Source organism: Azospirillum mesophilum (genome assembly GCF_053470405.2).
This window is the reverse complement of record NZ_JBPXMQ020000033.1, coordinates 1-56,938: the sequence shown is the minus strand read 5'-3', so window position 1 is coordinate 56,938 and position 56,938 is coordinate 1. Positions and strand designations below refer to the sequence as shown.

The window sequence follows — 56,938 nt, the reverse complement described above, 5'->3', positions numbered from 1 at the left end:
CCTGGGTGACTGATCCAAACCCGTTCTGGGACTTTTCCCTGGCCGTCTACGCGCGGCCGGGGGTTCCTGCGGCTTGTCTGGACTTGCAGGACCGGCGGGGGCTGGACGTCAACGTCCTGCTCTTCGCCGCCTGGGCCGGGCTGGCCTGCGGCGTCCGCCTGACGGCGGAGGAACTGGCGCGCATCGACGCGGCCGTCGCCCCCTGGCGGGCGGAGGTGGTGCGCCCCCTGCGCGCCGTGCGCCGCCGGGTGAAGGGCGAGGACGCCGCCCTCTACGACCGCCTGAAAGCCGCCGAATTGGCGGCGGAGCGCATCCAGCAGGACCGGCTGTACGCCGAAAGCGGCCTGACCCCCGCACCGGGAGGAACGGTAGAGCTTGCCGCCGCGAACCTGCGCCTGCTCGTTCCCGGCGAGGAACCGGCGCTGGCAGCGTTGCTCGCGGCGCTTCAGGCGTAGGTTGGGCTGAGCCGAAGGCGAAACCCAACACCCTTTGCCGGACCGACCATGTTGGGTTTCGCGTGCGCTCAACCCAACCTACGCAGGCTTTCGCGTCAGCGGGTCAGCACCAAACCCAGCCCGTCCCCGTCTTCCGAATCGGAAACCTGGAATGCCTTGCCGACGTAGAAGGCATTGCAGCGCTTGCCGCCTTGCAGGCGGGTCAACGCGGCCTCCCATTCCTGGCCCTTGGGGCCGAGGATGCGCAGCTTCAGCTGGTTGACGAGCGGGTAGATCTGGAATCCGTCGATGCTCAGCGGTTCGGTGCTCGTGAAGGCGTCCTGGCCGAGCTTCAGCGTCTTGTTGCCGATCTCCAGCGTCACGTCCTGCGCCCAGGGGCAACCACCACCGCCGCCACCCTTTTCGCTGGCCTCGGCCGGATTTACCGCCAGAACCGCCGGAACGAGCGCGCAGGTCAACGCCAGCGCACAGACGCTGATGCGATCTTTCATCACCCAGAACTTTCAGCAACGGATTGGAAACTGTCTAAACAAATCATATTTGCGCTTCAATTGAAAGGCAACCGGGTGCTTTTCGTGGGAGGGTTGCGAAGATGGCAAGGCTGTACGCCGCAGGGGCGCGCGCTGGGCCAAGCCCGCTGTTCCCCTCGGCCCGCCATCCGGGCATGATCGCGGCCCCGCGGCCGGTTCCGGCTTTTTCACCTGACGGCTCCCCCATGGCGACGATCACCGAGGCCCTGCTGGCCGCCATCGACCACCACCAGGCCGGCCGCCTGAACGAGGCCGCGACCCTCTACGTCCGCATCCTGGAGGCCGACCCGGAGCAGCCCGACGCCGCCCAGCTACTGGGAACCCTGTACGCGCAGGCGGGCCACGCGGGGAAGGGGGCGGGGATCCTGCGCCGGGCGCTGGCCCTGCGGCCCGACTCGGCGGGTGGGCAGTCCAACCTTGCGGGCGCGCTCCAGACGCTCGGCGACGCGGCGGGGGCGGAGGCTGCCTACGCGCGCGCCCTGCGCCTGGACCCCGCGCTGGCCGACGCCCACGCCAGCCGGGCCGGCGCCCTGCGCGCGCTGGGGCGGGGGGAGGCGGCGGCGCGCTCCGCCGGCCGCGCGCTGGCGCTCGACCCGACCCATGTGGAGGCGCTGGTGAACCTCGCCGACGCGCGCTTGGCGCAGTGCCGGCCGGACCTCGCCGAATCGGCGGCGCGCCGGGCGCTCGCCGCGCGTGACGGGCTGCCGGCGGCCCGTATGACGCTCGGCTCGGCGCTGGCCGCGCAGAACCGCTGGGACGAGGCGGAGGCCGCCTACCGCGCAGCACTCGCCGCCAACCCGGACTACGCCGAGGCTTGGGAGAATCTCGGCGCGCTGCTCGCCAAGCTTGGGCGGTTCGACGAGTCGCTGGCCGCCTTCGCGGAGGCGGAGCGGCTACGGCCTGGGACATCCCTATGGGCGGCGCGCGGCACGGCTCTGGTCGCCATGGCACGCCCGGCGGACGCGCTCGCCGACTTCGACCGCGCTCTGGCGGAGCGTCCCGCCGATGCCGGCCTGCGCTGGAACCGGGGTTTCGCGCGTCTGCTGGCCGGGGACTATATCGGCGGCTGGCCGGAGTTCGACTGGCGCCGCCACGATGGCGGGGCCGAGCCGCCCTGGCGCCCCTTCGCCCAGCCGACCTGGAAGGGGGAGGACATCGCCGGTCGGACGATCCTGCTCTACGCCGAACAGGGGCTGGGCGACACGCTGCAGTTCGTGCGCTTTGTCCCGCTGGTGGCGGCGCGCGGCGCGCGGGTGCTGCTGGAGGTGCAGCCCTCCCTGGTCACGGTGCTGTCCGGCTTGCCCGGCGTGGAGCGGCTGATCGCGCGGGGGCAGCAGCTTCCCGACTTCGACCTTGAATGCCCGCTGATGAGCCTGCCGCGCGCGCTCGGCACCACGCTGGAGAGCGTGCCGGCCGCTGCGCCCTACCTGCGGCCCGACCCGGCCCGCGCCGCCGCTTGGAAGGAGCGGCTGGGGGAGGGGCGGGAACCGCGCGTTGGTCTGGTCTGGGCCGGCAACCCGCGCTTTCCCGGCGACCGGCTGCGCTCGCCTCGGCTGGAGGGGCTGCGCGCCGTGCTGGAGGTGCCCGGCGTGCGCTTCTTCGGGTTGCAGAAGGGGCCGGGGCGCGAGGATCTGGAACGCGTGCCGCTGCCGGCGTCCTTCACCGACCTCGGTCCGGAGATCGCCGACTTCGCCGACACGGCGGCGATCATGGCGAACCTGGATCTGGTGATCTCCTCCTGCACCGGGCCGGCCCATCTGGCCGGGGCGCTGGGGGTGCCGCTGTGGGTGGTGCTGCCCTTCTCGCCGGACTGGCGCTGGCTGCTCGACCGCGAGGACAGCCCCTGGTATCCCACGGCCCGCCTGTTCCGGCAGGCGCGCGTCGGCGACTGGGCGGAGGTCGCCGCCCGCGTCGCCGACGCCCTTCAGCGCTTTACGCCCGCAGCGTGAGCGTCGTCTGGGTCATCTCGTCGGCGGTGGAGACCAGCTTGGACGCGGCGGAATAGGTGCGCTGCGCCTGGATCAGCGTGGTGAACTGTTCCTCGATGTTGACGTTGGACCCCTCGACGCTGCCCGAATTCAGGGTGGCGCCCACGCCCTTTTTGGATCCCGTCTTCGTTCCCGTGCCGGTGCTGACGCCGAAGTTGGCGAGCTTGATGTTTCCCGATTCGACGGTCGGCCGGAAGGCGGTTCCGGACACGCTTTCCAAATCCTGCGGGTTGGCGACGACGGCGTCGGGAATGCGGTAGACGAAGCGTTCGCGCCCGCCGGCGAAGGTCGCCTTGAGGTAGCCGTTTTCGGTCAGCTCCGCGCTCTGATAGCTGCCGGCCGGGATGCCGTTCTGGCTCTGCCGGTTGCCGATGTCCATGCCGGCGATGTTGGTCATCGAATCGTCCGGCGACCCGATGGTGCCCAGATCGACCGTCACCGGCGCGAAGTTGCCGCCGGGGTTCAGCGAGACCGTGACCTTGCTTCCGTCCGCCCCGCCGGTCAGCACGCCGCTGCGGTCGAAGGTCAGGCTGCCGAGGGTCTGCCACGTGCTCGGGTCGTTGGCCTTGATGTCGCCCACCGCCTTGCCGTCCGAACCGACGGCCCCGGCGCTGTAGACCTGCCAGGTCGTGCTGCCGTCCGCGTTCTGCCCGCTCTTCATGAATCGCAGGTTCGCGCTGCCGCCGGCCCCGGTCTTGTCGATCAGCTTCAGGTCGATGCCGGTGGTGTTGGCCGGCGTGGGCGTGGTCGCCACCTTCTGGTCCGAGGGCAGGTTCAGGGCGACCGACGCCTGCGTCGTGGCCTCGTGATAGTTTTTCACCGACGCCAGCGACACGGGCGTCAGGTCGGCCGTGCTGGTGGGGGATGCGGTCGGGTTGTTCGGGTCGAGCTTGAAGCCCATCAGCGCCTTGCCGGCGCCGTTGACCATCTGCCCGTCCTTGTCCAGCGAGAAGTCGCCGGCGCGCGTCAGCTCCACGGGCGGTGTCTTCTGGGTCGCGGACGCCATGAAATCCACGTCCTGGACGATGAAGAAGCCGTTGCCGACGATGGACGCGTTGGTCGTGATGCCGGTCTGCGTGACCGTGCCGGCGGAGGTGTCCAGGCGGTTGAACGCCCTCACCCCCTGGTCGGCGTAGGCGGCGGTCGAGCGGTCCCCGAGCACGAGGTCGCCGAACTGCGTCTCCGTCGCCTTGTAGCCGGTCGTCGAGGCGTTCGCGATGTTGTCCGAAATGGAGCCGAGCGACCGGCTCTGCGCCGTCAGCCCCAGCACGCCATTGTTGAGAATCGTCGTGATGCCCATGGACCGGCCATCCTTGCCGCGGAAACAGAATTCGGCAGGGAATAAGCAACCGGCGTGCCAGACGAGGCGGGGCGGAAATAAAAGGGTTTGGAAGGCGTTGCCCAACGGGCCTGGGCAGATTTTGCCGCCGCGGCGGTGCCGCGAAGCGCCCGTTGGGAACTATTGGCCGACCGGCGGGGCCGGGTTATACCGTGTTCGAAAAGTTCTGACTTTTCGAACACGGTATCGGTCGCGACGGCGACCGCGGCCCGCGAGGGCCGAAGCTTGCGTGGCGTGTGAACGCAGCGGTCCGAATGTTTCGGACCGCGTATTACTCCACCGGCAGGAAGATCTTGGTCTGCGGGTCGATGGCCCAGAGATCGCCGCTGTCCAGGTCGAACCACCAGCCGTGGATTTCCAGCGTGCCGGCCTCCACGCGCTCGCGCACGAAGGGGAAGGTCATCAGGTTGTCGACGGAGGTGCGGACGGCGGCGCGCTCGACCATGTCGGGGTTCTGCTGAAGCCGCTCCAGGTCGGCCTTGCGGCGCTCCGCATCCGCCTCGGCGTCCGGGGCGGGGGCGTAGGGGTCGAGCGCGGCGCTGGCGATGGACACCCAGGGCGACACGAAGTCGTTCTCGCCGGGATCGCCCGCGCGCAGGCGGATCAGCCCCTGGATGCCGCCGCACAAGGCGTGGCCCAGCACGATGACATGCCCGACATTCAGCACGCGGACGGCGTATTCGATGGCCGCCGAGGTGCCGTGATAGCTGCCGTCCGGCTGGTAGGGCGGGACGAGGTTGGCGACGTTGCGCACCACGAACAGCTCGCCCGGCTCCGCCTGGGTCAGCAGCGCCGGATCGACTCGGCTGTCGGAGCAGCCGATCATCAGCACCTGCGGCTTCTGCCCCTCTTCCACGAGCTGGCGCATGCTGTCGGGCCGGCGCTCGTAATAGCGGGCGCGGAAGCCCTTGATGCCGGCCAGAAGCTGCCGAATGGGTTTGTCCTGTTCGCTGTTGCTCACCATGTCGCGGACACCCTTTCTCGCGTCGCCCTTATCGGACCTACTTTGTGCGGTATAGCGGAGGCTGCGTCAGGTTTCCAGGGCTTCACATCCATAAAAGGCTTGGGCCTAAAACGCGTGGGCCCAAACGCCGTGGAACCGAATGCTGACGTCAGGTCTCCAGAATCTCCGGCTGCTCGGCCTCGCCCCAGCGCCGGACGATGCCCGCGTCCAGCCCGAACAGGTCCAGCGCGCGGCCAACCGTGTGGTCGACGATGTCGTCGATGGTGCGCGGCCGGGAATAGAAGGCCGGCACGGGCGGCGCGATGATCGCCCCCATCTCGGCAAGCTGCGTCATCGTGCGCAGGTGGCCCAGATGCAGCGGCGTTTCCCGCACCATCAGCACCAGCGGGCGGCGCTCCTTCAGCGTCACGTCGGCGGCGCGCGTCAACAGGGTGGAGGTCACGCCGGTGGCGATCTCGCTCATCGTGCGGACGGAACAGGGGGCGACGATCATGCCCATGGCGCGGAAACTTCCGCTGGCGATGGCGGCGCCGATGTCGGCGGCGGCGTAGGACACGTCGGCCAGCGCGCGGAGGTCGGCGACCTTCAGGTCGGACTCATGGGCCAGCGTCACCTCGGCCGAGCGGCTGACGACGAGGTGCGATTCGACGCCGATCCGGCGCAGCGTTTCCAGCAGCCGGATGCCGTACACGACGCCCGACGCACCGCTGATGCCGACGACAAGACGGGAGGGGAAGGTCATGTCCGGAATCTGGGGTGAGAGCGGCGGCAAGTCCAGGGAGTGGAGACCGTTGCCCCCTCCCTAACCCTCCCCCGCTACGCGGGAGAGGGGATCTTGGCCCTCCCCTGCGTTAGCGGGGGAGGGTGGGGAAAAGGAGAGCGTGGGGGCAAGCCCGCCCCCTCAGTGCGCCTCTTCCTGCTCCGAATAGGGCGAATCGCCGCCGTAGCCCTCTTCACCCTCCTCGGTTTCGCGCTCCTCCGGGGTGAGGGGCACGCCGCCGCGGCGGACGGCCAGCGCCAGCGCCTCTTCCAGCTCGCGCTGGGTGCACAGGCCCAGCATGACCGGGTTGCGCGGCTTGATGTTCGGGGCGTTCCAGTGCGTGCGGTCGCGCACCGCGGCGATGGTCGGCTTGGTCGTGCCGATCAGGCGGCAGGTCTGCGCGTCCGACAGCTCCGGATGGTGCTTCAGCAGCCAGGCGATGGCGTCCGGCTTGTCCCCGCGCTTGGTGATCGGGGTGTAGCGCGGCCCCTTCGACCGGGCGGCGGGCAGCGGCAGGTCCGGCACCAGCAGCTTCAGCCGCAGGTCCTGGTTGCGCTCGCACCGTTCGATCTCGGCCTTGGTCAGCTGACCGTTGGCCACCGGGTCCAGCCCGACCATGCCGACCGCCACCTCGCCATCGGCGATGGCCTGGACCTCCAGGGAGTGCAGGCCGCAGAAGGCGGCGATCTGCTCGAAGGTCAAGGATGTGTTCTCGACCAGCCAAACGGCCGTCGCTTTCGGCATCAAGGGCAGTGCCATCGTCCCTCCTGACAACTTCAACCCGACCGCACCCGCCGTTGGACGGGCCGTCGGAATAACTTTACCGGAAATTTCCCAGCTTCGCCCTCCATATAGGGTCGAAACCGGTCGATGTAAGCGCGCATCCGCAGGCGGCCGGCAGAGCCGGACGCCCATTCTCTGCTAGCGGTCTTGGCGAGCTTTAGCAAGCCCGCGCCGCTCGCCGCAAACGAGAATGCGGAAAAAACGCGCCGGAAGGCGGGAATTCCGGGCCGTGCCGCCCGGAATTCCTTCGCAAGCGAAACAATGGGCCGCTCAAGCACCCAAGGTCAGGCCCCCACGGTCAGCCTCCCACCGTCAAAACGATCTTGCCGATGTGTGTGCTGGATTCCATCAGCGCGTGGGCCTCGGCCGCCTGCTCCAGGGGGAAGGTCTTGTGGATCACCGGCTTGATCGTCCCGGATTCCAGCAGCGGCCACACCTTCTCGCGCAGCGCCCGGGCGATGCGGCCCTTCTCGGCCACCGGCCGGGCGCGCAGCGTGGAGCCGGTCAGCGTCAGGCGCTTGGTCATCACCGGGAACATGTTGATCGACACCTTCGGCCCCTGGAGGAAGGCGATGGAGACGTGGCGGCCGTCCGGGGCCATGATGTCGATGTCGCGGGCGATGTAGTCGCCGCCGACCATGTCCAGCACCACGTCCACGCCGCGCCCGCCGGTCTCCTGCTTGATGACGGCGGCGAAGTCCTCGGTCTTGTAGTCGATGGCCCGGTCGGCCCCCAGCTCCTCGCAGGCGCGGCACTTGTCGGCGCTGCCGGCGGTCGTGAAGACCTTGGCCCCGAAGGCTTTGGCGAGCTGGATCGCCGTCGTGCCGATGCCGCTGGACCCGCCGTGCACCAGGAACGTCTCGCCGGGTTGCAGGGCGCCGCGCTCGAACACGTTGGTCCAGACGGTGAAGTAGGTTTCCGGCACGGCGGCGGCCTCGATCATGCCGAAGCCCTTCGGCACGGGCAGCAGCTGGGCCGCCGGCACCACGCAATACCGGGCGTAGCCGCCGCCGGCCACCAGCCCGCACACCGCGTCCTCGGCGGCCCATTCGGTGACGCCCTCGCCGATGGCGACGACGCGGCCTGCGACCTCCAGCCCCGGCAGGTCGGACGCGCCCGGCGGCGGGTCGTAGCGGCCCTGGCGCTGCAGCAGGTCGGGGCGGTTCACGCCGGCCGCCTCCACCGCCACCAGCACCTCGCCGGGGCCGGGCACCGGGGCCGGGCGCTGCGTCGGGCGCAGCACCGCCGGCCCGCCGGGCTGGGAAATCTCGATGCAGGTCATGCTGTCCGGCAGGGCGATGCCCATGGTCTCTCTCCCGTTTGCTCTTGGTTTGTTGTCTTGGGCTGTTTGTGTCCTTAGGCGTCCAAAGGTAGAATTCCGCCGCGACGCTGACAAGAACGGTGGGAGGGCACGCCCATGGACATCGACGATCTGGAGCCGCGCAAGGCCAAGCCGGCGCTGAAGGACCTCACCACCTTGGGGGTGGCGGAGCTGAAGGAATACATCGCCGGCCTGGAGGCGGAGATCGCCCGCGCCCGCGCCGCCATCGCCGCCAAGGAAGCGCAGAAGAACGCGGCGGAAGCCTTCTTCAAGAAGCCGTCCTGATGCGAAAAGCCCTCCCCCGATGCGGTTCGGGGGAGGGCTTCGCGTGATTCTCCGCTTTTGCGAGGTGACGTATCAGTCCGCGCCGACCAGATCGCGGTAGCAGTGCCAGGAGGAATAGCCGATCAACGGCAGCGCCAGCGCCAGCCCGAGGAAGCCGGTGACCATGCCGGCCGCCGTGAACAGCGTGATCAGGAAAGCCCAGGCCGCCATCGGCTTCCAGTTCTCGCGCACCACGGCGATGCTGGTCGCCATGGCGGTGAAGGCGTCGGTCTCGCGGTCCAGCAGCATCGGGATGGACACCACGCTGATGGCGAAGACCGCCGTCGCGATCACCCCGCCGACGATGGTCCCGGTCAGCAGGAAGGGGATCGTCTCCGCCGAGAAGAAGATGCGGTCGATCAACTGGTCGAAGGCCGGCGGCTCCATCGAGAAGAACAGCGCGAAGATCAGGAAGGCCACCCGGATCCAGGCCAGCAGCGCCAGCATCAGCGTCAGCCCGATCCCGGCGATCTGCACGCCGTTGCGGTGGTAGGCGCCCGCCACCCTCGCCAGCGTCGGACGCTCCCCGCGCTCCAGCAGGCGGCTCGTCTCATAAAGCCCGACCGCGAGCACCGGCCCCAGCAGCATGAAGCCGGCCGCCATCGGCAGGATCAGATAGTGCAGGTCGTACATGGCGAGCCCGGCCACCAGCACGAAGCTGGAGACCACGGCCAGCAGGCCATAGGCCAAGCCGATCACCGGGCTGGCGCAGAAGTCGCGCCACCCCGCCGACAGCCACACCCACGGGCGGTCGGCGTCCACCCGGCGGATTCGCGGGATGAAGCTGGACGGTTGTGCGGCTGGTGGTTGTTGGAACTGGGATGCACCGCGATGAGACGAGATGTCGACCATGGTGACCGTCCTCCCCTTTGCCCGAAACGCCTCTCGTGAGACGCAATGTAGCAAAGGGAATCACCATTGAACAGATTGTCGTTACGGCGAACTGTTTCTGTTACAGATAGTCTCAAAAGAGTATGCATTTCGGGGCGCGAATACCCCTATATCGCAGACCTGCGCGCGGGTTCGTCCTTAAGCTTGCGCTTTTCCGTCATCCCCGCGAAGGCGGGGATCCAGAAAGCTTCGCACATAAGTGCCTGAACAGGCTGGATCCCCGCCTTCGCGGGGATGACGAGATGGGAGGGTGGTTGCACGTTGCAGGGCGCGCCAAACGCCTAAAGTCAGCGCCTATGCGCCTTCGCGGGGATGACGAGGGAATGCTGACTTCGGGTTTGGAGACACATCGCGTCGAAACCGATGCCGCCCCTAATCCTCCACCTTTTTGCCCTCCAGGTCGCGGGTCTTGCGCTCGGCCTCCTGGCGGTCGCGCTGCTTTTCGGCCTTGGTGCGGCCGAAGCGGACGCGGTTCTCCTCCGCGACTTTTTCACGCTCTTCCCGATCGCGCATCTTTCGGAATCGGTTCAGGTTGACGACATCACCCATGCGCGTGTCTCCAACGTCTCGGCGCGGCGTCTTCCGGGCGCCCTGGGGCTGACCGGCGGTATCGCGCGCGGGCCGCAACTCGGCCGTGGATTTGCCCAAATTGCTTGTTTCTTGTCTGGGGGTTAGCTTAGCGGATCGCCGCACCGGCCGGAAGGGCCGGGCCGGCGGGGAATTCGGCGACTCAACAGCCGAACGGTGGGGAAGGCGGGTCATCCGGTGAAGAAGTTCCTGATCGCGTGTCTGGTCGTGCTCGCCATCCTGGTTGGCGCGGTCCTCGTGGTGCCCAGCTTCATCGACTGGAACAGCTACAAGGCCCAGATCGCCGAGCGGGTGTCCGCCGCCACCGGCCGCGCGGTCGAGCTGAAGGGCGACATCGGCCTGTCCCTGCTGCCGTCGCCGGCGCTGACGGTGCGCGACGCGCGGCTGGCCAACGCTACCGGCGGGTCGGAGCCGGACATGGCCCGGCTGAAGGAGCTGGACGTCCGCGTGGCGCTCGGCCCGCTGCTCAGCGGCCACATCCAGGTGCAGAGCATCCGCCTAATCGACCCGACCTTCGTGTTCGAGGTGCTGCCTGACGGCCGCTTCAACTGGGACCTGTCGGGGGCGGAGCGTCCGCCCGCGGGCACCGGCGGCGGGGGCGGTTCGGGCGACGGATTCGCCTCCGCGGTCAGCTTCGACCAGGTGACGGTGCAGAACGGCACAGTGCTCTACCGCGACGCCCGCTCCGGCCGGTCGGAACGGCTGGAGCAGCTGGACGCCCGCATCGTCGCCGGCAGCTTCACCGGCCCGTTCCAGGGGCAGGGCGGCTTCCGCCTGCGCGGCGTGCCGCTGCACGGCGAGATGTTCGTCAGCCGCCTGGTGGAGGGGGCGGCCGTGCAGGTGCGGGCGGCGCTGTCCATGGCCGACACCGACGCCACGCTGCGCTTCGCCGGCATCGTCACGAATGCGCCCCCCGGTACCCCCGCCGGCTCGCGCGCCCAGGGCGACCTGCGGGTGGAGGGCAGCGACCTCGCCCGCGCGCTGGAACCGTTCCGCGCCGGCCTGGGCGCCCTCGCCGGCAACCCGGCGCTGGCCCAGGCCTTCAGCGTGCGTTCGGCGGTGGAGGCGTCCGGCGCCGGGGCCAGCTTCACCAACCTGGAAGGCCAGCTCGGCGACACGCGCGCCACCGGCGGCGCCTCGCTGCGCACCGGCAGCCCGGCGCGGGGAGAGCTGACGCTGGCGCTCAACCGGCTGGACCTCGACGCCTGGCTGGAGCGCGCGGGACTCGACCGCGCGGCGGCTCCCCCCGCCGCGCAACGCGGTGGCAACGGCGGCGCCCCGCCGACCGGCACCCCCGTGCCGAGCGTTCCCGCGCCCAACGCCCCGCCCCAGAATGTCCCGGCCCAGAATGTCCCGGCCCCGAACGCGCCGAATCCGCCCGCCCAGGCGCGCGCCGGCGGATTCGCGCTGCCGGAAGGGCTGGACGCGAAGCTCGACCTCGCGGTGGACGGCGTCACCTACAACGGCGGAGTGGTCCGCCAGGGGCGTGTGGAGGCGAGCCTTGCGGGCGGCAAGCTGAACATCGACCGCTTCAGCGCGCTGCTGCCCGGCGGCTCCGACATCGTGGCGGCGGGCGAGCTGGGCGCCGCCAACGGCCAGCCCAACCTGGACCTGCGGCTGGAGGCGAACGCCGACAACCTGCGCGCCCTGCTGGACTGGCTGAAGCTGGACGTGCGCGCGGTGCCGGCCGACCGGCTGCGCAGGTCCTCGCTGGCGGCGCAACTCCAGGGGCGGCCCGGCCGGCTGGACGTGACCGGGTTGGATCTGCGGGTGGACACCAGCCGCCTGACCGGCGCCGTGGCCTATGTGGACCGTGGCCGCCCGGCCTTCGGCGCGCGGCTCGACCTCGACCGCATCAATCTCGACGCCTACCTGCCGCAGCCGGCAAGCGCCGCCGAGCCCGCCGCCGCGCCGCAGCCGGCGCCGAATGCCGCTCCTGCTCCTGCTCCTGCTCCCGCTCCGGGCGCCGCCACGCCCGCTCCCACGGCGCGGGGCAAAGGCGCTGGCAACGGCAACCGCCCGGCCTGGACGCCGGCCCGGCTGCTGGCCGCCGTGGACGCCAACCTCGACCTCACCGTCGGGCAGCTCACGGTGCGCAACACGCCGGTCCAGGGCCTGCGCGTGGAGGCGACCGCCGCGGGCGGGGCGCTGTCCATCAAGGAGGCGCGGGTGGAGGACATCGCCGGCATCAAGGGCCGGCTGGATGGCCAGATCGCCGGGCTGGCGCCCCTGCGCGGCGCGCACCTGACACTGGACGCCGAGGCCGCCAGCCTGGACGCGCTGGCGAGTCGCGTCCACTGGCCGCCGGGCGCCCCAACGCCGGAACGGCTGGGTCCGGTGAAGGCGCAGGCCCGCGTCTCCGGCGACGAGGAGCGCATGGCGGTGGAACTGACCATGGACGCGGCCGGCGGCACGCTGGAAGCCGGCGGCACCCTGATGAACCTGGAGCGCGAGCCCTCCGCCGATCTGAAGCTGCGCACCAAGCACCCGGAACTGGGCCGGCTCGCCGCCCTCTTCGCCGAAAGCGCGGGCGGGGAGGGGGCCTCCTACGGGCCGCTCGACCTCTACACGGAGCTGAACGGGACCAGGAAGGCCTTCACGCTCGGCAACATCCAGGGCACGGTCGCCGGGACGTCGCTGCGCGGTCGCGCCGGCGCCGACCTGAACGGCGCGAAGCCGCGCGTGGACGCGGAGCTGCAAACCACCGACCTGGACCTCGACCGGCTGCTCGCCGCTCCTGCCGTGGCGTCGCGCGGCACGGCCCCGGCGGCGTCCGCTCCGCAGGCGGACGGTGCCGCTCCCGCCGAGGCGGCGGGTGCCCCGGAGCCGGAGTCCACTGGCGGCGGGCGCCCGCTTGATTTCGGATGGATGCGCCGCTTCGACGGGCGGCTGGCGCTGACCTCCTCCGCGCTGGTCAAGGGCGACACACGGATTGAGCGTCCGGCCCTGCGCGCCAACCTCCAGAACGGCCTGCTGACGCTGGAGCAGTTCGACGGCGGCCTGATGGGCGGGCAACTCGGCGTCACTGGCCGACTCGCCGCACCCGAAGGACAGCCGGCGACGGCGGAGGCCGCCGTTACGCTGGTGCGCGCGAAGCTGGCGGAATTGAAGTCTGAGGGGGCCTTGGGCGGCGGGGCCGTGTCCATCGCCGGCGGCACGCTGGACCTGGAATCCACCCTGACGACCAGCGGCGCCACGCGCGACGCGATGGTGCGGGGGCTGACCGGCCAGGGCCGGCTGAGCGCCCGCGACGGTCTGGTGCGCGGCTTCGATCTCGGCGTGTTGCGCGACCGGCTGACCAAGCTCGACCGCCCGCAGGAGGTTCTGGGCGCCGTGATGGGCGCGCTGCAAGGCGGCGAGACCCGCTTCGCCCGCCTGGACGGCACCTTCACTATGGACAAGGGCACCCTGCGCACCGAAGACTTGCGCCTGACCTCCGAGGTGGGGGAGGCGACCGGGGCCGGGCAGGTCAACCTGCCGGACCGGACCATCGACATGCGCGTGCGTCTGGCGATCCAGGCGGAGTCGGCGGTTCCGCCGCTGACCGTCCGGCTGACCGGCCCGCTGGACAAACCGACCCGGTCCTTCGACATGCACGATGTGCAGGAGCATTTCGCCCGCCGCGCCGCCGAGGGCCTGCTGAACCGTGTCGTGCCGAAGGAGGGGGGCTCCGGCGAGGGCGGGTCTGTGCCGGTGAAGCCCGAAGGGTTGCTGAAGGGGCTGATCGAGGGGCTGCGCCGGTAGCAATCCGCCAAATCCTCACGCCCGCGTGACGCATTGCGCCCAAGCCCGTTGAAGTTCGGCGGGGTGGGTCCCATAATGTGCCATCGAAACCCGGATTTTGAGTCGATGCAGGTGGACAACAAGCTTCTGGACGATCTGGCCCGCGTTGCGGGTGGCGCGCTTGGCGCCCTGTCGTCCCTGCGTGAAGAGGGCGAGGCGCAGCTGCGCCAGCAATTCGAGCGCGTGCTGTCGCGGATGGACGTCGTCAGCCGCGAGGAGTACGAGGCCGTTCGCGCCATGGCCGCCAAGGCCCGCGAGGAACAGGAGACCCTGGCCGAGCGGGTGACCGCGCTGGAAGCCACGGTCGCCACCCTGCTGGCCGACCGGACCCTGCTGCACGAAGAAGCGGCTCCGCGCCGCCGCGCGCCGGGCCACGGCGGCAAGGGCGGCGACATCTCGGACGACATCTCCGGCGGGGGCGTTGCGGGCTGATCCCCGCGCGCCCATCCGGCATCTTTCATCACGCCAGACCTTTTTGGGTGCGCTGCCAAAATCAGTTGCGCCGGCCATCCCCTTTTGGCACGGTTCATTTGGTGGTAGCCCTCCGGTCGCAAGACACAACATTTCGGGGTTGTGCCCGAAGGGCGGGTCTTGCCCCGGGAACCCTGGGGGCGGTGTACGCCACCGCGCCTTCACAGGAGGACGCCGACATGTCGGCTGTTGCCGTCGACACTCCCACTCCCGCGCACAATCCCCTGGACATCGTCGAGGAGATCGTCACCGCGAACGAATGGCCTTTCGAACGGGCCGGCGAGGACGAACTGATCGTCGAGATCGGGGGGCGCTGGTGCGATTACCGGCTGTACTTCGTGTGGCAGCCGGACGCCTGCGCGATGCAGTTTTCCTGTCAGTTCGACATGAAGGTGCCGGCCGCCCGCCGCTCCGCCGCCAACGACCTCCTGGCCGAGGTGAACGCGCGCATGTGGCTGGGTCACTTCGACGTCTGTTCGGAGGAGCACACGCCGATGTTCCGCCAGACCATGCTGCTGCGCGGTTCGCGCGGCGCGACGGTTGAGCAGCTGGAAGATCTGGTCGAGATCGCGCTGTCGGAGTGCGAGCGCTTCTACCCCGCCTTCCAGTTCGTGATCTGGGGCGGCAAGTCGGCGTCGGACGCTGTGTCCGCCGCCATCCTCGACACCGTGGGCGAGGCGTAACGGTATGGCTCAGGGTTGCACACTGCTTCTGGTCGGCTGCGGCAAGATGGGCGGCGCGATGCTGGACGGCTGGCTGACGGCCGGCACGGCTTCCCGCGTCGTGGTGGTCGAGCCCTCCGGCCTTCCGGAGAACCTGAAGGGCAACCCCGCCGTCTCCGCCGCCACCAGCCCGGCCGACCTGCCGGATGGTTTCGTGGCCGACGTGATCGTGCTGGCCGTGAAGCCGCAGGTGATGGATTCAGTGCTGCCGCCTTACAGGGCGCTGGTGCGCCCCGGCACCGTCTTCCTGTCGGTCGCCGCCGGCAAGACCATCCGCGCCTTCGAGTCGCATCTGGGCGAGGCCGCCGCCGTCGTGCGCGCCATGCCGAACACCCCGGCCGCCATCGGGCGCGGCATGACGGTCGCCGTCGGCAACGCCGTCGTCACCGACTCGCAGAAGGCGCTGTGCGACGCGCTGCTGCGCGCCGTGGGCGACGTCGCCTGGGTCGAGGACGAATCGCTGATCGATCCCGTCACCGCCGTGTCGGGCAGCGGCCCGGCCTACGTGTTCCTGCTGGTCGAGGCCCTGGCCAAGGCCGGCGAGGCGAGCGGCCTGCCGGCGGAGCTCGCCATGCGTCTGGCCCGCGCCACCGTTGCGGGCGCCGGGGAACTCCTGCACCGCTCCGAGACTCAGGCTGCCGACCTGCGCAAGGCGGTGACCAGCCCGAACGGCACCACCCAGGCCGCCCTGGAGGTTCTGATGGCCGGCGACGGTCTCCAACCCCTCCTGGACAAGGCCGTGGCCGCCGCCACCAAGCGCTCGAAAGAGCTGGCGCAGTAACGACCGGGGTGTAGCAAAAAGCAACCACTGATCGTCATCCCCGCGAAGGCGGGGATCCAGAGCGTTGCGCCGAGTGTCCGAATAGCCCTGGATCCCCGCCTTCGCGGGGATGACGAGAGTGTTGTGGAAGTCATCGCTTTGCATCACCTCCTAAAAGGCCTTTCCAGGCTGCAACGTTCTCTTGGACCCCCGCCATGACTACCACCCTCAGCCCGTCCGCCCGCCGCGTTCAGGATCTGCTCGACAGCATCGGCCTCGGCCATACGGTCGTCGAGCATGAGGGCAGCACCCGCACGTCCGAGGACGCGGCCAACGCCGTCGGCTGCGCCGTAGCGGAGATCGCCAAGTCCTTGATCTTCCGCGCGAAGGAGAGCGGGCATCCGGTGCTGGTGGTGGCGAGCGGCGCCAACCGCGTGGACGAGAAGGCCGTCGGCCGCCTGATTGGCGAGAAAATCGAGCGCGCCGACCCCGACTTCGTGCGCGAGAACACCGGCTTCGCCATCGGCGGCGTTCCGCCCCTCGGCCACGCCGTTGCGCCGCTGGTGCTGATCGACGCCGACCTGATGGCCTTCGAGACGATCTGGGCCGCCGCCGGCACGCCCAACGCCGTCTTCCGCCTGACCCCCGCCCAGCTCGTCAGCATGACCGGCGGGCGCGTGGAGGCGGTGCGCAAAGGGTAGGGTCCCAGCCCGGCCCGTTTGACCCGGACAGTCTGTCCCCTTCCAAGGCCCCGGCTTCTCTGGCAAGACTCTCCCCCAACGAGATTCGACGCCAACGAGAATCAAAGGGAGGCCTGCATGACCGACGCCCGGCACAACCCATACGAGACCGACCTCGACCAGAACGCGGCCAACACGGTGCCGCTGTCGCCTCTCTCCTTCCTGCGCCGCACGGCCGCCGTCTATCCGGACCGCATCGCCGTCATCCACGGCCCGGTCCGCCGCAGCTGGGCGGAGACCTACGAGCGCTGCGTGCGCCTCGCCTCGGCGCTGACCAAGCGCGGCATCGGGCTCGGCGACACGGTGGCGGTCATGGCCCCCAACACGCCGGAGTCCTTCGAGGCGCATTTCGGCGTGCCGATGGCCGGCGCGGTGCTGAACGCCCTGAACATCCGCCTGGACGCCGAGGCTCTGGCCTTCATCCTGGAGCATGGCGAGGCCAAGGTCCTGCTGACCGACCGCGAATTCTCCGGCGTCATCGCTAAGGCGGTGAGCATGCTGGAGCCGGCGCGCCGCCCCATCGTCATCGACATCGACGACCCGCAGGCCAAGGGCGGCGAGCTGATCGGCGAGCAGACCTATGAAGCCTTCCTGGAAACCGGCGACCCCGCCTTCGACTGGCCGATGCCGGCGAAGGAATGGCAGGCCATCGCGCTGAACTACACCTCGGGCACCACCGGCAACCCGAAGGGCGTCGTCTACCATCATCGCGGCGCCTACCTGAACGCCATGGGCAACGTGCTGACCTGGGCGATGCCGCACCATCCCGTGTATCTGTGGACGCTGCCGATGTTCCACTGCAACGGCTGGTGCTTCCCCTGGACGGTCACGGCGATGGCCGGCACCAACGTCTGCCTGCGTGCCATCACCGCCAAGGGCATCTACGACGCCATCGCCGACCACGGCGTCACCCACATGTGCGGCGCGCCGATCATCATGGGCCTGATCGTCAACGCACCGGCCGATCAGAAGCGCGACATCCCGCGCGGCATCAAGATGATGACCGCCGGCGCCGCCCCGCCCGCCGCGGTGATCGAGAAGATCGAGAATGTCGGTTTCGACGTCACCCACGTCTACGGCCTGACCGAGGTCTACGGCCCCGTCACCATCTGTGCTTGGCACGAGCGTTGGGACGCGCTGCCGCTGGAGGAGCGCGCGGCGCTGAAGGCCCGGCAGGGCGTCAACTACGCCACGCTGGAAGGGCTGATGGTCGCCGACCCCAACACGCTCCAGCCGACCCGCAAGGACGGCGTGACGATGGGCGAGATCTTCATGCGCGGCAACACCGTCATGAAGGGCTACCTGAAGAACCCTCGTGCCACGCAGGAGGCCTTCTCCGGCGGCTGGTTCCACACCGGCGACCTCGGCGTCTGGCATCCGGACGGCTACATCGAGCTGAAGGACCGCTCGAAGGACATCATCATCTCCGGCGGCGAGAACATCTCGACCATCGAGGTGGAGTCGGTCCTCTACAAGCACCCCTCCATCGTCGAGGCCGCCGTCGTCGCCCGTCCCGACGAGAAGTGGGGCGAGACGCCCTGCGCCTTCGTCACCGTGAAGGAGGGCGTAACCCTGACCGAGGCGGAGGTGATCGCCTACTGCCGCCAACACCTCGCCCACTTCAAGTGCCCGCGCACCGTGGTCTTCACGGCCCTGCCGAAGACCTCCACCGGCAAGATCCAGAAGTACGTCCTGCGCGAGCAGGCCCGTGCGTTGAACGAGCAGGCGTAATGGGAAAATGCGGCGCCCACTCCAACCGGGCGCCGCATTATACTATGCACTATTTTAATCTAGGAACATGTCAAGCAAGAGTAGAACCCGCCAAAAAATGCCCCTTTGCGCCAATCTGCTTCCCATTCTCCCGCTTGTGTGAGTTGGGCATGAGCAGCAAGGACACCGGTGAGCACACGATTGAGCATCAGTCATTCTCTACCTGTTGATTCTGGATGGAAAACTGACGCAGGCTGTGCTTAAATCGAATTGCGTTCGTCGAATTTAGGCGGCAGCCCGGCCATTAGCGGCCGGTAATTTCTATGGCCAGCGGCATGGGAAAGATGCCGCTGGCCATTTCATTCCAGCTGCATAAGAGTATTGCGGTGGATCGCCCCGTGTCAAGGGTGAGTAACGGCGACTCCTGAAAAATCAGAAGTAAAGGTAAGCGATGCCTCTGAACCATCTGAGGGTATCGGCTCTTCCTGCACTTTCACCGTCGGAAAAAGTTGTCTTATCAGCGTGCTGGCACGCTGGCGTGCTAGCACGCCGACAATGTTTGTTTTATCCGAACATTGCAGGCGTTAGCAGGCTTATCTCAGCCGAGATCGTTATCTTAGGCGACGAAGGAGATCTTAGGCGACTTGTCGATCTTGGTGTGCAAGCACGATGTTTGGGTTGAAGCAGGATCTTTGGCGCGAAGCTGGATCTTCCCTGACAAGCCGGATCTTGCGGCTTTGAAACGCTAAATGGGTTTGAGCGCTCGAAAGGGCTTTGCTACCGCAACATCACGACGCCGATTTCAAAAAGCCTTTTCGGATCTGCTTGCCAACGTCAGCAACGAACATCGGCAGACACTCTCTTGCAAACTGAATGTCTCAGCTTGCCGGAGGCACTGTTCGATAGGTTAATCTAGGGCAGCAGATATAGGTGCCGACGGGCGAGGCTGCGCGTTCCTCCTGGTTGATGGAGAAAAATGGCCCCCATTGAATCCTTTCCCGCATACGGCCTCCTTCACCCCGCTGACCTCGACACTGCCGCGGCCCTGGTCCGCCAGGGCTTCGGCATTCCGCGCGAGTTCTTCGACCGGTCGGTGGATCTGTTCGGGCCGGAGGTGCTGCGCGGCCTGCGCCAGGGCGGGCGGCTGGTCGGCAGCGCCGCGGTCTGGCCGATGGACCAGTGGTTCGGCGGGCACCCGGTGCCGGCGCAGGGCGTTGCCGCGCTGACGGTCGACCCGGCGGAGCGGGGGAGGGGGCACGGCTCCGCCCTCGTCCGCAACATTCTGGAGGAGGCGCGGGCCGGCGGGGCTGCGCTGTCCGTCCTCTACCCCGCAACCCTCGGGCTCTACGCCAAGGCCGGCTACGGGCGGGCCGGCGTGTCCTTCGACTGGAGCCTTCCGGCCTCGGCCCTCGGCGCCGCCCCTCCGCCCCCGGACGGCAGCATCCGGCGCATCTCCTCCGATGACGCGACGCCGCTGGCGGCGCTTCGCCGCGCGCTGCTCGCCACTGCCAACGGGCTGGTCGAGCGGAACGAGGGGCTGTGGAGCTTCACCCTGCGGCCCTACGGGGAAGCCGCCGACGTCTTCCTGCTGACCGGCCCGGACGGGCGGCCGGAGGGCTACATCGCCGTGGCGCCGCCCAAGCGCCGCAGCCTCTTCGTCGCCGATCATTGTTTGCTGAGTGGCCGGGCGGTGCGGCTCGCCCTGAGTCTCCTGGCCGGCTACCGCGCGCAGGTGGACCGGGTGCGCTGGCGCGGCGGGCCGGACGACCCGCTGGCTTTGCTCGCCCCCGAAACCGGCGCGCGGATCGATGCGCGGGAGGAATGGCTGCTGCGCGTGTTGGACGTGGAGCAGGCACTCGCCGCGCGCGGCTACCCGCCGGGGGTGGAGGCCGCGCTGCGTCTCACCGTTACCGACCCGCTGTTCGCCGCGAACACGGGCTGCTTCCAATTGGCCGTGTCGGGCGGGCGCGCAACCGTCGTGCGCCTTGAGCCGCCCCGCCCGCAGCCCGAGTCGCCCGGCCTGACGCTGGACGTGGCAGCCCTCGCCGCACTCTATGGCGGTCGTGTTTCAGCGCCTCTTCTCCGCCAGGTTGGAATGGCCGAAGGCGACGACGAATCCGTATACGTCGCCTCCATCCTTTTCTCGGGACCGGCCCCCTGGATGCCGGATCGCTTTTGAGGCTTGCGTCCTCCGCAAGATGGTCATACCAGAAATTAACCCTTTTACGCGCAAGGTGGCTCGATAAGGGCGGAGTACCGGCACAGCGGTACCCGAAGACGCGGGGGAGCCCGACTTTATGACGATCGGAACGCGGATCGCGCTTGGTTTCGCAACCGTCCTTCTCCTGACGGTCGCCGTAGCCTTCGTGGGCTGGAGCAGCCTGCGGACCTACGCCGGGCGTGTCGATCTGGCGGCGCACACCGCCGAACTGGACGGGCGTTTGAAGGCCGTGCGCATCGAGGAAGCCCGCTTCGTCACCGAACGCGACGCGCAGGCGGCCTCCAACGTGCCGGGCATGCTGGAGAAGCTGCGCGCGGAGGCGAGCGAGAGCCGCTCCGCCCTGGACGATGCCGGCAGCCTCCGCCTGCTCGACGACGTGCTGGCGGGCATTGATGGCTACCGCGCCGCTTTCGCCAACTTCGTCGCCCAGGACAAGGACGCCCGCGCCCGCACCCAGAGCATGGAAGCCCGTGCCCGCGCCCTGAAGGAGATCGCCGAGAAGATCGGCAGCCAGCAGTCCGACCGTTACGACCAGAACATGGTCAGCCTGAAGGACGCCGAACACGCCGTCCGCCAGAGCCGCGAGACCTCCGACCGCGCCGACCGGCTGATCGAAACGGTGCTGGAGGCGCGCCGTCTCCAGTCGGAATTCCTGCGCACCCGCGCCCCGGCGACCGTGGACGCGGCCGGCAAGGCGGTCGCCACCCTGCTGTCCACCGCCGAAGCGATCGAGAAGGATCTGACCGGCACCAACGACGAGGATCTGGCCAAGAAGATCGTCGTCACCGCGCGCGACTACCGCACGGCCTTCGATCAGGCCCGCGCGAGCGAGTCCGACGAGATCCCGCCGGCCCGTGTCCAGGGGCTGGACCGCTACGCGCAGACGATCCAGAAGCTCGCCCACGAGATGCAGGAGAATCAGGCCTCCGTCTCGGCGGCGCTCCAGGAGGCGGCCGGCTACGCCCAGAGCGAGGTGAACGAGGCCGTGCAGCTGCGCGGCATCGCCATGCGCCTGATCCAGAACGCGCAGGCCGCCATGCTCGGCCAGCGCGACTTCCTGCTGGCCGGCGGCGCCGACGCGCGCGCCGCCGTGTCCAAGGCGGTGACGGAAACGCTGGAACTTGCCAAGCAGGCCGGTGCCGTGCTGGTCGACGCCGACGGGCGCGCGCTGATCGCCGCGATCACGGAGGCCGCGCGGGCCTTCGACGGCGAGTTCGCCGCGCTCGTCACGGCCTCCGACAACCAGCGCGCCGCCTCGAAGACCATGGCGAAGGCCGCCGGCGCGGTCAGCGATCAGGTGGCGCAGCTCGTCACCATCCAGCGCGACGACCGGGAGAGCGGCCGGGCCAGCGCCAGCACCTTCATCTTCGTCGGCGCGCTGATCTCGCTGGTGCTGGGCGGCGCGCTGGCCTGGGTCATCGACCGCGCCATCACCCACCCGCTGCACGCCATCACCAGTGCCATGGGCCGTCTGGCGGAAGGCGACCTGACCGTGGACATCCCCGGCGGCGACCGCAAGGACGAGCTGCGCGCCGTGGCGCAGGCGCTGAGCATCTTCAAGGAAAACGCGCTGGAGATGCAGCGCATGGAGGTCGAGCGGGAGGAGATGCGCCGGCAGATTGACGCCGACCGCCGCCGCACCATGAACGAGTTCGCCTCCGGCTTCGAGCAGGCGGTGTCCGGCGTCGTGCAGGCGCTGACCGAATCCGCCTCCAACCTGGGCCGCGACGCGCAGGAGATGTCGTCGGACGCGTCGCTCACCACCGCCAAGTCCAGCGCCGTCGCCGAGGCGTCGGAGCAGGCGTCCAGCAACGTCCATTCGGTCGCCGCGGCGGCGGAGGAGCTGTCCTCCTCTATCGCCGAAATCTCGCGCCAGCTCAACAGCAGCTCCCAGGCCGCCGTGGGTGCCGCCGAAAAGGCGCACGAGACCAACGCCATCGTCGAAGGACTGGCCGACGCCGCCCAGCGCATCGGGCAGGTGGTCGTGCTGATCGGGGAGATCGCGGAACAGACCAACCTGCTGGCGCTGAACGCGACCATCGAGGCGGCCCGTGCGGGCGAGGCCGGCAAGGGCTTCGCGGTCGTGGCGACGGAGGTGAAGAACCTCGCCGGCCAGACCGCCAAGGCCACGGAGGAGATCTCCTCCCAGGTCGCGGAGATGCAGGCGGCGACCGGCGGTGCCGTGGAGGCGATCCGCACCATCTCCGACGCCGTTGGCACCATCAGCCGCACCGTGACGGACATCGCCCAGGCGACGGAGCAGCAGGGCCTCGCCACCCGCGAGATCGCCCAGAACGTCAATCAGGCCGCCGAGGGCACCCAGCAGGTGATGCGCCACATCGCCGAGGTGACCCACGCCGCCACCAAGACCGGCGGCGCCGCCGACGCCGTTCTGGACGCCAGCCGCACGCTGGCCGGCCAAGCCGAACATCTGCGGTCGGAAGTGCAGGGCTTCCTGAACAAGGTGCGGTCGGCGTAAGGGGGCGCGTTGCTTTGCCCCCTCCCCATCCCTCCCCCGCCTTCGGCGGGAGAGGGGGCAGGAGCTTCGGGAAAATGCGGCGGCAGTCCCCTCCACCGCCAAAGGCGGGGGAGGGTTAGGGAGGGGGCAACCGCTGCCCGACCCGTCCCGGTTGCTTTCCCCCAAACCATCTGTTAAGCCGCGCCCGGTGCCTTCCCGACTCGAGATCCCATGGCTTTCTCCCTGTCACAGCGCGACTCCTCCAGGACGGTCCCCGACGTGATCCTGGCGACCTTGGCCGGGCTGGCGGCGCTGCTGCTTGGGCCGTTGGCGGCGATGGCGCCGCGCGGCCTGCCGGTCTGGGCGATTCTGGTCGCGGTGATTGCGCTGGTCGGGCTGGCCCGGCGCGACGCGCTGGGGCGGTTGCAGCGGGCCTTGCCGGGAACGGCGGTGGTGCTGGCCTTCCTGCTGCTCGCCACCCTGTCCATCCTCTGGAGCCCCTCGTCGCGGGCCGGGCTGACGGTGGTGGAGATCGGCTACATCGCCCTGGGCGCCCTGTCCGGCGGGGCCTGGATATCGTCGCTGCCGGCGGTGGAGGCGCGACGGCTGACCGGGCTGTTCCTCGCCGGTGTCCTGGCGGGCGTCGCCCTGTTCGCGGCGGAGGCCGCGCTGAACTTCCCGCTGCACCGCTGGTGGAACCACATCCCCGCCGACGCTCCCGTCGCGGAAAGCAACGTGCCCAAGCGCACGGCGGCCCTGCTGTGCCTGCTCGTCTGGCCGGCGGCCATGGCGCTGGACCGCGCCGGGCGGAAGGGGCTGGGGCTGCTGCTCCCCATCGGCTACGCCGCCGCCTGCCTGCTGCTGACCAGTCGGTCGGCCATGATGGGCATCGCCGTGGGGCTGGTCGTCTTCGCGGTCGCCAGCTGGTCGCCGCGGCTGGTCCGCGCGGTGCTGGGAACGGCGCTGACGGTCGCCTTCGTCGGCGTGCTGCCGCTGGTCCTGCTGCTCGACCGCGTGCTGAATCTGGACGCGGCGGAGTGGCTGTTCCTGTCGGCCAAGCACCGCGTGGAGATCTGGGGCATGGCCGCCGAGCGCGCGCTGACCAGCCCGATCCTGGGGCAGGGCATCGACGCCTCCCGCGCGCTGACGCCGCAGGGCGAGGTCTCTCATTTCGGCACGATCACCGACAGCCTGCTGCCGTTGCACCCCCACAATGCCTTCCTCCAGGTCTGGCTGGAGCTGGGCGGGGTCGGCGCGCTGCTGGCGCTGGCGGCGGCGCTGATGCTGCTGTTCGGCACCGGGCGGATGGAGCGGCGGGAGCAGCCCTTCGCGCTGGCCCTCTTTGCCGCCGGGCTCGCCATGGTCAGCACGGCCTACGGCATCTGGCAGGCCTGGTGGATGGCCGGCATCCTGGCGTCCGGCCTGATGCTGCGTCTGGCCTCCCGCGCCCCCGCCCAGGACGAGTGAGAGGGGCGGAATGGGCCGGCGCCGCATCCTGATCGTCAAGCTGGGCGCCTTCGGCGACTTCTTCCTGGCGCAGACGGCTTTCGCCGCGATCCGGCGGCACCACGCGGGCGACCATCTGGCGCTGCTGACGCTGCCGTCGCTGGCCCCGCTCGCCCGCCTCAGCGGCCTGTTCGACGAGGTGCTGGAGGACCCGCGCGAGCGCTCACTCGGCTCCTATCTGCGGGTGCGGCGCCTGCTGCGCGCCGGGCGGTTCGACCGCGTGTACGACCTCCAGGCGCAGCCGCGCACGGATCGGTATTTCTGGCTGCTCGCCCCCGGTCCCTGGCCGGAATGGTCGGGCACGGCGCTTGGCGCCTCCCACGCCGACCGCTATCCGGGCCGCCGCAAGGTGCCGGTGCTGGCGCGCTACACCCGCCAGCTCGCCCCCTTCGGGATCGTGCTGGACGACACGCCGGACCTGTCCTGGCTGGACGCCGACACCAGCCGCTTCGGCATCAAGGCTCCCTACGCGCTGCTGATCCCCGGCTCCTCCCCCGGCCGGCCCGACAAGCGCTGGCCGGCCGAGCGCTATGGAGAGCTGGCGACCATCCTCGCGGCGCGCGGCGTCACACCGGTGGTGCTGGGGACAGCCATCGAATCCGAACTGGCGCAGGCTATCGTCGCGGCTTGCCCGCAGGCCGTGGACCTGACCAATCGGACCAGCATCCCGGAGATCGCCGGACTCGCCCGCCGCGCCTGGGCCGCCGTCGGCAACGACACCGGCCCGACCCATCTGGTGGCGGCCATCGGCTGCCCGACCGTGGCGGTCTTCTCCGACGCCTCCCACCCGATCCACACGAATGGGCCGCGCGTCGTGATCCACCACCGCCCGGATTTCGCGGACATGGATGTGGCGGGGGTGGTCGCAGCGGTGGATGGGGTTGCGGCGGAGGCCGTGCCCCCTCCGCAGACCGTGCCCCCTCCCTAACCCTCCCCCTCTTCGAGGTGGAGGGGACTGCCGCCGACTCCTGCCCCCTCTCCCGCGCCAGCGGGGGAGGGACGGGGGGGCACCAGGGCTTAGCCCCGCAACCGCCCCAGCGCCCAGCCTGCCGCGTCGCGCACCACGTCGCTGGCGTCGTCCAACAGCGCCTCGGCCACCGGCGCGTGCCGCGCGTCGCCCGTGTTCCCCAGCGCCACCAGCACATTCCGCACGAACCGGTCCCGCCCGATCCGCTTGATGGGCGAGCCGCTGAACACCTGCCGGAAGCCCGCGTCGTCCAACTGCGCCAGATCGGCCAGCCGGGGTGCCGTCAGCTCCGCGCGCGGCAGGAAGGCGGCCTCGCGGGACCGGTGGGCGAACTTGTTCCAGGGACAGGCGGCCAGACAGTCGTCGCAGCCGTAGATGCGGTTGCCCATCAGCGGGCGCAGCTCCTCGGGGATCGGCCCCTTGTGCTCGATGGTCAGGTAGGAGATGCAGCGCCGCGCGTCGAGCTGGTTGGGCGCGGGAAAGGCCCCGGTCGGGCAGGCATCCAGGCAGCGCCGGCAGTTGCCGCAGCGGTCCTTTCCAGCCTCGTCGGGCGGTAGGTCCAGCGTCGTGTAGACCTCGCCCAGGAACAGCCAGGAGCCATGGTCGCGCGACACGAGGTTCGTGTGTTTGCCTTGCCAGCCGAGGCCGGCCTTCTCCGCCAGGGGCTTTTCCATGACGGGGGCCGTGTCCACGAAGACCTTCAGCTCGGCCTTGTGGGTGTGGGCGATCCACTGGCCCAGCGTCTTCAGCCGGCCCTTGATCAGGTCGTGATAGTCGCGGTTCTTCGCGTAGACGGAGACGATGCCACGGTCCGGGTGCGCCAGCAGGGCGCGCGGGTCCTCCGCCGGGGCGTAGCTGGTGCCGAGCGCGATGACGGTGCGCGCCTCCGCCCACAGGGCCTGGGGGTGGACGCGGCGGTCGGCCTTGTCCTCCATCCAGCCCATGTCGCCGTGCCGGCCCTGGCGCAGGAACTCCGCCAGCCGGGCCTTGGCCTCCTCGCCCAGTTCCGCCCTGGCGAAACCCACCGCATCGAACCCGAGCGCCAGCGCCCGGTCCCGGATGGCTTCGCGAACGAGGGTGGGATCAGCCGCGGCCACGGTAGGGCTGGACCTCCTGCGACGGAATCCAGACGCCCTTGGGCGGCTCGCCGGTGGCGTAGAACACGTCGATGGGGATGCCGCCGCGCGGGTACCAGTAGCCGCCGATGCGCAGCCACACCGGCTTCAGCTCATCGACGAGGCGCTTGCCGATGCCGACCGTGCAGGCCTCGTGGAAGGCGCCGTGGTTGCGGAAGCTGGTCAGGAACAGCTTCAGCGACTTCGACTCCACCAACCAGTCGCCGGGCACATAGTCGATGACCAGATGCGCGAAGTCCGGCTGTCCGGTGATGGGGCAGAGCGAGGTGAATTCCGGCGCCGTGAAGCGCACGAGGTATTGCTCACCGGGGTTCGGGTTCGGCACCCGCTCCAGCACCGCCTCTTCCGGCGTCTTCGGCTGGACGGTGGAGCCGCCGAGCTGCGTCAGGCCGGCATAGATGTTCTCAGACATGGTCGATCTCATGTGACATGTAGGTTGGGTTGAGCCGCAGGCGAAACCCAACGCACTCGGCCTCGCGGAGATGTTGGGTTTCGCGGACGCTCAACCCAACCTACGAAACCGCCTCTTTTCCGGCTTTTGCGAGTGGGTCGGCAACCGCCGGAATGTCGCCCTCGTTCAGGCGGGCTTCCAGCGCCGACGCGACCTCCTCGAAGCGGCCGTCCTCGATGGCTTGGCGAAGCTCGGCCATCAGGTCCTGGTAGTAATGCAGGTTGTGCCAGGTCAGCAGCATCGGCCCCAGCATCTCGCCCGCCTTGAACAGGTGATGCAGATAGGCGCGGCTGTGGTTCCGGCAAGCGGGGCAGCCGCACTCTTCATCCAGCGGGCGCTCGTCGTGGGCGTGGCGGGCGTTGCGGATGTTGATGGTGCCGCGCCGCACGAAGGCCTGGCCTGTGCGCCCCGACCGGGTGGGCATCACGCAGTCGAACATGTCCACGCCGCGCCGCACCGCGCCGATCAGGTCGCTCGGCCGGCCGACGCCCATCAGGTAACGCGGGCGGTCCTTGACCATCAGCGGCTCGGTGAAGTCCAGCACGGTGAACATCGTCTCCTGACCCTCGCCGACCGCCAGCCCGCCGATGGCGTAGCCGTCGAAGCCGATGTCGGTCAGGGCCGCCACGCTCTCCGCCCGCAGGTCGGGATAGACGCTGCCCTGCACGATGCCGAACAGGCCGTAGCCGGGCCGCTCGACGAAGGCATCCTTGCTGCGCCTGGCCCAGCGCATCGACAGCCGCATGGAGGAGGCCGCCTGCGCTTCGGTGGCGGGGAAGGGCGTGCACTCGTCCAGGCACATGGTGATGTTGCTGTCCAGCATGTGCTGGATCTGGATGGAGCGTTCCGGCGTCAGGTGGTGCTTGCTGCCGTCCAGGTGCGACTTGAAGGTCACCCCCTCCTCGGTCATGGTCCGCAGGTCCGACAGCGACATGACCTGAAAGCCGCCGCTGTCCGTCAGGATCGGCTTGTCCCAGTTCATGAATCGGTGCAGGCCGCCCAGCTGCGCCACCCGCTCCGCCGTCGGGCGCAGCATCAGGTGGTAGGTGTTGCCCAGCAGGATTTCCGCACCCGTGGACTTCACGGCGTCCGTGGTCATCGCCTTGACGGTGGCGGCGGTGCCCACGGGCATGAAGGCCGGGGTGTTGATGACGCCGTGCGCTGTGCTGACCCGCCCGCGGCGGGCGCGCCCGTCGGTCGTCAGAAGCTCGAACCCGATCCCGGTCATCAAACCCTCCGGAGCAGCGACGCGTCGCCGTAGCTGAAGAAACGGTACCCGTTGTCGATGGCGTGCGCGTAGGCCGCCTTCATGCGGTCCATGCCGGCGAAGGCGCAGACCAGCATGAACAGGGTCGAGCGGGGCAGGTGGAAGTTGGTCAACAGAAGGTCCACGATCTTGAAGCGGTATCCGGGGGTGATGAAGATGTCCGTGTCGCCGCTGAAGGGCGGCAGCGTGCCGTCCGCCAGTCCCGCCGTCTCCAGGATGCGCAGCGCCGTGGTCCCGACCGAGACGATGCGCCCGCCGGCCTTGCGGGTGGCGGTCACGGCCTCCGCCGTTTCCGGGGAGATCTCGCCCCACTCGCTGTGCATGCGGTGCTCCGCGATGTCCTCCACCTTCACCGGCAGGAAGGTGCCGGCGCCGACGTGCAGCGTCACCGGCACGCGCCGGATGCCGCGCGCGTCCAGCGCCGCCAGAAGCTCCGGCGTGAAGTGCAGGCCGGCGGTGGGGGCGGCGACGGCGCCCTCCCTTGCGGCGAAGACGGTCTGGTAGTCGGCGGCGTCCTGTTCGTCCGCCTCCCGCCGGATGTAGGGGGGCAGGGGCATGCGCCCGTGGCGGTGCAGCGCCTCCATCAGCGCCGGCCCGCCGACGGAGAAGCGCAGGCGCACCTCCATCCCGTCCTTGGCGACCACCTCCGCCGCGAAGTCGTCGGCGATCGCGATGACGTCGCCGGGCTTCAGCCGCTTGCCGGGGCGGGCGAAGGTCGCCCACTCACGCTCGCTCTCGCGCTTGTGGAGCGTGATCTCCACGCGCACCTCGCCGCGCCGGCCGTCCAGCCGGGCGGGGATGACGCGCGTGTCGTTCACCACCATCAGGTCGCCCGGCTCCAGCAGGCTGGGCAGGTCGCGCACGATGCGGTCGTGCAGGCGCTCCGCCACGTCCAGCAGACGGGCGGCGTCGCGCGGCTTGGCCGGATGCTCGGCGATCCGGTCCGGCGGAAGGTCGAAGTCGAAATCGGCGGTCTTCATGGAAGCCGCTCGTATAGACCATTCGGGAAGGAAGAGGAAAGCATTACGAAATGTATTACGAGTCGGGGGTTACTCTGGCAGCGGCAAAGCTTGCGCCGTCAGCGCCGCCGTCTGGCGGGCGTGCAGCGCGTCCACGTCGAAGCCCTGGATCATCTCCTGGAACAGGCGGTACCAGTTCACCTCGGCGTTCAGGTGCAGGAAGACCGAGCCCAGGCCGATGGCCGCGCGGTCCATGAAGACGAACTCGCGCGGGACCTCCACGCCGCCGACGCGGCGCAGCTCCGCATGCACCTTGGCCGCCGTCTCGCGGCCGTAGTGGCCGGCGTTGGTTTCCTCGATGCGGCGGCTGCGGTCGTCCATCAGCGGGGCGTAGACGAAGCGCGCCCAGATGTTCAGGACATCCACCAGCTCCTTGCTGGGGTTGCCGAAGCCCCAGATGCGGTAGGCCTCCACCGCCTTGTCCTGGTTGCCGGTCTTCAGCGCGTCGTACAGGTCGATGACGCCCTTCACGAAGCGCGCTGGGAAGACGCGGATGCAGCCGAAGTCCAGCAGGTTGATCGACCGGTCCGGCCGCACCGTGTAGTTGCCCAGATGCGGGTCGCCGTGAATGACGCCGAAGCAATAGAAAGGCACGTACCAGGCCCGGAACATGTTCATCGCCAGCTCGTCGCGGGCGTCCGGGTGGTCCTTCACGAAGTCGAGGATCTTGCGCCCGTTCACCCACTCCAGCGTCAGCAGGCGGCGAGTGGAAAGGTCCGGAACCACCTCCGGCACATGGACGCCGGGCGTTTCGGCGAGCATCCCACGGTAGAGGCGGGCGTGCTTGGCCTCGCGCTCATAGTCCAGCTCCTCGCGCAGGCGCGCGCCGATCTCGGCCTGGATCTGCTTGGTGGAGATGGCGCTGTCGCTGCGCTCGAAGATCGCGAAGATCAGGCCGAGCTGCCGCAGGTCCGCCTCAACGGCCGACGCCATGTCGGGGTACTGGAGCTTGCAGGCGAGTTCCCGCCCGTCCAGCCCGACGGCGCGGTGCACTTGGCCCAGCGAGGCCGCGGCGGCGGCCGTGTGCTCGAAACTCTTGAAGCGCTTGTGCCAGACGGGGCCGAGTTCGCTCGCCATGCGGCGCTTCACGAAGGGCCAGCCCATGGACGGCGCGTCGGCCTGGAGCTGCGACAGCTCCTGCACATACTCGCGCGGCAGCGCGTCGGGAATGGTGGAGAGCAGCTGCGCGACCTTCATCAGCGGCCCCTTCAGGCCGCCCAGCGCCATGCGCAGTTCGGATGCGTGGCGTTCGCGTTCCAGGGGGATGCCCAGCACCCGCTCGCCGGCGAAACGGGCCGCAAGGCCCCCCACGGCGGTCCCGACCCGCGCATACCGCGCGATCCGGCCGCCCAGCGTGTTCTCGTCTGTGTTCGGCATGCCGAATAGGTGGGTGCGGCTGGGCCGAAAGGCGAGTCCCACGCGGGGCGGTACCGGCGTCGTCCGTTGGGTTTCAGGATGCCGGCGCGATGTTCTGGTTCACGCAGAACATGTTGGTCGGGTCGTATTGCTGCTTCAGCGCCCTCAGCTTGTCGTAGTTCGCGCCGTAGGCGGCCTGGACGCGCTGTTCGTCCTCCGTGATGAAGTTCACGTACACCCCACCGGTGGCGTAGCGGGCGCTGCGGTCGAAGACCTCCCGCGCCCAGGCGACGCAGGCGCTGTCGTTCGATGGGCCGTCCCAGCGCGCGTGCACGTTCATGACGAAGGCGGCGTCGCGGTGGGGGTAGGCGGTGGCGTCCACCGGCATGCGGTTGGCGGCCCCGCCGAGCTGCCCGACGAAGACCTCGCACTGGTCGGACGGCAGCTTGTCGGCCTCCTGCACCAGCAGGTCGATCAGCCCGTCCTCCAGATGGGTGAAGTTGTGCGATTTCCAGTAGTTCCGGGCGCCTGGCGCCAGCAGCGGGTCGAAGGCCGACTGCCAGGCCGTGTAAGGCATGGGGCCGACATGCTCGCCCAAGGCCCCGCCCAGCGCACGCACGGGCTCCAGCGCCTTCAGGCCGGAGGCCTCGTCTCCGGCGTGGAACATGGCGAACACCATCACCGCGCGCCCATGCACCTCGGCCGGTAGGAAGGGGAGTGGGGGCGCCTTGCGCAGCACGACCCAGCAGGCCGTGTCGTCCGGCATGGCCGCCGCGATGTCCCGGTAGCGGCGCATCAGCTCGCCCGCCCGGTCGAAGGGATGGACGACCAGCCCCGCCAGCACCATCGGCCCTACCGGGTGGAGCCGGAAGGTGAAGGAGGTGACGATCCCGAAGTTGCCGCCGCCGCCCCGGATGGCCCAGAACAGGTCGGCGTTCTCGTCCCCGCCCGTCTCGCTTTTGCCCGCGCGCAGGAAGCGTCCGTCGGCGGTCACCACGTCGGCGGCCAGCAGGTTGTCCACGGTCAGCCCGTGCTTGCGCGTCAGCCAGCCGAATCCGCCGCCCAGCGTCAGTCCGGCGATGCCGGTGGTCGAGTTGATGCCGGTCGGCACGGCCAGCCCGAAGGCCTGCGTCTCCCGGTCCACGTCGCCCAGCGTGGCGCCGGGAGCGACGCGGGCCGTCCGGTTCATCGGATCGACGTGGACGAAGCGCATAGCGCTGAGGTCGATCAACACGCCGCCGTCGCACAGAGCGTTGCCAGCGATGTTGTGCCCGCCGCCGCGCACGGAGACGAGCAGCCCGTTCTCCCGCGCGAAGCGCACGGCCCGCATCACGTCGGCGGCCCCGGCGCAGCGCACGATCAGGCCGGGCCGCCGGTCGATCATCGCGTTCCAGATCTGGCGGGCCTCCTCATAGCCGTCGGACTGCGGCGTCAGGACGGGGCCGCGCAGTTGCCCGGCCAGTTCGTCGACGGCCTGCTGGCTGATGGTCGTGTCCCGCCGGTCGGCGGTGCGCACCATGAAATCGCCCATCGGACACCTCCCTGGGGGTCGTTTCGGGGCCGGCGCGGCGGGATGACGGGTGCTGTGCGAAGGGGCGAGAGGCCGCACCGTGCTCACGCCAAAAAGGAAACTTTATGATCGTGAATGGCAGAATTGGCGAAACAAGACTAAAGCGTTCGGCCGCGCAAGGGCCACTCCGTAAAGGTGCTTTACAGCATTCTTCCGCGCCCGGCCTTCCCCGAATTTCGGATTCGGTCCCGGTGCCTGTCCGGTGTGGGTGCACGACGTTTCGGCCTTACCGGAACGGTTTCAAATGATACCATGAACGCGAACGCGGCGGGCCACACGCCGTGCACAAAGGCAAGTTGGGAGGAAACATGAGACCGTCACTGAACGCGCTCGCCGCGGCATGCGCCGGGGCGGCGCTGGCCGTTTGCGTGGGGCTTGCAGGCGCCGACGCAATGGCCCAGGGCACCGCTTCGGGCAAGACCGGGCCGGTCAAGATCGGCGTGCTGGTGGACGAGCAGGGCTTCGCGTCGGACATCGGCGGCACCGGGGCGACGCTGGCGGCGAAGATGGCGGTGGAGGAGTTCGGCGGCTCCGTGCTCGGCCGTCCCATCGAGGTCGTCTCGGCCGACATGCAGAACAAGCCGGACGTCGCCTCCAACATCGTGCGGCGGTGGTTCGACCTGGACGGCGTCGACATGGTGACCGACATCCCCGTCTCTTCGGTCGCGCTGGCCGTGCAGGCGGTGGCGCGCGAGAAGAAGCGGGTGCTGATGATCAGCGCCGCGACCACGACCGAGCTGACCAACGCCCAATGCTCGCCCTACACGATCCACTGGGCGGACGACACCAACGCCCTGTCGGTGGGCACCACGCGGGCGGTGGTCGAATCCGGCGGCAAGAGCTGGTTCTTCATCACCGCCGACTTCGCCTTCGGCACCGCCATGGAAAAGGCCGCGACGGAGGCGATCAAGCAGGCGGGCGGCACGGTGGTGGGCGGCGTCCGGCACCCGGTCGGCACCAGCGACTTTGGTTCCTACCTGCTGACGGCGCAGGGCAGCGGGGCGAAGGTGGTGGCGCTGGCCAACGTCGGGTCCGACACCATCACGGCCATCAAGCAGGCCAGCGAGTTCGGCCTTCCCGCTGGCGGGCAGACGCTGGTGGGCTACATCGTCTTCATCACCGACGTGCATTCCCTCGGGCTCGACCTCGCCAAGGGGCTCTACGTGACGGAAAGCTTCTACTGGGACCAGACCGACCGCACCCGCGACTGGTCGCAACGCTTCCTGGCCCGGCACGGCAAGATGCCGTCCAAGGAGCAGGCGAACACCTATCTTGCGACCCTGCACTGGCTGAAGGCGGTGAAGGAGGCCGGCACGACCGACGCGGAGGCGGTCACGGCCAGGATGAAGGCGATGCCGACCGATTACTTCGGCACGCCGGGCAGCGTCCGCAAGGACGGCCGCGTGCTCTACGACCTCACCCTCTACCGCGTGAAGAGCAAGGCCGAGAGCAAGGGCGCCTGGGACTACTACACCCCCATCCGCAGCATCCCCGCAAGCGAGGCCTTTCTGCCGCTGGAGAAGAGCACCTGTCCGTTCGTGAAGGGGTGAGAACCAACAAGGGTTTGCCCCCTCCCTAACCCTCCCCCGCTTTTGCGGTGGAGGGAACTCAAGCCCCCTCCACCGTCATCGGCGGGGGAGGGATGGGGAGGGGGCATCGGAGCCTTCGCTCAACCCCCCTGGCTGCGGATCCAGGCCGCCGTGGCGCTGTCCATCGTGTTCTTGTGGTTGATGAACCAGTCCGGCACCACCTCGGTCAGGTAGCCGCGCGCCAGCGCCAGATTGCCGGCGGCGAGGCGCTTTGCGATGCCTTCCAGTTCCAGCCGGACGCGGTTGTGCTCCCCGACGTGGATGGGGGTGGGCGGGAAGCCGAACTGGTGCATCAGCTCCTCCTCGCGGGCGAGGTGGTCGCGCAGATGCTGGGCGAAGGTCGCGAAATGGGCCGGCAGCTCAGCGTCGGACGCCTGGGCGGCGGCGGCCAGCAGCTCGACGGTCTCCTTGTGGTCGGCGTCGATGGTGGCGTTGCCGACCTCAAGGGACTCGTCCCAGGCGGGAATGGTGGCGGTGGGCATGGCGGTCTCCGTACGGGCGAAAGCTGTTGTTGGAGACCACCATACCCATTTGCGGATCAGGGATTCTTGACGTCCGTCAAACGCCCGCTGCCATTACGCTTTTTCCAGCTCGTCCACGAAGCCGCGGATCACGCCCAGCCCCTTCTGCCAGAAGGCGGGGTCGGAGGCGTCCAGCCCGAAGGGGGCCAGCAGATCCTTATGGCGCAGCGTGCCACCGGCCGACAGCATCGCCAGATACTTCTCCGCGAAGCCCTTTTCCGCCTCCTGGTACACCGCGTACAGCGAGTTCACGAGGCAGTCGCCGAAGGCGTACGCGTACACATAGAAGGGCGAGTGGATGAAGTGCGGGATGTAGGACCAGTAGTTCCGGTAGCCCTCGTCGAAGCGCAGCGCCGGACCCAGGCTTTCCGTCTGCACGGCCATCCAGATCTCGCCCAGCCGCTCCGCCGTCAGCTCGCCCTGGGCGCGTTCCGTGTGGACGCGCTGTTCGAAGTCGAAGAAGGCGATCTGGCGGACCACCGTGTTCAGCATGTCCTCGACCTTGGTCGCCAGCATGATCTTGCGGCGCTTGGGGTCGGTCTCCGCGTCCAGCAGGGCGCGGAAGGTCAGCATCTCGCCGAAGACCGACGCCGTCTCGGCCAGCGTCAGCGGTGTGTCGGACAGCAGGTGCCCTTGGCGGCCGGCGAGGATCTGGTGCACGCCGTGGCCGAGTTCGTGCGCCAGAGTCATCACGTCGCGCGACTTGCCCTGGTAGTTCACCAGCAGGTACGGGTGCACGCTCGGCACCGTGGGGTGGGCGAAGGCGCCGGGCGCCTTGCCGGGGCGCACGGGGGCGTCGATCCAGGCGTTGTCGAAGAAGCGCTTGCCGAGGCTCGCCAGCTCCGGCGAGAAGCGCCCGTAGGCGCCCAGCACGAGGTCGCGCGCCTCGTCCCAGCGGATGCTGCGGTCGGCATCGTCGGGCAGGGGCGCGTTGCGGTCCCAGTAGTCCAGATGGTCCTGGCCGAACCACTTGGCCTTCATGGTGTAATAGCGGTGGGACAGGCTGGGGTAGGCGTCCTTCACCGCCTTGACCAGCGCGTCCACCACCTCGTCCTCGACGCGGTTGGACAGGTTGCGGGCCGAGACGGGGCGCGGGTAGTTGCGCCACTTGTCCTCGATCTCCTTGTCCTTGGCCAGCGTGTTGGTGACCAGCGCGAACAGGCGGATGTTGTCGCCCATGACGCGGCCGACCACGGCGCCGGCCTCCTTGCGCACGGCCGGGTCGCGGTCGGACAGGCGGTTCAGCGCCTCCGCGCAGGTCAGCTCCTTGCCGCCGATGGGGAAGCGCAGGCTTGCGATGGTCTCGTCGAACAGGCGATTCCAGGCGGCGCGGCCGACCACGTACTTTTCATGCAGCAGCCGCTCCACCTCGTCGGACAGCTGGTGCTCGCGGAACAGCCGCACGTCGCGCAGCCAGGGGGCGTAGCGGGCGAGATCCTTGGACGCCTTCAGCTTGTCGGCGAGGTCCCGCTCGTCCAGCCGGTTGATCTCCAGCGTGAAGAAGACGAGGTGGGTGGAGATGCCGTTCACCCGCTCCTGCGCCGACTGGTAGAACTTGGCGATGGCCGGGTCGACCATGTTGCCGTTGTAGACCAGCCCGGCGAAGGACATGATCCGCGACAGCACCTCGTCGATGCGCTCGTACTCGCGGATGGCTACGGCGAACCCATTGCCGTCCAGCCCGGCGAGCTTGCCGGCGTAAGTCCCGTGGAATTGCTTCGACGCGCTTTCCATCCGGTCCAGGTCCGCCTTTAGCTCGGGCGCATCCATGCCGGGATACAGGTCGCTCAGGTCCCAGGAGGGCAGGGCACCCAGATCGGGGCCGTCGCCCTTGGCCAGGGCGGTGTCCGGCATGGTCGTCTTCAGCGGGGCGGCGCTGCGCTTCATCAATCCCTCCGTTCGGTGCCTGGAAGGGGATATAAGCGCCGCGCGTGCCGTGGGGAAGGTTTGGTTGGGAAGCCGTGCCGGGGAAGGCTCAGAGTTTGTGCCTTGATAGGGAGCTTGTTCAGAAAGGCCCTAGCTTTAGGACGCGAGGTTTTAGAACACACAATGCACGTCTCTCGACCGTCATCCCCGCGAAGGCGGGGATCCAGAAAACTCCCCACACAAGTGCTTAATCGGCCTGGATCCCCGCCTTCGCGGGGATGACGGGACAGAATGGTGGTTGCCCATTGCAGGCGGCGTTGAACGGCTAGAGTGAACGCTTATGCGCAAATTCCTCGCCCATAAACCAACAGGCACTCAGCCGGCGGGCTCGTCCTGCGCGCGGCGGATGGCCGCCTCCACGCATTGCAGGTGCAGCTTCTTGCGGGCGAGCTGGCGGGTGCGCCGCTCTTCCAGGTCGGTCGTTGGCATCGCCTCGATGACGCAGCCGCGCCAGCCGTTGGCGTCCAGCGCGCGGGCGACCTCCGCATAGCCGAAGTAACCCTTGTCCGGCTGCTCCCAGGGGGCACGGAAGTCGGCGCGGCGCAGCACGAAACGGTTGGACTGGCTCGACCCGCCGAGGTTGGTCAGCCGCGCCACGATCAGCCGTTCGCCGTTCGGGTGAACGACGGTCAGGATCGGGCGGATTCCCGTGATGGGCGGGTCGAGGCTCATGCACGCATGCATAGCGCCCCAACGGGGGATAGGCCAGCAACAAGGGTGGGCCGGGGAAAAGGACTTTTTCGAACGCTTGTCCTTTGGTCGAGGTGACAGCGCGCCGCGCCAGGGCTACCAATCGGCAAACAACAAAAGTTTCTGGGGAAACGCGCATGGCGACTTTGGACAAATCGACCGCGGGGGCCCGGGGCGCGACCGCCTTCGGCACCGGCGGGGCGCGGGTGGCCGCGCTGACCGCCGTCGCCATGCTGGCCTTCGCCGCGAACTCCGTCCTCTGCCGGTCGGCGCTGGCCCAGACGGCAATCGACCCGGCGACCTTCACGCTGGTCCGCATCGTCAGCGGGGCGGCGACTCTCGGGCTGTTGGTCCTGGTGACGCGGAAGGACCGGAAGCTCGGCGGCTCCTGGGGTGGGGCAGCGGCGCTGCTCGCCTACGCGGCGGCCTTTTCCTTCGCCTATGTGTCGCTTTCGGCCGGGACCGGTGCGCTTCTGCTGTTCGGGGCGGTGCAGGGGACCATGATCGTCGCCGGCCTGTTGCATGGGGAGCGGATGGCGCCCGCCCAGTGGGGCGGCCTGCTGCTGGCCTCGGCCGGGCTGGTGGTGCTGGTGGCGCCGGGCGTGTCGGCGCCGCCCCCGGTCGCCAGCGCGCTGATGCTGGCGGCGGGTGCCGCCTGGGGCGCCTATTCCCTGCTGGGCCGGCGCAGCGGCGCCCCACCGCTCGTCACCACCGCCGGGAACTTCCTGCGGGCGTCGCCGCTGGCCCTGGTGTTGGCACTGCTGCTGGCCTTGCCCCTGTCGGGAAGCCTGAACCCGGACCCGGCCGGGCTGGTCTACGCGGTGCTGTCCGGCGCCCTGGCCTCCGGGATGGGCTACGCGATCTGGTACGCCGCGCTGCCCGGCCTGACGGCGGCCCGCGCGGCGTCCGTGCAGCTGAGCGTCCCGGCCATCACCGCCGTGGGCGGCGCCCTGCTGCTGGGCGAGTCCATCACCCTTCGCTTGGCGCTGGCCTCGGCGGCCATCCTCGGCGGCATTGCCCTGGTGATTCTCGGCCACCGGCGTCGGGTGTAAGGCCTCTCTGCCAAAAAAGAACGAACGGTCGTGTTGCCACTCGCCCGCCGCCGGCCTAGCTTCGCCGAAACGGGAGGACCGCCATGGGCAAGGGTGAGCGGACGCGGGAACGCATCGTCGATGCGGCGCTGGAGCGGGCGAGCGTGGAGGGGCTGACCGCGCTGTCCATCGGCGACCTCGCCGCGGCGGTCGGCATGTCCAAAAGCGGCCTGTTCGGCCATTTCGGCTCGAAGGACGCGCTTCAGGAGGCCGTGCTGGACGAGATGCTGACCCGCTTCCGCGCGGTCGTGTGGGAGCCAGCCTCCGGCGAGCCGCCGGGCGTGCCCCGCCTGCGGGCCGTCTTCTCGAACTGGCTTGTGTGGGTGGAGGGGTTTCACCTGCCGGGCGGCTGCCCCATCGCGATGGCCATGGTCGAGTTGGACGACCGGCCCGGTCCCCTGCGCGACACGCTCGCCAAGCGGCAGAAGCGCTGGATGCAGGCGCTGGAGGACGAGTTCTGGGTCGTGCAACTCACCCGGCGGGAGGAGGAGCGGGACGACCCGGCCCTGCTGGCCTTCGAACTGCACGGCATCGTCCTCGGCTACGGCGCCGCCCGCCGCCTGCTGCGCGACCCGCGCTCCGGCGACCTCGCGCGCGCGGCCTTCGAAGGGCTCCTCGCGCGCGCGTCCGGCCTGCCGACAGCCGGGTAAATCGGCTTTAAACCCGAACGTTCGTTCTTTTTCCAAGAGCACGATCGTTCGGAAACGCAAATTGCAAGATTTCCTCCAAGAAGGGGGTGCGACCGCCCGCCGCACCTTCCGGAATGCCCTTTGCAAACCGGGTCACCTTTGTCGCAGATTGGGGGTGTCGCGCGACCGTTCATTGCGCGGCTGCGGAGAAACGTGAACCAAGACAAAATATAAGGGACGCCCCATGAGCCAGAGCTCAGCCGATCTCTACAACCAGATGCACGCCCGCTCGCTGTCCGATCCCGAAGGCTTCTGGGGAGAGGCGGCCGAGGACATCACCTGGATCAAGCGCTGGGACAAGGTCCTGGACGACAGCAACGCACCCTTCTACCGCTGGTTCACGGGCGGCGTGCTGAACACCTGCTACAACGCCGTCGACCGCCATGTGGAGGCCGGGCGCGGCGACCAGCCGGCGATCATCTACGACAGCCCGGTCACCGGCACCGTCCAGACGATCACCTACCGCGAGTTCCAGGATCAGGTGGCCCGCTTTGCCGGCGCGCTGCGCGCCCAGGGCGTGGAGAAGGGCGACCGCGTCATCCTGTACATGCCGATGATCCCGCAGTCTCTGGTCGCCATGCTGGCCTGCGCGCGCCTGGGGGCGGTGCATTCCGTGGTGTTCGGCGGCTTCGCCCCGCACGAGCTGGCGACCCGCATCAACGACGCCAAGCCGAAGGCCATCGTCTCCGCCTCCTGCGGCATCGAGCCGAACCGCATCGTCAAGTACAAGCCGATGCTGGACGCCGCCATTGAGCAGGCGGAGCACAAGCCCTCCAGCGTCATCGTCTACCAGCGCCCGCAGGAAACGGCGCCCATGATCGCCGGCCGCGACGTGGACTGGGCCGAGGCGGTGGCGAAGGCGGAGCCTGCGGAGTGCGTCCCGGTCGCCGCGACCGACCCGCTCTACATCCTCTACACTTCCGGCACCACGGGCCAGCCGAAGGGCGTCATCCGCGACAACGGCGGCCATGCCGTCGCGCTGAAGTGGACGATGAAGAACATCTACAACGTCGAGCCGGGCGAGGTGTACTGGGCGGCGTCGGACGTGGGCTGGGTCGTCGGCCACTCCTACATCGTCTACGCGCCGCTGCTGCACGGCTGCACCACGGTGGTGTTCGAGGGTAAGCCGGTCGGCACGCCGGACGCCGGCACCTTCTGGCGCGTGATCGAGCAGCACAAGATCGGCACGCTGTTCACCGCGCCGACGGCCTTCCGCGCCATCAAGCGCGAGGACCCGAACGCCGAACTGCTGAAGAAGTACGACCTGTCGCACTTCCGCGCCCTGTTCCTGGCCGGCGAGCGGTCGGACCCCGACACGCTGCACTGGGCCGAGGACAACCTGAACGTTCCGGTCATCGACCATTGGTGGCAGACCGAGACCGGCTGGGCGATTTCCGGCAACCCGCTGGGCGTGCACCTGTTCCCGATCAAGTACGGTTCCGCCACCCGCCCGATGCCGGGCTGGGACGTGCAGATCCTGAACTCCGAGAACAAGGAAGTGCCGCGCGGCGACATCGGCGCCATCTGCGTGAAGCTGCCGCTGCCTCCGGGCACGCTGCCGACGCTGTGGGGTGCGGACGAGCGCTACAAGAAGTCGTACCTGTCCGACTACCCGGGCTATTACCAGACCGGTGACGCGGGCTTCATCGACGACGACGGCTACGTCTACATCATGTCGCGCACCGACGACATCATCAACGTGGCCGGCCACCGCCTGTCCACGGGTGCCATGGAAGAGGTGCTGTCCAGCCACAAGGACGTCGCCGAATGCGCGGTCATCGGCGTGGCCGACGACCTGAAGGGGCAGGTGCCGCTGGGCTTCCTGTGCCTGAAGGCCGGCGTGACCCGCCCGCACGAGGAGATCGTGAAGGAGGTCGTCCAGCTCGTCCGCGAGCAGATCGGCCCCGTCGCTGACTTCAAGCGTGCCGTGGTGGTGGAGCGTCTGCCGAAGACCCGCTCCGGCAAGATCCTGCGCGGCACCATGCAGAAGATCGCCGACAACCAGGACTACAAGGCTCCGGCGACCATCGACGATCCGGGCATCCTGCCGGAAATCGCCGAGGCTCTTCAGTCGCTCGGCTACGCCAAGACCCACCAGGGCGCCCAGTAAGGCGCGCTGTTGCGAAAAGCCCCTCCTCCGGTCCGCCGGGGGAGGGGCTTTTTTCTTTTGGGTCGCTCAGGTCTTCTCCAGCTCCTTCAGCGACTCTTCCAACTCGTCCAGGCGCGCCTGCTCCGCCTCCAGTTCGGCCAGCGCGTGGCGAGCATTGGTCAGTTCCAGGTCCAGGTTTTCGCGGCGGCGCCGGATCATCTCCTCCAGCGGGGTCAACTCGGCCATGGCCAGCGCCTGGCTGATGGCCGCATTGCTGCCGCCGCCCAGCGCCAGCCGGACCATGCGCACGGTCGGGCGGATGCCCTGCGCCTCCAGATGGCGGGCGGTGATCAGGATCTCGATGGTGTCGTGGTGGCGTCTCATGGTGCGGTGCACCCATTGTCGCCGCGCTTCATGCAAAACCGCTCATAAATCGTCGGGCAGCGGCAATTTGCCACAATGGCGCAATGGGTATACCTCATAGGTTCCATCCGTCCCCGAAAGCGACCGTTTCCCAATCGTAACGACCCAATGCGCGCGCCCTCCGGGCAAGGGTCTGCCTCGATTCCGCCGAATTTTTGCTGCACGGCCATCAAAGTCTGGAATAAACGAAAGGCGGCGTGCGTTCACCCAGGCATACCGGGTCCTCTCGGTCCTCTGCCCTGGGATGCGACGCCGCCTGTTCCTACCTGAAGGAGCGCCACAACAACCCGTGGCGCCGCCGGAAACAATCGGGTGCGCGGTTGAGCAAGTTCGGGGTCGAGCTGGAAGTCCACATCGCGTCGCTGCGCCGCTACGCGCGCGCACTGCTGCGCAACCGGGCCGATGCGGAGGATCTGGTGCAGGAGGCGTTGACCCGCGCGGTGGCGCGGGCCGACACCTTCAAGGCAGGGACGAATCTGCGGGCATGGCTTTTCACCATCCTGCACAACGTCCATGTCAATCAGGTCCGCTCCAAGGCCGCGCGGCCCGACGAGGTCGACGTGGACTCCGTGGAGTCGAAGCTGGTGAGCCAGCCCCGGCAGGAGGAACGCGTCGAACTGCGTGAAATGATGCGCGCGCTCGACGAACTGCCGGAGGAGCAGCGCAAGGTGCTTCTGCTGGTGGCGCTGGAGGGCCTGAAGTACGAGGAGGTCGCCGAGATGCTCGGCGTGCCGATCGGGACCGTCATGTCGCGCCTCTCGCGGGCGCGCGAGGCGGTCAGGGCGAAGCTGGCGAACGAGGGTTCGGTTACCCTCAGGCGGGTGAAGTGATGAACGCGCATCGGGTTACGGACGACGAACTGCACGCCTATGTGGACGGCCAGCTGGACGGGGACCGCCGGCTGATCGTGGAACGATGGCTGGCCGACGACCCCGACGCCGCGCGCCGGGCGGAGGATTACCGCGCCCAGATGGCGCTGCTGCACGAGATTTTCGACCCCGTCCTGCGCGAGCCGGCCAGCGACCCCGTCCACGACCTGACGGAAAAGCTGCGCGGCCGCGTCGCCGGCAACGACAACGTCCCGTCCTGGCACGCTCGCCCGTGGGTCCGCATGGCCGCCGCGATCATGCTGGTGGTGGCGGGGGCCGGCGGCGGCTGGATGGGCCGCGGCGCCGTCAACAGCTCCCCCGCCGTGCAGCAGCGCCAGGCGCTCCAGACCTTCGCCGAGGAAGCCACCCAGGCCCACCGCTTCTACACCTCCGACGAGCGCTTCCAGGTCGAACTGGGCGCCGACAACCAGGACGAGCTGAACAGCTGGCTGTCCAAGCGCGTGGGGCGCGACGTGTTCGGCCCGGACCTCGGCAAGGTCGGCTTCCGCCTGATCGGCGGCCGCTCCCTGCCGACCGACCTCGGCGCCGGCGCGCAGTACATGTACGTGAACGACGCCAACAAGCGCGTCACCCTGTTCGTCGGCGCCCCCCAGGCCGGCAACCCCGCCAAGTTCGGTTTCGCCCAGAACGGCGACGTGGCGACCATCTACTGGGTCGAAGGCTCGCTGGCCTACGCGCTCGCTGGCCGCCTGTCCAAGGAGGAACTGCTGGGCATCGCCGAGGCCGTCTACAACGACGTGAAAGCCGGCAACCCCGCCCGCCGCGACCCCCCTCCGCAGAACCAGCAGCCCCCGCAGGACCAGCAGCAACAACAGGACCAGCAGCCGAACGGCGTCCAGCCGATCAGCGACACCCAGAAGCCCAAGGACAGCTGAGGCGTTAGGTTTGCCGGGGGGGGGGGGGGGGGGGGGGGGGGGGGGGGGGGGGGGGGGGGGGGGGGGGGGGGGGGGGGGGGGGGGGGGGGGGGGGGGGGGGGGGGNTTGGTTTTCCCTCGAGGCCCCCCCCCCCCCCCGCTCCCCGCCAAGGGCCGATGTGGCCCTTGGAACCCAGGACTTTGCGGGTGTTGAATTGCCTTTTCCTGATGGGGGTGGCTAGGTTATAATTCCTGCCATCAAAGGTCGAGCTTTGCCCCATGCAACATCCGGTGAATTCGCATCGCATGAGGTTGCATTGGTCAACGACATGCGACGGCCGCATGGCCCCCGTTCGGCCACTGTGCATTCGATGCACAATGTCAGCTTACCAACGGTGCCGTATAAAGCTCTGATCCTGTTCTTGAAATGGCGCCTATTGCCCATTGTGCAGATATAGCCCCCTGCACAATCTGCACAACGGCGCCCAATGGTCTTTATGCGTCAGGCGCATAACTCAAAACAATGGGTTCCAAGGGCCATCCGGCCCTTGGTGGAGAGCGCGAGAGGCAACACCTCTCGCATGCGCCCCCTCTTACCGCAGCACGCGCAGCCTCCGGAACGGCACGGTTTCGGTGTCGTCGTTTTCGAAGGTGACGAGGCAGCCGCGGCGATCCTCCTCCTCGACGGTGGCGGGGTACCAGACGCCGTCGTCCTCGGCGAGCACGATGGCGCCGGAGCGGCAGTTGGTCACCGGCACGCCGGGGCCGCTGGCGGTCCAGGGGACCATGCGGCGGCGGACCACGTCCTCGTCCTGGTCCTCGTCGTAGTCGTCGAAGCGGACGCGGCAGGTGCTGGGCCGGTCGCCGGGGCCGAGGGTCGAGGCCGGGTACCAAGCGCCGTCGGACAGCACGAAAAAGCGCTCGTCCGCCGCGCAGCCTGCCGACGCGGTTCGGGCCGGCTTCGACGGTTCGGGCCGCAGGGACGCCTCCCGCAGCGATGGCTCAGCAGCGCGCGGCGGAGGGGCGGGGGTGCGGTCGGCGTAAGCGTCTCCATCGCCGGCGAAGCGGGCGCCGGGGAAGACCGAGGCGATCCAGGACCGGACGCCGGAGACGCGGACGAACCAGCTGTTGTCGCCGTACTGGGATTTGCCGTCGCCGGACGTGTTGATGCCGACGACCACCCAGCGGTCGCCGAGCGGCATCCAGGCGGAGCCTCCGCTGTCCCCCGCGCCCAGCAGGCCGGCGTAGCGCGACACCGGGCGGCGGGCTCCGGTGATGGGGTTCTCCAGGTGGCCGTCCTCGCGGGGCAGGAACACGCTGAGGAAGTTGCCGGGATCCTCCTGCCGGACGCCGCCCCGGCGAAGCGGCACCGCCTCGTCCACCACGCCCTGGGCGGCGGCCTTGTCGGTGCCCCGGTTGAACCGCTCGTCCTCGCCGACGGAGCCGATTCCGCGCGTGCCGAAGCCGATGAAGGTGATGGTCTTCCCCTTCTCGGCGGCTCCGGCGTAGAGCAGGGGTGGCGGGCCGGCGTCCGTCACCGGGCGGGACAGGCGCACGATGGCGACGTCCACGCCGGTGTGGTCGCCCTCGGTCTCGTAACCCTGGTGGATCCACACGCGGTCCCCGCGCAGCACGCTGCCGCCGTCGGTGCGGAACCGCATCTCCGCCAATTCCGCCTCGTCGAAATTGTGGGCGGAGGTCATCACATAGCCGTGGGCCTCGTCGTTGCCGATCCAGGTGCCGGAGCCCACGCCCCATTCTCGGCCGCCGTCGGAGGACAGCGACACCAGCGAGCGGAACTGCGGCTCGTTGGCCAGCCGGATGTGGGCACCGAAGCCATCGGCCTCGCGCCCGCGCGCGCCGCCTTCCTCGCGCCACGCGCTGTCCAGGATGACCACGGCGGGCAGGGGTCGTGGGGTCAGCACCCCGGCGGCGAGCAGCGCCAACGCGACGCCGGTGGATCCCGCCAAGTTCCGCATGCATCCCATCCCTAAACCGCCCATCCCCAAGCCGCCGGCGTTGCGCGTCCGCCGGCTCGGCCTATACCACATTCCGATGGGAAGTGCGTTGCCGTTGCCGTGTGGTGTACAACCCTGCTTCGGCGTGACGAAACGCTGGAGGCCTCGGGACGTGAACGGTGTTGTCGACCTGATCCGCGCTGGCGTGACCGCTTTGCAGCGGCGCGAAACCGCCCTGGCGGCGGACCGGGTGCGGCGCGCGCTGACGCTGGCCCCGGACCATGGGGAGGCCTGGAACATTTTGGGCGTCGTCCGCACCTCCGGCGGCGACGTGGTGGGGGCGGAGCCGATGTTCCGGCGCGCCGTGGCCTGCGCGCCCGGCAACCCCGGCGCGGTGCGCAATCTCGCAGAATGCCTGAAGCGCCAGGGGCGCGCGGCGGAGGCTCGGGACCGGCTCTCGGAGGCGGTCGGGCGGGGCGTGCTGGCGCCGGACCTCGTGACTGACTTGGCCGACCTGCGGCTTGCCGAGGGGGAGGCGCCGGCCGCGGTGCCGCTCCATCGGCTGGCCCTGCAACTCGCCCCGGACCACGCCCGTGCCCTGAACAACATGGCCGAAGCCTTGACGCGGGCCGGGCGGGCCGACGACGCTGCGGTGGCTTTGCGGCGTTTGGCCGTCCTGCGCAACAACGCCTCCTCCTGGGCGGCGGCGGGGGCGGCGCTGGTCGGGGCAGGGCGTCAGGAGGAGGCTGCGGCGGCCCTGCGCCGGGCGGCGGCGCTGGATCCGGCGGTGGCCGCCGAGGCCGCCTCCGTCTGGGCCAACCTGGGCTTCGCCCATCTCGACCGCCACCGGGCGGAGGCGGCCGAAGCCGCTTTCCTCCGCGCCCTGCGCCTCGCCCCGGACCTGACGGAGGCCGAGGTCGGGCTGGGCGGCGCGCGGATGCTGGCCGGGCGGCTGCGGGAGGGGGCGGCCAGTTACGAGGCGCGGCTGCGGCTTCCGCAATTCCAGCCGCCGCGGCGGTTCGACCGGCCGGCCTGGGACGGGCGGGTTCGGGCGGGGGCGACCCTGCTGATCCACGCCGACCGGGGGCTTGGCGACGCCATCCAGTTCATCCGCTACGCACCGCTGCTGCGGGCGCGGGGGATGCGCGTGGTCTTCCTCGGTCCGTCCGGCCTGCTGGACCTGATCCGCGCGTCGGGGCTGGTGGATGCCGCGCATGACTATGACGGACCGCTGCCGGACCACGACGCGCACGCCCACGTCCTCAGCCTGACCCACCTCATGGGGACGGAGTTGGACGGTATTCCGGCGGACATCCCCTACCTGCGCGCGCCGGAGGAGGCTGTGGGGCGCTGGGGCGGACGGTTGGCCGGGCTTCCGGGGCTGAAGGTCGGGCTCGTCTGGGCGGGGGCGGCGCAGTTCCGGTACGACCGCCAGCGCTCGCCGCGGCTGGAGCCGTTGCTGCCCCTGACCACCATTCCGGGGGCGAGCGTGGTGGCCTTGCAGGTCGGGCACGGGCGGGAGGATCTGGAGCGCTTTCCCCTGCCCGAAACGGCGCTCGACCTGGGGGCGGAGCTGCGCGACTTCACCGACACCGCCGCCGTGGTGGCGGGGCTGGACGTGGTGGTCAGCTCCTGCACCTCCATGGCGCATCTGGCCGGAGCGATGGGGAAGCCGGTGGCGGTGCTGCTGCACGCCGGGTCGGAGTGGCGCTGGCTGCGGGAGCGGACGGACTCCCCCTGGTACCCGACGGCGCGCCTCTACCGCCAGACGGTTGCCGGCGACTGGTCGGATCCCGTGGAGCGCCTGCGCCGCGATTTGACCGCGCTGGCGGAGCGAAACGACCCCTTGCAGGATCGGCCATGACGGCGCTTTGCGTGACCGGGGCCAACGCCCGGTACTTCATCACCGCCCTGGCCTTCCTGGAGGGGCTGAGCGACCGCTTTCCGCTGGAGCGGGTGCGCGTCTGCGATTTCGGCCTGACGGATGGGCAGCGGGATTATCTGCGCGCCGCCGGTCTGCTGCTGGACCGGCCGACGATCCTTCCCCCGGATGCCCACCCTTACCTGTGCAAGGGCCATTTGTCGGAATATTGCGCGGGTGAGGATTGGGACAGCCTGCTCTGGCTGGATGCCGACATGATGGTGGGCACCCTCGACCTCACCGTGGCCGGGTCCTTGGCCGAAGATCTGCGGCGGTCCGGCAGGGCGCTCGCCGCCACCGGGACGGTGGACCGCAAGACGGTCGGCGGGATGATGGAGGAACTGCGGACGGGGGGCCATTACGTCGCTCCGGCGGAAGACCTGCTGCGCGAGCGGGGCGTCGACCCGGGGCTGCCCTACCTGTCGTCGGGCCTGATGCTGTGGGTGTCGCGGGGGCTGCTGGCGCACTGGGCGGTGACCTGCCGTTCCGTGCCCCAGCACGCGCTGTGGGAGCAGAATGTGCTGAACGCGCTGGTGCTGCCCGATCCCACGAGCGTGGAGGTGCTCGATGCGCGCCTGTGGCAGGTCTATGACGAGGCCTTGGCCGAGGTGCGGATGCCGAACCCGCTGGACCGGCACGGCTTGGTTCTGGATGGGCGTCCGGTGATGACGGTGCACGCCTCGTCCCGGAAGGCGCATCACCTGGACGCCGACCTTGCGCTGAATTTCGGCGAGCATGTACTGAAGGGCTATCTGCGCACCTTCGCCAACCCCGCCCTTCAGCAGTGCCAGCTGCGGAACCTGGCTGCGGCCGTCACCCGCAACCGCGCCGCTCTGGCCGAGATCGGCGTTCTGCAACCCCGTTGACGTTCCGGGTTCCAAGGGCCGTCCGGCCCTTGGTGGAGAGCGCGAGAGGCAAAGCCTCTCGCCCCCGATTCCTTGCTTACTCCGCCGCCATCGGCTGCGGGGTTGCCGGCTGGCGGAAGGTTGCCAGAAGCTGCGCCTCGCGCGCCTTGGCCGCCTCGACGTTGCGGTTTTTGACGTGACCGTAGCCGCGCATCTCCAGGGGCAGGCGGGCGATCTCGACGGCGGTGCCCAGGTTGTCGCGGGTCAGGCCGTGCAGGACCTCGCCCATGGTGGTCTCAAACTCCACGATCAGGCGGCGTTCCAGGCGGCGTTCCGGCAGATAGCCGAAGGGGTCGAGCGGGGTGCCGCGCAGGCGCTTGCCTTTGGCGAGCAGGCCGAGCGCCTTCAGCATCCAGGGGCCGAAGCTCTTCTTCTTGGGCTCGCCACCGTTGCCGTCGGTCTCGCCCAGGACGGGCGGGGCCATGTGGAAGACCAGCTTCCAGTCGCCCTCGAACATGCGGCCGACCTGCTCGACGAAGCCGGTGTCGGTGTAGAGCCGCGCCACCTCGTACTCGTCCTTGTAGGCCAGAAGCTTGAAGTAGCCGTGGGCCACCGCCTCGGTCAGCTTGGTGGAGCCGGGGACCTTCTGCGCCTCCACGCGGCGGGTCCAATCGACCAGCGCGTGGTAGCGGCTGGCGTAGGCGGCGTCCTGGTAGTCGGTCAGGAAACGGGTGCGGCGCTCGATGGCCTCGTCCAGGCTGCTCGACGCGCGGCGCTGGTCGAGGATGAACAGGTCATGCGTCACTTCGGCCGGCGGGGTCGCGGCGGCCTCCACCGCGTCGAGGTCCACGGCGGCGCGGCGGCCCCAGTTGAAGGCGTCGGTGTTCATCTTGACGGCGACGCCGTTCAGCTCGATGGCTTTCAGGATGGCCTCCGCCGTGATCGGGATCAGGCCCCTCTGCCAGGCGTAGCCCATCAGGAAGGGGTTGGTCGCGATGCTGTCGCCCAGCAGCGCGGTCGCCAGCTTCGTGGCGTCGAAGGCGTCCACGGCCCGGTCGCCGCAGGCCTTGCGGATGTCGCGGACGAGGTCGCGGACGGGCACGGTGAAGTCCGGCTTCTTCAGGAAATCCACGGTGATGGTGTCGTGGGTGTTGATGACGGCGCGGGTGTGGCCGCTCACCATCTTCGACAGGGCGTCGCCGGCCGCCGCCACGATCAGGTCGCAGCCGACCACCGCGTCGGCCCCGCCCGCCGCGATGCGGACGGAGTGGATGTCGTCCGGGCTGTTGGCGATGCGGATGTGGCTGGTCACGGCGCCGCCCTTCTGGGCGAGGCCGGTCATGTCCAGCACGCCGACGCCCTTGCCCTCGATGTGGGCGGCCATGCCGATCAGCGCGCCGATGGTCACCACGCCGGTGCCGCCGACGCCGGTGACGTAGATGCTCCAGGGCCGGTCGATCGCGGGCAGGGTGGGCAGAGGCTGATCGGAGACATCAGCGCCCCCATTCGCCATCTTGGTCGCGGCGGCGGGCTTGGGCTTGCGGAGCTGCCCGCCCTCGACCGTCACGAAGCTGGGGCAGAAGCCCTTGGTGCAGGAATAGTCCTTGTTGCAGCTCGACTGGTCGATCTGGCGCTTGCGGCCGAACTCCGTCTCCAGCGGCACGACCGACACGCAGGAGGACTTGACCGAGCAGTCGCCGCAGCCTTCGCAGACCAGCTCGTTGATGACCACGCGCTTGGCCGGATCCACCATTTTGCCGCGCTTACGGCGGCGGCGCTTCTCGGTGGCGCAGGTCTGGTCGTAGATCAGGACGCTGACGCCGGGGATCTCGCGCATCTCCTTCTGGACGCGCTCCAGATCGTCGCGGTGCTCGACGGTGGTGAACTGGGGAAGGGTGTTGCCGATGCCGTACTTCTCCGGCTCGTCGGAAACGACGGTGATGCGCTGCACGCCCTCCGCCCGCAGTTGCTGGGCCAGGGACTGCACGGTCAGGGTGCCGTCCACGGGCTGGCCGCCGGTCATGGCGACGGCGTCGTTGAACAGGATTTTGTAGGTGATGTTCGCCTTCGACGCGAGCGCCTGCCGGATCGCCAGGATGCCGGAGTGGTAGTAGGTGCCGTCGCCGAGGTTGGCGAAGATATGCCTCTCCTCGGTGAAGGGGGCTTGGCCGACCCAGGGCACGCCCTCGCCGCCCATCTGGGTGAAGGTGTCGGTCTTGCGGTCCAGCCACGTCGCCATGTAGTGGCAGCCGATGCCGCCCAGCGCGCGCGAGCCCTCCGGCACATGGGTGGAGGTGTTGTGCGGGCAGCCGGAGCAGAAGGTCGGCTTGCGGATCACGCGGGCCTGATGGGCCTTCTGCTTCTCCTGCGCGTCCAGGAAGGCGACGCGGCGCTTCAGATTCTCATTGTCGATGAAGCGCTCCAGGCGGCGGCCGATGACCACGGCGATCTGGGCGGGGGAGAGCTCGCCGGCGGACGGGAGGATCCACTCCCCATGCTCGTCGAACTTGCCGACAACCTTCGGGCGCACGTCCGGGTGCCAGTTGTAGAGCTGTTCCTTCAGCTGGTTCTCGATGACCGCGCGCTTCTCCTCAACGACGACGATCTCCTCAAGGCCTTCCGCGAAGTGGCGCACGCCGTCGCGCTCCAGCGGCCAGGGCATACCGACCTTGTAGACGGTGATGCCCCAGTCGGCGGCCATCTCCTCGGTGATGCCCAGCTCGTCGAAGGCTTGGCGGACGTCCAGGTAGCTCTTGCCGGTGGTGACGATGCCGAAGCGCGGGCGCGGGCTTTCCATCACCACGCGGTCCAGCTTGTTGGCACGCGCGAACGCCAGGGCGGCGTACAGCTTGTGCTTCATCAGCCGGTATTCCTGCTCCAGCGGCGGGTCGGGCCAGCGGATGTTCAGGCCACCGGGCGGGATCGGGAAGTCGGCGGGGATGATCGGGCTGACGCGGTGCGGGTCGATGGTGACGGAGGCCGAGGTGTCCACCGTCTCCGCGATCGTCTTCATGGCGATCCAGCAGCCGGACCAGCGGCTCATCGCCCAGCCGATCAGGCCATAGTCGAGGATTTCCTGCACGCTGGCCGGGTTCAGGACCGGGATCATGGCGTGCATGAAGGCGTGTTCGGACTGGTGCGGGAAGGTGGAGGACTTGGCGTTGTGGTCATCGCCGGTCAGCACCAGAACGCCGCCGTGCCTGGAGGTGCCGGCGCCGTTGGCGTGCTTGAACACGTCGCCGGAGCGGTCGACGCCCGGTCCCTTGCCGTACCACATTGCGAAGACGCCGTCGTACTTGGCGCCCGGGAACATGCCGACCTGCTGGCTGCCCCAGACGGCGGTGGCGCCCAGCTCCTCGTTCACGCCGGGCTGGAACTGGATGTGGTTCTTTTCCAGGAACTTGCGCGCGTTCCACAGATTCTGGTCGAGGCCACCCAGCGGCGACCCGCGATAGCCGGAGATGAAGCAGGCCGTGTTCAGGCCGGCCGCAAGGTCGCGCTGGCGCTGCATCATCGGCAGGCGCACCAGCGCCTGGGTGCCCGTCAGGTACACGCGCCCCTGTTCGAGCGCGTACTTGTCGTCGAGCGTCACGGTCGCGAGAGCCATCGTTCCATCCCCATGAATGCGCGGTCTGAAGACGCCGCGTGTTTTTGGTCATATATTTTTGTTCGTTAGGCAAAAAGGTAACTAGGGCTGTCGTATATGGCAACGGCCGCCGGAGGCCCCATCGCAAAAAGCAAGGAACGGTCCGGACGTCACAGCGCTGCGAAACGGACGGGCGGGAATCCCCGCACCGGCGGAAATACCCGATCCCGTCCGTCAGTCATGTTCTGGATATGGGGTGGCGCTCAGGCTGGCGGCAGGGGCAATCCGCCGGGATCGGAGCCGTTGCGTTGCGCGTCGGGCCACAGGCTCGGGTCATCGGAGCCGCGCAGGGTCAGGGTGCGCACCATGGACCGCAGGGCGCGGACCAGGGCCAGGACGGTGGCGGCGGTTTCCGAACCGTCGCCGCTGGCCGCGATCCAGCGCAGGGCCGACAGGTGGGCCTGCACCGCTTCCCGGAAGCTGTCGGAGTCATGGTCCACCCAGGTGACGCAGGTGGACAGGGAGGCGACGACGGACACCGCACCGCCGTTGCCGGTGGCCGCCAGCTGCAGGTCGGACACGGCGTGGCGCAGGCGCGTGCCCAGCGGGTCGGTCTTCTCCAGCGCCGCCTCCAGCCGGTCGAGCGCCAGCGTCAGCCGCACGCGCTTCGGGTCGGCGGCGCGCACCGGCGGGCCGGGCGGCGGCAAGCGAAGGGGGGAGGCGCCCGTGTCGATGGCGGGACGCGGCACGGGGCTGGAGCGGGGCGTCTCGTGAACGTTGTCCGGCTCGCTGGGCGTCGGGCCGTCCGGCCGTCCGCGGCGGGGTCGGCTCAGCACCGTCTCGATGCGGCGCGCGATGGTCGCGGCCGAGGCGGGCTTGGCGAGGACGGAGTCCGCGCCGGCGTCCCAGGCCGCCCGCACGGTGGCGAGGTCGGCGTTGGCGGTCAGCACGATGATGGGCATGTCGGGGCTGAGGCTCCCCGGCGAGCGCCGCACCCAGCCGACGAGCTGAGCACCGCCCACCGGCTCCATCACCCAATCGGTGACCAGCAGGTCGTAGGGCTCGCGTCGCAACAACTCCTTCGCGTCCTGCCCGTTGCCGACGGCGACGATCTGGCCGACGCCCCACAGTTCCAGCATGTCCTTCAAGGCCCGCTGGAGCAGGAGGTTGTTTTCGACGACGAGGATCTTCAGTTGGCTCGGGTAGCGGCGCGGCATGGGCGTATCCGGACGGTTTCCAGCGGTTCGTCACGCTGAATATCCGAACGCCGCCCCGCCATTTCAGGACACGGAGACGTGTTAGCGCCAATCGGGGTCACGACCGGACGGCCCGCCTCGCCGTCCGGTGGGTGGGGGTAGGTGGAAATCGCCGATCGAACGTGGTGGAGGGTGTGCCCCGACTCTCACCGGACCAGCGCCAGATCCTTCAGCACAGCGACCTCGTGCGCCTGCTCGTCCAGCCGGGCCTTCACCGCATCGCCGATGGAGACCACGCCGACCAGATCACCGCCGTCGTCGCACACCGGCACATGGCGATGCCGGCGCAGGGTCATCATGTGCATCACATCTTTGACCGTGTCCATCGGCCGGCAGGTCTTGACCTCCTTGGTCATCAGGTCCTCGACCGTGTGGTCCAGGGCCTCGGCCCCATGGGCGGCGACGGCGCGGACGATGTCGCGTTCGGACAGGATGCCGGCCAGCCGGCCCCGGCGGTCGCGCACGACCAGGGCGCCGATGCGCTTTTCGGTCAGCATGCGCGCGGCGTGCATGACGGTTTCCGACGGCAGGATGGAGGCGACGGTGTGGCCCTTGCGGTTCAGGACCTCGGCAACGGTGGTCATGTGCTCCCTCCGTGTAAGGGTGCTTTTTCTCGACACCGGTAATGAGCGTGGAGCGGCGACGCGCAACGGCAAGCGCTCCACGAACATTAGAAAAGTCTTCATTATCTGGACGCCGCCGGCGTCAACGGTCTATGCTGGCCGCCTTGCGACGGAAGGAAGTGGTCATGGCCGGCAATTGCTGCGGCGGATCGTGTGGCTCGGCTCCAAGGGGCGGGGGACCCGGCTTCGGCCGGCAGGCGGATTACCGGCGCGTTCTGCGCATGGCGCTTCTGATCAACGCGATCATGTTCGTGATCGAGCTGGTCGCGAGCATCGACGCGCAATCCATGGCCCTGCGCGCCGACGCGCTGGACTTCCTGGCCGACGCGGCCAACTACGGCGTCAGCCTGTGGGTGCTGGGCAAGGCGATGGAGTACCGCTCCTGGGCTGCCGTGGCGAAGGGCCTGTCGCTGGGCGGCATGGGGCTGTGGGTGGTCGGCTCGACCGCCTGGAACGCCTACGCCGGCACTGTTCCGGACGCCCCGGTGATGAGCCTCGTCGGGCTGCTGGCGCTGGCCGCCAACGTGTCGGTTGCGGCGCTGCTGTTCGCCAGCCGGCGCGGCGACGCCAACATGCGCTCGGTCTGGCTGTGCTCGCGCAACGACGCGCTGGCCAACATCGCCGTCATGATGGCGGCGGCCGGCGTGTGGACGGTGCGCGACGGCTGGCCGGACGTTCTGGTCGCCGCCGTCATCGCCAGCATATCCCTGTCCGCCGCCTGGTCCATCCTGCGCCAAGCCTTTGGCGAGCTGCGCGCGTACCATGAACCCCCAGCAATGAACCCTCCGGCTCCCGCAGCGGGCAGGGCAATCGCATTTGGAGAAGACGTTCCTTTTCTATGACACTCGTCATCCCCGCGAAGGCGGGGATCCAGAAAACTTCGCACATAAGTGGCTGAAAAGGCTGGATCCCCGCCTTCGCGGGGATGACGGTGATCCTATGAATGGAAATCAGTCTCCATATGCGATTGCCCTGCGCGGCGGGCGAGGGGGCTTGACAACCGGAACGCGACCGTGGATTAGTCAGTGCCATGAAGACGATTTCGCTCTCCCCGTCGCGTCGTTGGTGGTGGCCCGTGTAACCGGGCCGGCCAGCCGACGCGCGTGAGCGCACACCCCATCGAAAGGCCGCCCGGAGGTTCCGGGCGGCCTTTTCCATGTCGGAAAGCAGGGTGTCGATCAGGGATCTCCGGGTGTCCGCCACCGACACGGACAGACTCTGGAGACATCAGCATGTATCCCGCCGATTTCCTCACCGATCCGCGACAGCTCGACCTGCTGCATTACCGCACGCAGGGCGGCCTGACCGTCACCCGCCGGGCCGAGCCACTGGACCCGGCCACGGCGCTGGACCCGGTCATCGACGCGCTCGACACCCGGCGCGGCCTGCTGCTGGGCAGTGGGGTGGAGGCGCCCGGCCGCTACCGCCGCTTCGCGCTGGGCTTCACCGACCCGCCGCTGGCCGTGACCGCGCGCGGGCGGACGGTGCGGATCGACGCGCTGAACGCGCGCGGCCGCGTGCTGCTTCCGGGCATCGCCGAGACGCTGCAAGCCCTGGAGGGGGCGGCCGGCGTGGAGGCCGCGCCCACCCGCGTCACCGTGCTGGTCCGCAAGCCCACCCACCCCTTCCCGGAGGAGGAGCGGAGCCGCCAGCCCTCCGTCTTCTCGGTGCTGCGCGCCCTGCTTGCGCTGTTCGCCGCGCCGGAGGATCCGCTGCTCGGCCTCTACGGCGCGTTCGCTTACGACCTCGCCTTCCAGTTCGAACCGATCCGCCTGCGGCTGGAGCGGCCGGACGACCAGCGCGACCTCGTCCTCTACCTGCCGGACCGCCTCGTCGCGGTGGACCCGGTGAGCGGGGTGGCCCGCCGCTTCGACTATGAGTTCGCGCGCGGGCTGTCCTCCACCGACGGGATCGTGCGCGGCGGGCGCACCCACGCCTACCGTCCGGACACCAATGCGGCGGCCGAATGCGACCACGCCCCCGGCGAGTATCAGCAGGTGGTGGAAGCCGCCAAGGCCGCCTTCCGGCGCGGCGACCTGTTCGAGGCGGTGCCCGGCCAGACCTTCGCCGAGCCCTGCGCCGACAGCCCCTCCGCCGTCTTCCGCCGCCTGCGCCGCGCCAATCCGGCCCCTTACGAGGCGCTGATCAACCTTGGTAACGGGGAGTTCCTGGTGTCCGCCAGCCCGGAGATGTATGTGCGGGTGGGGAACGGCCGGGTCGAGACCTGCCCGATTTCCGGCACCGTGGCGCGCGGGGCCGACGCGCTGAGCGACGCCGCGCAGATTCACCGGCTGCTGAACTCGGCCAAGGACGCGGCGGAGCTGACCATGTGCACCGACGTGGACCGCAACGACAAGGCGCGGGTGTGCGAGCCGGGCTCCATCCGCGTGATCGGCCGGCGGATGATCGAGCTGTACTCCCGCCTGATCCACACGGTGGACCATGTGGAGGGGCGGCTGCGTGCGGGCTTCGACGCGCTGGACGCCTTCCTGACGCACACCTGGGCCGTCACGGTGACCGGCGCGCCGAAGCGCTGGGCCATGCAGTTCCTGGAGGACACGGAGCACTCGCCGCGCCGCTGGTACGGCGGGGCCTTCGGGCGGCTCGGGTTCGACGGCGGGATGGACACGGGCCTGACGCTGCGCACCATCCGCATGAAGGACGGCGTGGCCTTCATCCGGGCCGGCGCCACCCTGCTGTCCGACAGCGACCCGGACGCGGAGGACGCGGAATGCCACCTGAAGGCCGCCGCCTTCCGCGACGCCATCCGCGGCGAACCGCTCGCCCCGGCGGTCGCCGTCGCGCCGACGACGGGGCAGGGCAAGCGCGTGCTGCTGGTGGACCACGACGACAGCTTCGTCCTCACGCTGGCCGACTATTTCCGCCAGACCGGTGCGGCGGTGACGACCCTGCGCCACACCCACGCTCGGGCGGCGTTGGCTGCCGACCCGCCGGATCTGGTGGTGCTGTCGCCCGGTCCCGGCCGTCCGGCGGACTTCGACGTGGCGGGGACGCTGGACGCGGCGCTGGCCCTCGACGTGCCGGTGTTCGGCGTCTGCCTGGGTCTGCAGGGCATGGTGGAGCGCTTCGGCGGCGAACTGGACGTCCTGCCGGAGCCGGCGCACGGCAAGGCTTCGACGGTGCGGGCGCTGGGCGGAAGCCTGTTCGACGGCTTGCCGGATCGGCTGACCGTGGGGCGCTACCACTCGCTGGTGGCGCGGCGCGACCGGCTGCCGGAGGAACTGGCGGTGACGGCGGAGACCGAGGACGGGCTGGTCATGGCGGTGGAGCATCGCCGCCTGCCCGTGGCCGCCGTGCAGTTCCACCCCGAGTCGATTCTGTCGCTCGACGGTGGGGCCGGCCTGACGTTGGTGGGGAACGTGATGGCCCGGGTGGCGTCCAGGCCGGAGCGTGCGGAGGCGGCGTGACGCCGCCTCTCCCCGGCCAGGAGTGCTGGAGGGTGGTGGTTACTCCACCATCCCCAGCGCTTCCTTGTAGAGTTCGAGGATGGCTTCCTGCTCCTGGCGGTCGGCCTTGTCCATCTTCCGCAGGCGGATGATCTGGCGGATGATCTTGGTGTCGAAGCCGGTTCCCTTGGCTTCGGAATAGACTTCCTTGATGTCCTCCTGCAGGCCGCGCTTTTCCTCTTCCAGGCGCTCGATGCGCTCGACGAAGGACTTCAGGCGATCCGCCGCAATGCCGCCGACGTCGGACATGATGGGGTAACCTCAAATTGGGGACTTGTGAAACAGGGGCGGACGATATCCACGGGCGGCCCCGATGGCAAGGGGCCTGCCGGCTCCGGACAGGGCCATTCAAAGAAAGCCGTTCTTGACGGTTGCAATGGTGGCACAGCGATCTTCGGCGCAGGCCATGCGGACGGCGGGGAGTGGGGCGCCGAAGAGATT

At 69.3% G+C, this 56,938-nt stretch carries 47 protein-coding genes (1 of these 47 cut by a window edge); 24 read left to right on the top strand and 23 right to left on the bottom strand.

From position 1 onward, the window contains the following. Both ACSVC7_RS24715 and ACSVC7_RS24710 read left to right on the top strand, forming a co-directional pair. Positions 1-13 carry the 3' portion of an ATP-dependent 6-phosphofructokinase gene (locus tag ACSVC7_RS24715; RefSeq protein WP_448207338.1) on the top strand. Its footprint begins 1,070 nt before the window's first position, so the window shows 13 of its 1,083 coding nt (coding positions 1,071-1,083); its start codon lies off the left edge, out of view; the stop codon is at positions 11-13. Continuing rightward, complete coding sequence (locus ACSVC7_RS24710; RefSeq protein WP_448207339.1) at positions 6-455, top strand: TIGR02444 family protein; 450 nt, start codon at positions 6-8, stop codon at positions 453-455. Before ACSVC7_RS24715 ends, ACSVC7_RS24710 begins: the two co-directional genes overlap by 8 nt. 95 nt (positions 456-550) lie before the next feature. Here ACSVC7_RS24710 and ACSVC7_RS24705 read toward each other — a convergent pair whose 3' ends face one another. Beyond that, positions 551-946 (bottom strand): hypothetical protein, encoded by a 396-nt coding sequence (locus ACSVC7_RS24705; RefSeq protein ID WP_448207340.1) that lies wholly within the window; start codon positions 944-946, stop codon positions 551-553. A gap of 101 nt (positions 947-1,047) precedes the next feature. Between ACSVC7_RS24705 and ACSVC7_RS24700 the strand changes: the two genes are divergently transcribed. After that, positions 1,048-2,934, top strand: coding sequence for a tetratricopeptide repeat protein (locus tag ACSVC7_RS24700; protein ID WP_483508767.1), 1,887 nt, complete (start codon positions 1,048-1,050; stop codon positions 2,932-2,934). On the opposite strand, the gene ACSVC7_RS24695 is transcribed toward ACSVC7_RS24700, so the two are convergent. The 5 genes from ACSVC7_RS24695 to ACSVC7_RS24675 form a co-directional block, all read right to left on the bottom strand. Continuing rightward, positions 2,918-4,273 carry a flagellar hook protein FlgE gene (locus tag ACSVC7_RS24695; protein ID WP_448207342.1) on the bottom strand — a complete coding sequence of 452 codons (1,356 nt, stop codon included), beginning with the start codon at positions 4,271-4,273 and terminating at the stop codon, positions 2,918-2,920. The two genes, ACSVC7_RS24700 and ACSVC7_RS24695, sit on opposite strands and share 17 nt — an antisense overlap. Positions 4,274-4,583: 310 nt before the next feature. Beyond that, positions 4,584-5,276, bottom strand: a complete 693-nt coding sequence (locus tag ACSVC7_RS24690) for a carbonic anhydrase (protein WP_448207343.1) — start codon at positions 5,274-5,276, stop codon at positions 4,584-4,586. A gap of 148 nt (positions 5,277-5,424) precedes the next feature. After that, complete coding sequence (locus ACSVC7_RS24685) at positions 5,425-6,018, bottom strand: UbiX family flavin prenyltransferase (RefSeq protein WP_448207344.1); 594 nt, start codon at positions 6,016-6,018, stop codon at positions 5,425-5,427. Positions 6,019-6,177: 159 nt separating this feature from the next. Continuing rightward, a complete protein-coding gene (locus ACSVC7_RS24680; RefSeq protein ID WP_448207345.1) occupies positions 6,178-6,795 on the bottom strand; it encodes a DUF1013 domain-containing protein in 618 nt (205 codons plus the stop codon). Between the two features lie 322 nt (positions 6,796-7,117). Then, positions 7,118-8,125, bottom strand: coding sequence for an NAD(P)H-quinone oxidoreductase (locus ACSVC7_RS24675; protein ID WP_448207346.1), 1,008 nt, complete (start codon positions 8,123-8,125; stop codon positions 7,118-7,120). Positions 8,126-8,236: 111 nt separating this feature from the next. On the opposite strand from ACSVC7_RS24675, the gene ACSVC7_RS24670 reads away from it, so the two are divergent. Continuing rightward, positions 8,237-8,425, top strand: coding sequence for a DUF1192 domain-containing protein (locus ACSVC7_RS24670; RefSeq protein WP_448207347.1), 189 nt, complete (start codon positions 8,237-8,239; stop codon positions 8,423-8,425). 72 nt (positions 8,426-8,497) lie between these two features. Here the strand turns inward: ACSVC7_RS24670 and ACSVC7_RS24665 are convergent, their stop codons facing one another. Next, positions 8,498-9,316 (bottom strand): DUF2189 domain-containing protein, encoded by an 819-nt coding sequence (locus ACSVC7_RS24665; protein ID WP_448207348.1) that lies wholly within the window; start codon positions 9,314-9,316, stop codon positions 8,498-8,500. 411 nt (positions 9,317-9,727) lie between these two features. Then, positions 9,728-9,904, bottom strand: coding sequence for a DUF4169 family protein (locus ACSVC7_RS24660; RefSeq protein ID WP_448207349.1), 177 nt, complete (start codon positions 9,902-9,904; stop codon positions 9,728-9,730). A 216-nt stretch (positions 9,905-10,120) separates the two neighbouring features. Between ACSVC7_RS24660 and ACSVC7_RS24655 the strand changes: the two genes are divergently transcribed. From ACSVC7_RS24655 to ACSVC7_RS24610, 10 genes are all read left to right on the top strand, one after another. Next, positions 10,121-13,687, top strand: coding sequence for an AsmA family protein (locus ACSVC7_RS24655; protein ID WP_448207350.1), 3,567 nt, complete (start codon positions 10,121-10,123; stop codon positions 13,685-13,687). 105 nt (positions 13,688-13,792) lie between these two features. Beyond that, positions 13,793-14,158 (top strand): accessory factor UbiK family protein, encoded by a 366-nt coding sequence (locus ACSVC7_RS24650; protein ID WP_448207351.1) that lies wholly within the window; start codon positions 13,793-13,795, stop codon positions 14,156-14,158. Positions 14,159-14,376: 218 nt separating this feature from the next. Continuing rightward, the gene (locus ACSVC7_RS24645; protein WP_448207352.1) at positions 14,377-14,880 is read left to right on the top strand and encodes a type III secretion system chaperone family protein; all 504 of its coding nucleotides are present in this window, start codon (positions 14,377-14,379) and stop codon (positions 14,878-14,880) included. 4 nt (positions 14,881-14,884) lie between these two features. After that, positions 14,885-15,700, top strand: a complete 816-nt coding sequence (gene proC / locus ACSVC7_RS24640; RefSeq protein WP_448207353.1) for a pyrroline-5-carboxylate reductase — start codon at positions 14,885-14,887, stop codon at positions 15,698-15,700. Positions 15,701-15,894: 194 nt separating this feature from the next. Then, positions 15,895-16,380 (top strand): YbaK/EbsC family protein, encoded by a 486-nt coding sequence (locus tag ACSVC7_RS24635; protein WP_448207354.1) that lies wholly within the window; start codon positions 15,895-15,897, stop codon positions 16,378-16,380. A 117-nt stretch (positions 16,381-16,497) separates the two neighbouring features. After that, positions 16,498-18,150: an acyl-CoA synthetase gene (locus ACSVC7_RS24630; protein ID WP_448207355.1), complete on the top strand. Its 1,653-nt coding sequence runs from the start codon at positions 16,498-16,500 to the stop codon at positions 18,148-18,150. Between the two features lie 955 nt (positions 18,151-19,105). Beyond that, complete coding sequence (locus ACSVC7_RS24625; protein ID WP_448207356.1) at positions 19,106-20,308, top strand: GNAT family N-acetyltransferase; 1,203 nt, start codon at positions 19,106-19,108, stop codon at positions 20,306-20,308. Positions 20,309-20,426: 118 nt separating this feature from the next. Then, positions 20,427-22,829, top strand: a complete 2,403-nt coding sequence (locus ACSVC7_RS24620; protein ID WP_448207357.1) for a methyl-accepting chemotaxis protein — start codon at positions 20,427-20,429, stop codon at positions 22,827-22,829. A gap of 210 nt (positions 22,830-23,039) precedes the next feature. Beyond that, positions 23,040-24,275, top strand: coding sequence for an O-antigen ligase family protein (locus ACSVC7_RS24615; protein ID WP_448207358.1), 1,236 nt, complete (start codon positions 23,040-23,042; stop codon positions 24,273-24,275). Between the two features lie 10 nt (positions 24,276-24,285). Then, a complete protein-coding gene (locus ACSVC7_RS24610) occupies positions 24,286-25,242 on the top strand; it encodes a glycosyltransferase family 9 protein (RefSeq protein ID WP_448207359.1) in 957 nt (318 codons plus the stop codon). Positions 25,243-25,331: 89 nt separating this feature from the next. On the opposite strand, the gene queG is transcribed toward ACSVC7_RS24610, so the two are convergent. The 6 genes from queG to ACSVC7_RS24580 form a co-directional block, all read right to left on the bottom strand. Further along, positions 25,332-26,378 (bottom strand): tRNA epoxyqueuosine(34) reductase QueG, encoded by a 1,047-nt coding sequence (gene queG / locus ACSVC7_RS24605; protein ID WP_448207360.1) that lies wholly within the window; start codon positions 26,376-26,378, stop codon positions 25,332-25,334. Continuing rightward, positions 26,365-26,829, bottom strand: coding sequence for a preQ(1) synthase (queF, locus tag ACSVC7_RS24600; RefSeq protein WP_448207361.1), 465 nt, complete (start codon positions 26,827-26,829; stop codon positions 26,365-26,367). Before queF ends, queG begins: the two co-directional genes overlap by 14 nt. A gap of 100 nt (positions 26,830-26,929) precedes the next feature. Beyond that, entirely contained in the window at positions 26,930-28,096 is a 1,167-nt protein-coding gene (gene tgt / locus ACSVC7_RS24595; protein ID WP_448207362.1) for a tRNA guanosine(34) transglycosylase Tgt, read from the bottom strand. After that, on the bottom strand, positions 28,096-29,115 hold the full coding sequence (queA, locus tag ACSVC7_RS24590; protein ID WP_448207363.1) for a tRNA preQ1(34) S-adenosylmethionine ribosyltransferase-isomerase QueA: 1,020 nt from the start codon (positions 29,113-29,115) through the stop codon (positions 28,096-28,098). Before queA ends, tgt begins: the two co-directional genes overlap by 1 nt. 69 nt (positions 29,116-29,184) lie before the next feature. After that, on the bottom strand, positions 29,185-30,531 hold the full coding sequence (locus tag ACSVC7_RS24585; RefSeq protein WP_448207364.1) for an ABC1 kinase family protein: 1,347 nt from the start codon (positions 30,529-30,531) through the stop codon (positions 29,185-29,187). A gap of 73 nt (positions 30,532-30,604) precedes the next feature. Continuing rightward, positions 30,605-32,041, bottom strand: a complete 1,437-nt coding sequence (locus ACSVC7_RS24580; RefSeq protein WP_448207365.1) for an FAD-binding oxidoreductase — start codon at positions 32,039-32,041, stop codon at positions 30,605-30,607. Between the two features lie 347 nt (positions 32,042-32,388). Between ACSVC7_RS24580 and ACSVC7_RS24575 the strand changes: the two genes are divergently transcribed. Beyond that, complete coding sequence (locus ACSVC7_RS24575; protein WP_448207366.1) at positions 32,389-33,630, top strand: ABC transporter substrate-binding protein; 1,242 nt, start codon at positions 32,389-32,391, stop codon at positions 33,628-33,630. A 119-nt stretch (positions 33,631-33,749) separates the two neighbouring features. Here the strand turns inward: ACSVC7_RS24575 and ACSVC7_RS24570 are convergent, their stop codons facing one another. From ACSVC7_RS24570 to ACSVC7_RS24560, 3 genes are all read right to left on the bottom strand, one after another. After that, positions 33,750-34,151 carry a bacteriohemerythrin gene (locus ACSVC7_RS24570; RefSeq protein ID WP_448207367.1) on the bottom strand — a complete coding sequence of 134 codons (402 nt, stop codon included), beginning with the start codon at positions 34,149-34,151 and terminating at the stop codon, positions 33,750-33,752. A gap of 93 nt (positions 34,152-34,244) precedes the next feature. Continuing rightward, positions 34,245-36,077: a M3 family oligoendopeptidase gene (locus tag ACSVC7_RS24565; RefSeq protein WP_448207368.1), complete on the bottom strand. Its 1,833-nt coding sequence runs from the start codon at positions 36,075-36,077 to the stop codon at positions 34,245-34,247. A gap of 354 nt (positions 36,078-36,431) precedes the next feature. Further along, a complete protein-coding gene (locus ACSVC7_RS24560; RefSeq protein WP_448207369.1) occupies positions 36,432-36,788 on the bottom strand; it encodes a hypothetical protein in 357 nt (118 codons plus the stop codon). Between the two features lie 155 nt (positions 36,789-36,943). On the opposite strand from ACSVC7_RS24560, the gene ACSVC7_RS24555 reads away from it, so the two are divergent. The 3 genes from ACSVC7_RS24555 (at position 36,944) to ACSVC7_RS24545 (ending at position 40,696) form a co-directional block, all read left to right on the top strand. Next, a complete protein-coding gene (locus tag ACSVC7_RS24555; RefSeq protein ID WP_448207370.1) occupies positions 36,944-37,858 on the top strand; it encodes a DMT family transporter in 915 nt (304 codons plus the stop codon). Positions 37,859-37,941: 83 nt separating this feature from the next. Then, positions 37,942-38,547: a TetR/AcrR family transcriptional regulator gene (locus tag ACSVC7_RS24550; RefSeq protein WP_448207371.1), complete on the top strand. Its 606-nt coding sequence runs from the start codon at positions 37,942-37,944 to the stop codon at positions 38,545-38,547. A 223-nt stretch (positions 38,548-38,770) separates the two neighbouring features. Then, entirely contained in the window at positions 38,771-40,696 is a 1,926-nt protein-coding gene (locus tag ACSVC7_RS24545) for a propionyl-CoA synthetase (RefSeq protein ID WP_448207372.1), read from the top strand. 66 nt (positions 40,697-40,762) lie between these two features. Here the strand turns inward: ACSVC7_RS24545 and ACSVC7_RS24540 are convergent, their stop codons facing one another. Further along, complete coding sequence (locus ACSVC7_RS24540; protein WP_448207373.1) at positions 40,763-41,059, bottom strand: DNA-binding protein; 297 nt, start codon at positions 41,057-41,059, stop codon at positions 40,763-40,765. A 359-nt stretch (positions 41,060-41,418) separates the two neighbouring features. Between ACSVC7_RS24540 and ACSVC7_RS24535 the strand changes: the two genes are divergently transcribed. Together ACSVC7_RS24535 and ACSVC7_RS24530 are read left to right on the top strand one after the other, a co-directional pair. Next, on the top strand, positions 41,419-41,928 hold the full coding sequence (locus tag ACSVC7_RS24535) for a sigma-70 family RNA polymerase sigma factor (protein WP_448207374.1): 510 nt from the start codon (positions 41,419-41,421) through the stop codon (positions 41,926-41,928). Beyond that, positions 41,928-42,863 (top strand): anti-sigma factor family protein, encoded by a 936-nt coding sequence (locus tag ACSVC7_RS24530; protein ID WP_448207375.1) that lies wholly within the window; start codon positions 41,928-41,930, stop codon positions 42,861-42,863. The genes ACSVC7_RS24535 and ACSVC7_RS24530 overlap by 1 nt, the downstream gene beginning before the upstream one ends. 571 nt (positions 42,864-43,434) lie before the next feature. On the opposite strand, the gene ACSVC7_RS24525 is transcribed toward ACSVC7_RS24530, so the two are convergent. Next, complete coding sequence (locus tag ACSVC7_RS24525; RefSeq protein WP_448207376.1) at positions 43,435-44,820, bottom strand: trypsin-like peptidase domain-containing protein; 1,386 nt, start codon at positions 44,818-44,820, stop codon at positions 43,435-43,437. 151 nt (positions 44,821-44,971) lie between these two features. Between ACSVC7_RS24525 and ACSVC7_RS24520 the strand changes: the two genes are divergently transcribed. Further along, positions 44,972-46,663, top strand: coding sequence for a tetratricopeptide repeat protein (locus ACSVC7_RS24520; RefSeq protein WP_448207377.1), 1,692 nt, complete (start codon positions 44,972-44,974; stop codon positions 46,661-46,663). Beyond that, positions 46,660-47,586 (top strand): hypothetical protein, encoded by a 927-nt coding sequence (locus ACSVC7_RS24515; RefSeq protein WP_448207378.1) that lies wholly within the window; start codon positions 46,660-46,662, stop codon positions 47,584-47,586. Before ACSVC7_RS24520 ends, ACSVC7_RS24515 begins: the two co-directional genes overlap by 4 nt. A 76-nt stretch (positions 47,587-47,662) precedes the next feature. On the opposite strand, the gene ACSVC7_RS24510 is transcribed toward ACSVC7_RS24515, so the two are convergent. The 3 genes from ACSVC7_RS24510 to ACSVC7_RS24500 all read right to left on the bottom strand — a co-directional run bounded on the left by ACSVC7_RS24510 (position 47,663) and on the right by ACSVC7_RS24500 (position 52,991). Beyond that, a complete protein-coding gene (locus ACSVC7_RS24510) occupies positions 47,663-51,172 on the bottom strand; it encodes an indolepyruvate ferredoxin oxidoreductase family protein (RefSeq protein WP_448207379.1) in 3,510 nt (1,169 codons plus the stop codon). 242 nt (positions 51,173-51,414) lie between these two features. Beyond that, positions 51,415-52,368 carry a response regulator gene (locus ACSVC7_RS24505; RefSeq protein WP_448207380.1) on the bottom strand — a complete coding sequence of 318 codons (954 nt, stop codon included), beginning with the start codon at positions 52,366-52,368 and terminating at the stop codon, positions 51,415-51,417. A gap of 185 nt (positions 52,369-52,553) precedes the next feature. Beyond that, entirely contained in the window at positions 52,554-52,991 is a 438-nt protein-coding gene (locus tag ACSVC7_RS24500; protein WP_448207381.1) for a CBS domain-containing protein, read from the bottom strand. A 260-nt stretch (positions 52,992-53,251) separates the two neighbouring features. Between ACSVC7_RS24500 and ACSVC7_RS24495 the strand changes: the two genes are divergently transcribed. Together ACSVC7_RS24495 and ACSVC7_RS24490 are read left to right on the top strand one after the other, a co-directional pair. Continuing rightward, complete coding sequence (locus ACSVC7_RS24495; protein ID WP_448207382.1) at positions 53,252-53,872, top strand: cation efflux transmembrane domain-containing protein; 621 nt, start codon at positions 53,252-53,254, stop codon at positions 53,870-53,872. A 390-nt stretch (positions 53,873-54,262) separates the two neighbouring features. Continuing rightward, positions 54,263-56,458 (top strand): anthranilate synthase, encoded by a 2,196-nt coding sequence (locus tag ACSVC7_RS24490; protein WP_448207383.1) that lies wholly within the window; start codon positions 54,263-54,265, stop codon positions 56,456-56,458. 39 nt (positions 56,459-56,497) lie between these two features. On the opposite strand, the gene ACSVC7_RS24485 is transcribed toward ACSVC7_RS24490, so the two are convergent. Then, positions 56,498-56,746 (bottom strand): DUF2312 domain-containing protein, encoded by a 249-nt coding sequence (locus ACSVC7_RS24485; RefSeq protein WP_014239966.1) that lies wholly within the window; start codon positions 56,744-56,746, stop codon positions 56,498-56,500. Positions 56,747-56,938: the final 192 nt, after the last annotated feature.

Bases quoted from the DNA above. Each gene is read 5' to 3' on its own strand.
- ACSVC7_RS24705 (WP_448207340.1), bottom strand. From the start codon at position 946: ATGAAAGATCGCATCAGCGTCTGTGCGCTGGCGTTGACCTGCGCGCTC.
- ACSVC7_RS24700 (WP_483508767.1), top strand. From the start codon at position 1,048: ATGGCAAGGCTGTACGCCGCAGGGGCGCGCGCTGGGCCAAGCCCGCTG.
- ACSVC7_RS24695 (WP_448207342.1), bottom strand. From the start codon at position 4,273: ATGGGCATCACGACGATTCTCAACAATGGCGTGCTGGGGCTGACGGCG.
- ACSVC7_RS24690 (WP_448207343.1), bottom strand. From the start codon at position 5,276: ATGGTGAGCAACAGCGAACAGGACAAACCCATTCGGCAGCTTCTGGCC.
- ACSVC7_RS24685 (WP_448207344.1), bottom strand. From the start codon at position 6,018: ATGACCTTCCCCTCCCGTCTTGTCGTCGGCATCAGCGGTGCGTCGGGC.
- ACSVC7_RS24680 (WP_448207345.1), bottom strand. From the start codon at position 6,795: ATGGCACTGCCCTTGATGCCGAAAGCGACGGCCGTTTGGCTGGTCGAG.
- ACSVC7_RS24675 (WP_448207346.1), bottom strand. From the start codon at position 8,125: ATGGGCATCGCCCTGCCGGACAGCATGACCTGCATCGAGATTTCCCAG.
- ACSVC7_RS24670 (WP_448207347.1), top strand. From the start codon at position 8,237: ATGGACATCGACGATCTGGAGCCGCGCAAGGCCAAGCCGGCGCTGAAG.
- ACSVC7_RS24665 (WP_448207348.1), bottom strand. From the start codon at position 9,316: ATGGTCGACATCTCGTCTCATCGCGGTGCATCCCAGTTCCAACAACCA.
- ACSVC7_RS24660 (WP_448207349.1), bottom strand. From the start codon at position 9,904: ATGGGTGATGTCGTCAACCTGAACCGATTCCGAAAGATGCGCGATCGG.
- ACSVC7_RS24650 (WP_448207351.1), top strand. From the start codon at position 13,793: ATGCAGGTGGACAACAAGCTTCTGGACGATCTGGCCCGCGTTGCGGGT.
- ACSVC7_RS24645 (WP_448207352.1), top strand. From the start codon at position 14,377: ATGTCGGCTGTTGCCGTCGACACTCCCACTCCCGCGCACAATCCCCTG.
- proC (WP_448207353.1), top strand. From the start codon at position 14,885: ATGGCTCAGGGTTGCACACTGCTTCTGGTCGGCTGCGGCAAGATGGGC.
- ACSVC7_RS24635 (WP_448207354.1), top strand. From the start codon at position 15,895: ATGACTACCACCCTCAGCCCGTCCGCCCGCCGCGTTCAGGATCTGCTC.
- ACSVC7_RS24630 (WP_448207355.1), top strand. From the start codon at position 16,498: ATGACCGACGCCCGGCACAACCCATACGAGACCGACCTCGACCAGAAC.
- ACSVC7_RS24625 (WP_448207356.1), top strand. From the start codon at position 19,106: ATGGCCCCCATTGAATCCTTTCCCGCATACGGCCTCCTTCACCCCGCT.
- ACSVC7_RS24620 (WP_448207357.1), top strand. From the start codon at position 20,427: ATGACGATCGGAACGCGGATCGCGCTTGGTTTCGCAACCGTCCTTCTC.
- ACSVC7_RS24615 (WP_448207358.1), top strand. From the start codon at position 23,040: ATGGCTTTCTCCCTGTCACAGCGCGACTCCTCCAGGACGGTCCCCGAC.
- ACSVC7_RS24610 (WP_448207359.1), top strand. From the start codon at position 24,286: ATGGGCCGGCGCCGCATCCTGATCGTCAAGCTGGGCGCCTTCGGCGAC.
- queF (WP_448207361.1), bottom strand. From the start codon at position 26,829: ATGTCTGAGAACATCTATGCCGGCCTGACGCAGCTCGGCGGCTCCACC.
- tgt (WP_448207362.1), bottom strand. From the start codon at position 28,096: ATGACCGGGATCGGGTTCGAGCTTCTGACGACCGACGGGCGCGCCCGC.
- queA (WP_448207363.1), bottom strand. From the start codon at position 29,115: ATGAAGACCGCCGATTTCGACTTCGACCTTCCGCCGGACCGGATCGCC.
- ACSVC7_RS24585 (WP_448207364.1), bottom strand. From the start codon at position 30,531: ATGCCGAACACAGACGAGAACACGCTGGGCGGCCGGATCGCGCGGTAT.
- ACSVC7_RS24580 (WP_448207365.1), bottom strand. From the start codon at position 32,041: ATGGGCGATTTCATGGTGCGCACCGCCGACCGGCGGGACACGACCATC.
- ACSVC7_RS24575 (WP_448207366.1), top strand. From the start codon at position 32,389: ATGAGACCGTCACTGAACGCGCTCGCCGCGGCATGCGCCGGGGCGGCG.
- ACSVC7_RS24570 (WP_448207367.1), bottom strand. From the start codon at position 34,151: ATGCCCACCGCCACCATTCCCGCCTGGGACGAGTCCCTTGAGGTCGGC.
- ACSVC7_RS24565 (WP_448207368.1), bottom strand. From the start codon at position 36,077: ATGAAGCGCAGCGCCGCCCCGCTGAAGACGACCATGCCGGACACCGCC.
- ACSVC7_RS24560 (WP_448207369.1), bottom strand. From the start codon at position 36,788: ATGAGCCTCGACCCGCCCATCACGGGAATCCGCCCGATCCTGACCGTC.
- ACSVC7_RS24555 (WP_448207370.1), top strand. From the start codon at position 36,944: ATGGCGACTTTGGACAAATCGACCGCGGGGGCCCGGGGCGCGACCGCC.
- ACSVC7_RS24550 (WP_448207371.1), top strand. From the start codon at position 37,942: ATGGGCAAGGGTGAGCGGACGCGGGAACGCATCGTCGATGCGGCGCTG.
- ACSVC7_RS24545 (WP_448207372.1), top strand. From the start codon at position 38,771: ATGAGCCAGAGCTCAGCCGATCTCTACAACCAGATGCACGCCCGCTCG.
- ACSVC7_RS24540 (WP_448207373.1), bottom strand. From the start codon at position 41,059: ATGAGACGCCACCACGACACCATCGAGATCCTGATCACCGCCCGCCAT.
- ACSVC7_RS24530 (WP_448207375.1), top strand. From the start codon at position 41,928: ATGAACGCGCATCGGGTTACGGACGACGAACTGCACGCCTATGTGGAC.
- ACSVC7_RS24525 (WP_448207376.1), bottom strand. From the start codon at position 44,820: ATGCGGAACTTGGCGGGATCCACCGGCGTCGCGTTGGCGCTGCTCGCC.
- ACSVC7_RS24515 (WP_448207378.1), top strand. From the start codon at position 46,660: ATGACGGCGCTTTGCGTGACCGGGGCCAACGCCCGGTACTTCATCACC.
- ACSVC7_RS24510 (WP_448207379.1), bottom strand. From the start codon at position 51,172: ATGGCTCTCGCGACCGTGACGCTCGACGACAAGTACGCGCTCGAACAG.
- ACSVC7_RS24505 (WP_448207380.1), bottom strand. From the start codon at position 52,368: ATGCCGCGCCGCTACCCGAGCCAACTGAAGATCCTCGTCGTCGAAAAC.
- ACSVC7_RS24500 (WP_448207381.1), bottom strand. From the start codon at position 52,991: ATGACCACCGTTGCCGAGGTCCTGAACCGCAAGGGCCACACCGTCGCC.
- ACSVC7_RS24495 (WP_448207382.1), top strand. From the start codon at position 53,252: ATGGCGCTTCTGATCAACGCGATCATGTTCGTGATCGAGCTGGTCGCG.
- ACSVC7_RS24490 (WP_448207383.1), top strand. From the start codon at position 54,263: ATGTATCCCGCCGATTTCCTCACCGATCCGCGACAGCTCGACCTGCTG.
- ACSVC7_RS24485 (WP_014239966.1), bottom strand. From the start codon at position 56,746: ATGTCCGACGTCGGCGGCATTGCGGCGGATCGCCTGAAGTCCTTCGTC.